This window comes from Drouetiella sp., from assembly GCF_059504425.1.
In genome coordinates this window covers 1-57,671 of the sequence record NZ_JCACIN010000027.1, presented here as the reverse complement: position 1 = coordinate 57,671, position 57,671 = coordinate 1, and the positions used below count along the sequence as shown (strand labels likewise).

Genomic DNA, 57,671 nt, shown 5'->3' with positions numbered 1-57,671 from the left:
AAAACCTGAAGCAATTTGAAACAGGTAGAGGCAAGATTTCTCTTCAGGTTGCCAAGGTAGACAGCACCACGGGTGAAATTGCCGGAACGTTTGAAAGCATCCAGCCTTCTGATACAGACATGGGTGGAAAGGCTGCCTTAGACGTGAAGATTCGCGGTTTGTTCTATGCCAGAGTTGATCCTGAGGAAGTTTAGGTTGTTAGCGATTTTTTGACTAGATTCTAGACTGAGGTTTTGATTTAGCAAGTTTTTGACTGACTAAGCTCAATTGACCAAGTTTTGGAGAGGGGGGCGATCGCTCCCCTCTTTTTCATAAGCCACTTCCTACGGATTCAGAATCTTTGAAAATTCTTTTATGAGGTTAGAGTTTGAGTATTTTGGCATCAGATCCGTAAATTTTACGGCTTGAAGCACAATCACTTAATCTAGCATCTGGCAAGAGTTTCAGCGTCTATAGCGCTATTTCTAGCACCTAGAAATTCTGAGGGTAATGACAAGATCAGATAGCAGGATCAGAAGAGGTTCCGTGAAAATGCCGTTGTTGCAGCTCTGCAAAAAGAATATTTTTGATTTGCAGACCTAAAAGATATTAAATTCATCTCAGAATTCTGGCTCAATACAGAATGCTAAGGGCAAAATTTAAGGCTATCTATTAGGTTGAAATAAACATTGTTGAAGTGCTTTTTTAGACTGCATTTCAGCTCTAATATTCCCTTCATTGAGTTACTTTAACTTTAGATTGTGGCAGTATCTAACTGTGATGAAGTGTATTTCAGAGAGTAGCAAGCGCTCTGCATCGGCCTTACGCTAAGTTGGCTTACACTAAGTTGGCTCGCATCAAGCTTGGCTAGTGCCTCAAACTCTATCTTGCACTCAGCATCTACTTGCAGCTCCGTCTACCTGAGAATCGTCATGCTTACTCCAGTGCCTCAAGAATTGACCGCTCAAGAACTTACCTCAGTTGCCACTGAACTCAAAAGTGAGAGCTTGCAACTGCTCCGAGAATATTACAACTCGCCCTGTGCCGAGATTCGCAATCAGCTTGTGCAACTTAATTTTGGGCTGGTGAGGAAAGAAGCCCATCATTGGGTTAACCAATGCACTGAAGGATACGACGATTTGCTGCAAGTCGGCAGCTTGGGATTAATTCGGGCAATCGAGCGGTTTGATATCACCAAGGGACACGCCTTTAGCTCTTTCGCCATTCCCTACATTCGCGGCGAAATTCAGCACTATCTGCGAGACAAAGGCTCAACGGTGCGGATTCCCCGCCGCTGGCAGGCAATCCAGCATCAAGCTGCCCTCATTAGTCGCGATCTCCATACCCAGCTCCACCGTCAGCCTACCGATGCAGAAGTGGCGAAGGCTTTAGAAATTTCTGTGGCGGAATGGCAGGAGATTAAGCTTGCTCACCGCAATCGCGCTCCGCTGAGCCTGGATGCCCCAATGCATAACGAAGAGGAAGGGGCCGCTTCTCTGGGCGACTTGGTGCCGGATGTGCAGTATCACAGCTTTCAATTGGCGCAAGAAGATCAGATTCGGTTGCAGCAGTCTCTAGTGCAGCTTGAAAACCGGACGCGCGAGGTGTTGGAATTTGTCTTTTTACATGATTTGACTCAAAAAGAAACCGCAGAGCGTTTGGGCATCAGCTCTGTCACAGTTTCTCGGCGCGTGAAGAAAGGGTTGAAATCCCTGAGAAAGTTGATGGCGGGCGCGGTGACCTGTTAATGTTCGTCTATGAGCGTTAGTTCCGCAGGTTCGCCCGAAGCGGTTCGGGACTTTCTATCCCCATGCCAGATGTCCCATCCTTAAGCGATCGCTATCTTACGCTGATTGACCAAATCGTGCAGATGACCCTCAAAGGGCAGATTCGATCTAAAGAGCAGGTCTTTCAGATGCTTCAAGAGGGTGTGGATGTTGGGACAGGCGAAATCTTTGAGCGGTGCTTGGGCGATCGTCTCACAGTCACTCAGCAGCAGGCAGACAGCCGCGACGATGAGCTGAAGCAAGCCAAAGCTACCCGCAGCCTCCGAGCGCTTCAGACAATTCGCGGTGAGTGGGAGCGCTGGCAGACCCAAAACCAGGTTGCTGCCGTCTTGGATACGGCACTCCGGCAAATGGCTACCGCAGACGATCGCCTCAATGTTTTCTTGCGAGTCACCGATCCTAATCTGCCCAAGCCTTTGAATCTGGCTCAGCTTCAGCAGCTTGCCAAAGAACTGCGGCATCAGGAGTCTCAGCCCTCAGCGGAGCTACAGCCTGAAGTTCAACAGGAGCTTCAGCAGATTTCCCAGGGCGTTACGCGGGGTTTGGAGTCTTGGAGTCGTTTAGAAAATCACTTGGTGAGCTGGATCTATGACCAGAGCCAAGGGCAGTTGGGCTTTGGAGGGGCACCAGGCGATCGCGGGCCCTGGATGGCATGGGCGAAGCAGGCAAACGGTACCCTGAAGTCGCTGTTTCAAGCGCTGGCGCTGGGGCAATCTCCGGTTGAGTGGGTAAGGCAGCAGAGCGGGTTTGGCTTAAGCGATTTTGTGGAGATCGCGGTCGTGCTTCGCTGTCTGCAACAGGGCTTAGTGAACTGGTTTGACAAGCTGGTTTACGATTCTAAGGTGGGCGCAAAGCTGTCTATTTCTACTTTTTTGGGATTTGCTGTCACCTGGTCGCAGCTGGCAAATGGTTTTGGTCAAGCGGTAATTCCTCGACGCGATCGGCTCGTTAACGGCTGCTTTCAGATGACGCTGCAAATTTTGCGGGTGTTTGCCCAGCGCTCTTACTTTCCGCTGTATGGCAATATTTTTGCGTCTTTTTCGGGAGAGTATTTGCGAGATGCCTTGAGCTATCTGGACGAGCCGCTGCGCCAGGAAGAGGGGACGCAGGAAAAAGCGCGAATTCTTACATTGCTTGGATCTTCGATGCGGGCGCTGGGACAAAGTGAGCGGGCGATCGATCTGCATCAGCAAGCCCTCGACATTGCCCGCACTGCTGCCGATACCGCCTGTGAGATTGCTAATTTGAACCATCTGAGCCGTGCCTGTGTCGCCCAGTCTAGCTATGCTGAAGCGATTAATTACAGCCAACGCGCCGTAATTCTCAGTCGTCAGAAGGGCGATCGCCTAGGCGAAGCCAATGCATTAGCCAATTTGGGTTACAGCGAAGTATTCCAAGCACAGCAGCTTGAACAAACTGACCCCGATCGATTTGAGATGGCAATTGATCGGTTGCAGCAGGGGCTAGAGCTGTCAGAAAAGTTGGGCGATCGTCAGAGTCAGGCACTCTGTCTCAGCAGTTTGGGCATTGCTCAGATTTTGATAGAAGCGCCCCAAGAGGCGATTGGCTACCTGGAAAAAGGTATTCAATCCGCTCAAGTGTCAGGGGATGTTTACTTACAGGGACAAAATTTAGCCTACCTGGCTGAAGCCTACTATCGGCTGCAAAATCCACCTCAGGCAGTTCAGATGGCTTGCTTGGGTATGTATTTACTAGAGCAAATTGGCTCTGTAAGCTGGCGGCAACCCGCAGGTTTGCTCACCGTCCTGCGCGGACAGTTGGGCAAAGAAGCGTTCGACACTTTGTTGAAGCAGAAGCGATCGGAGATTATTGCGGCGATCGGCGTGGATGGCTATGATCACTTACCTGACTTGTTAGAGCTGTACTCTAGCTGAGGCTTGAGGGTTAGCCGAGGGCTAGACTTTGACGATCGCCCCAAAGTCTGCCAGTATCCGCGCATGGTTTCGCAGTAGCCCCAGCAAGTTGAGGCGATTGCGGCGAATTTCTGGATCGGCATCCATCACCATAACGCTTTGCGCTCCATCAAAGAAGTTCTGGATCACAGGTGCAACCTCAATCAGCGCTTCGAGTAGTTTCTGATAGTTGCGCTCTGCCTGGGCGGCACGAGTTTGGGGCACCAGCTTGACGATCGCCTCATAAAACGCCTGCTCGGAGGGCTGTTGAAACAAGCTAGGACGGACGATCGCCAATGGCTCTAGCTGCACGGTATCTAGATCACCCTGGGCTGCCAGCCGAGACGCACGATTCACCGTTTCATAGATAGCATCCAAGATTTGATTCTGGCGAATGCTTTGTAGAAACTGAGCGCGGTCGCGCACGTCCAGTGGGTTTTGCAAAGCGCGATCGGCATACTCTGGATCGCTGCCTAGCACCGCATTCACCAGGTCGTAATCAATACCTTGATCTTCTTGAAGTAAAGTCCGCACCCGCTGTAGGAAGAAGTCTCGAAGCTGTTCGTTGAGGGGAACTGTGGCTGCTTTAGGGTAAACTGCCACAAAGTCAGCAGTAACCTGTGCTAAGAGACGATCGAGGTTAAGCGCCAGATCGGCTGACCAGATGATGTTAAGCACAGCATTGGCAGCACGACGCAGGGCAAATGGATCGGAAGATCCGGTAGGCAGCATCCCCAGGCTAAAAATTCCCACCAGCGTATCTAGGCGATCGGCTAGCCCTACCACCTGACCTGTCAAGGTTTGCGGCAGATCGTCCCCTGCGCCACGGGGCAGGTAATGCTCAAAAATTGCGGTTGCCACTTCGGGAGATTCACCGCTGCTGAGGGCATATTTTTGCCCCATGGTGCCCTGCAATTCCGGAAACTCGCCCACCATCTGAGTCACGAGATCAGCTTTGCAAAGCAGCGCCGCCCGCTGAATTATCTCCCGCTGAGCGGTGCTGAGCTGAAGCTGGTCGGCAATGCGATCGCCCACTCTAACAATCCGATCGACCTTTGCCCGTACCGAGCCTAAATCCTCCTGAAATGTGACAGTCTCTAGCCGCGGCAAGTAGCTTTCTATGGGCTGCTTGCGATCGGCTGCAAAGAAATATTTGCCGTCCGACAGACGCGCCCGGATAACGCGGGCATTTCCAGCGGCAACGATATCCGCCTTAGCTGGATCGCCATTAGAAATGGTGATGAAGTAGGGCAAAAGTTCGGAGGAACCTTCTGCCTTAACGACTGGGAAATAGCGTTGATGGCTCTCCATCTCCATGATCACGACTTCGGACGGTAGCTCCAAAAATTCTGAGTCAAATTTGCCCGTCACGGCAGAGGGAGATTCCACTAAATCACGCACTTCCTGAAGCAGACTGGGCGTAATCACGGCATAACCGCCCACGCGCTGCGCCGCCGCCTGGGTCTGGCTAACAATTTCAGCTTGTCGAATCTCTGGATCAACTTCGATCGAGGCGGCTCTCAAATTCTCTAGATACTCAGAGGCATGGGCGATCGCCAGTGGCTCTGGATGTAAAACGCGATGCCCTTGGGTGAGGCGATCGCTAGTAACGCTTTCGGAGCCATTGATCAGCGTTAGCGGCAGCACGGCATCATCTAAGAGTGCCACTAGCCAACGAATCGGACGAGGAAACCGTAGGTCGCCATCGCCCCAGCGCATGAACCGCTTGCCTTCCAAGCCAAAGATCCATTGGGGCACCTGTTCGGTCAAAATATCGGCACTAGGACGACCTGCAATCTTCTGATTGACAAAGATGAAATCGCCCTTATCCGTCGATCGCACCTCGAAAGCATCCAACGACACGCCCCGCGATCGGGCAAACCCTTCTGCCGCTTTGGTGGGCTTTCCGTCTTTAAAGGCGGCTTGAACAGAAGGCCCTTTCACCTCTTCTTCTCGATCGGGCTGTTGCGACGGCAATCCTTTAATGAGTAGCGCTAGTCGTCTGGGCGTTCCGTAAACCTCAATGGACTCAGGCATAAGGAAAGTTTCGCTCAAGCTGACAGGAATGCGCGATCGCCACTGCCCCAACGCCTCTTCCACAAAGCTTGCAGGCAGTTCTTCAGTCCCAACTTCCAACAGAAACGTGACCATACGCACCAGTAATTACATCTAGAGGGTTGAAGAGCGATTGCCGCAGGCACAGTAAGACGCTCAGCCTCATTAGTTTACTGGCACATTAATGCTACTGAAAACCCATACGGCAGTGAACTCGGCGATTGTTTCAAACCCGTACAAACCCTGAGTCACGCAATCGGCTCCATGGGCGCTCCGCATTTCCCTCATTGAGGCTACTCTCTGACAAAAGATAGAGTGGCAGCGCAGGTCAGTAAGGATACAGATTACAGCTCAGTTACTTCACTGACTCTTTACTGCGATCGGGTGTAAAAAACTACAGGTCATTCGCCATAACTAAGAGAGCAGTTTTAACAAATTCGCTTGACTGCGTCTGTTATTCCCTTATTCCTCTGTTAATGAAGCTTCAGTCATGAGTCATTCCCATTCAACCATTCCCTTCGTCGATTTTAGTCATCAACATCAGCCCATTCAGGCTCAGCTAGAGCAGGCTATGCAAAATGTTCTTCAGCGAGGCGACTACGTCTTAGGGCAGGCGCTTCTAGAATTTGAGCAGACCTTTGCTCAAGCCTGTGAAGCTTCTTACGGAGTAGGTGTTGCATCGGGAACAGACGCTATTGCCCTGGGTTTGCAAGCCTGTGGCGTCGGTCTGGGCGATGAGGTGATTTTACCAGCTAACACCTTTGTGGCGACGCTGATTGGAGTGATGCGATCGGGCGCAACGCCTATTTTTGTAGACTGTGATCCCCACACCGCGCTCATTGACTTGACGGCTGCCGAAAAAGCCATCACAGTACGCACTCGTGCTCTAATTCCAGTGCATTTGTATGGTCAGATGGTTTCTCCCCATCGCCTGTTAGATTTAGCCAGCACTTACGACCTGCTGATTTTTGAGGACGCAGCACAGGCGCACCTAGCAGAGCGAGAAGGCTATCGGGCAGGCTCGGTGGGCATTGCAGCCGCCTTTAGCTTCTATCCCAGCAAGAATCTGGGGGCATTTGGCGATGGCGGGATGCTGGTGACGCAAGAAGAAATTGTGGCGCAAACAATGCGATCGCTGCGCAACTATGGGGCAACCCGCAAGTATTTTCACACGGACTATGGCACCAACAGCCGTTTGGACACCCTACAGGCAGCGGTTTTGAACACAAAGCTGCCGCATTTGCCGAGCTGGAATGCCGATCGCCAGCGCATTGCTCAGCTGTACGATACCCTGCTTGCGCCCTTGGTCAACTATGGCATTATTCCTATTGCCAATCACAGTGCTGAGGGTCACGTTTATCATCTTTACGTGATCCGAGTGCTAGAAGACTGTGCGATCGATCGCACTACTCTGCAAACTGGACTAGCCCATCTGGGGATTCAAACTGGCATTCACTACCCTATTCCTTGCCATCTTCAGCCCGCATTTCAGCACTTAGGATATGCTGCAACAGATTTTCACCATGCCGAAATGCTCAGCCAGGAGATTTTATCGCTGCCTATGTATCCAGGGCTGGAGGAAAGCGACGTGAGACAGGTTGTCTCTGCGATTGAGAGCTTGGTGGGTTTTACAGGACAGGGGTGTCTTCACTCAACCCAATCTCCTTCTTCCCTCATGGTGGGGTAACGCATCTGTTACATAACGTATCTGCGTAGAACGCACCTGTGTAGATTGAGTATAGATTTTGATACAAAATGAGAGCGGTATAGAGGTTAAGAGCCACACTCAGCCGCTTTCCCATTTCTCTTTTTTAAGAACATTTAAATTCGGCTTCGCCATTCAGCATAAATTATGTACTTTTGATATCAAGCTTTGAATGCACGCTACATTAGGGCTGTAGAGCTTAGATGCTTTGCAAGAGACGTAAACGCGCTGCCATCAGGGTTTATGTTTCCTATACAGGGGTTGCCTGAGCTGCAAAATAGAGAGACAGTTGCCTGAGAATTTGTTAACATGTGCAAATATTACAGTTCGTAAAGTCATTTAAGAATGCTCATTATTATATTTCTCGTCATAGGTCTGATTGCGTGGGCACTGCATCTGATGCAGGAAGCAATTCAGCGCCGCGAATTTTCCTTGATGCTTGCTGGTTTCTTGGTGTCTTCAACGGCAGCAGCCATGATGGCAGTCTATTTTCTAGTGAGTCATTATGTGGGATACATGTCTGAAATGACTGAGCGTGCCTATATTTCGAGTCAGCCCTATGAGCCGATCGAGTGGGCGACTTTTAGTGAGTCCTTGGGCAAAGGTGCTACAGATATGCCGCCTGCTTCTTTTGAAAGGTAGAGGCTGATTCGCGCATCTCTGCGAACACTGCGTAGAAGTTAGATAAGAGTCTGCGACCGGAATCTATTTTTGCAATGCGATCGCCACACTTCAGATCGCAATGTGGAGAGTCTGTCACAAAGCTTTGGCATTAGCTATCAAACTGGGCAAACGAGAATCTGAAACTGATCCGGGGAAGCACTACTCGCGGCTGAATTTTGGGATGGCGATATCAGGTTAAAGCTCATCAGTTTTACCAAATTCTCCCGTAAAGTATGGCAACCGCCAAGGCGTTTAGGATGGGGAAATTATGTTGGGGGGCGAAGCGCTCTACCATAATTTCTTAAGCAAACTGGCGACAGCTGTATTTGAAAACAATAAAGCAGCTGCAAAATCTAGTGCAAAATTTTGCAACAGATGATGCCAACTTAGAGTCATGTGTTAGAAATACTCTCGTGCAAAGTTATTGCGATCGCCGTTTAGGCTGCAAATATGAGTTTTAGTGCTGACCTAAATTCAACCATGACCGTGAAAAAACTCTGCTGAAACTCTAGCTTTAGGGCAGCCGTTCATGTAGACTCTGCCTGACTGTACATTTTGTCCTGCAACCCGGATTACCGATGCCCCCACAGCTTTACCATCTAGCTGCCTTCGCCATATCCACTGCTGTTGTGCTGCTGACCACACCGCTTGTTAAAAAGATTGGATTAAAAAGCGGTTACTTCGACCCACCTGGCGGTCGAAAAGTGCATCAGCATCCAATGGTGCGCCTAGGTGGTGTGTCAATTTTCTTGGGAACGCTAATTGCGCTACTGCTAGTTTGGTGGCTGGGCGGATTTTCTGATTTATCCCCCGATCGAGAAAGCGAGATCTGGGGCGTTACCCTAGGCGGATTGGGCTTCTTCTTGATTGGGCTAGCAGATGATTTGTTCTCGCTCTCCCCATTTCTCAGGCTCTTGCTTCAAACTGCGGTAGCCTATTGTGCCTGGTCTGTGGGCGTACAGATTGAGTTTCTAAGTATTCCTTTCCTGGGCTTGACAGAACTACCCATCTGGATCAACCTGCCTATCACTATAATTTGGCTGGTGGGCATGGCAAACGCTATTAATTGGATTGATGGGTTAGATGGGCTGGCGGCAGGTGTGTCGGGCATTGCTGCCGTAGTTATGCTGATTGTCTGTCTGTTTATGAATCAGCCTGCTGCTCTGATTGCAGCCGCTTTGGCAGGAGGCGCGCTTGGGTTTCTCCGCTACAACTTCAATCCGGCACAAATTTTTATGGGGGATGGGGGAGCCTACTTTATGGGCTTCACGCTGGCTGGCGTCGGCGTAATTGGTTTGGTCAAAGGTTTAACCACCGTTGCGGTTTTGTTGCCCTATCTGATTTTGGCAGTCCCTATTCTGGATATGTCAGCGGTGATCATTGAACGGCTGCGTCATGGAAATTCGCCCTTCAAGGCAGATAAGCGCCATTTGCACCATCGTCTGCTCAAGGCGGGCGTCCCCCATCGATTCACGGTCTTGTTTATCTATGCGCTGACGCTGTGGGTAGGCAGCCTAGCTCTGGCGTTCTCAGGGGTGCCTAGCGGCATTGTCTATGCGATCGCTGCCACAGCTCTGCTGAGCTACACAGGATGGCGAGTTAGAAAACACGCAAGGCAGTGAGTGAACCACATGAGTGAAGTGGATCAGAATGAAACCAGCCAGAGCGCCGAAATTATTTCAGTAGGCACAGAGCTATTGCTCGGCGAAATTTTGAATAGCAATGCCCAGTTTTTAGCCCAAGAGCTGGCTGATCTGGGTATTTCTCATTACTACCAAACGGTGGTGGGCGATAACGTACTGCGACTTCAAAAAGCGATCGCCATTGCCTGCGAGCGATCGTCTCTGCTGATTTTTACCGGGGGGCTAGGCCCAACGCCAGACGACTTAACAACCGCAACCCTTGCCGATTTCTTCGGAGCAACCTTGGTGGAGCGTCCAGAAGTTCTGCAAGACATTGCCGAAAAGCTGACTCGACGGGGGCGATCGATGGCTCTCAGCAACCGGAAGCAGGCATTGCTGCCGGAAGGCGCTGCCATTCTACCTAACCCGACCGGAACGGCTCCCGGTGTAATTTGGCAACCTCGGACTGGAGTGACTATCCTCACCTTTCCAGGTGTGCCCAGCGAAATGAAGGCAATGTGGCGACAAACTGCTGTACCTTACCTCCGTCGCCAAGGATGGAGTCAGGGGGCAATCTACAGCCGCACTCTGCGATTTTGGGGCATCGGTGAATCGACTCTGGCAGAGAAGGCATCTGCCCAAATTCAGCTCAAGAACCCCACTGTGGCTCCCTATGCCGGGAGGGGTGAAGTCCGACTCCGCATTTCTACCAAAGCCGCAACCGAGAGCGAAGCGCTCCAGCTGATTGCTCCGGTAGAGCAGCAGTTGCGAGACATCGGCGGTCTAGATTGCTACGGCACAGATGATGACACTTTGGCGGCAGTGGTGGGCGATCGCCTCAAAAATTCTCAGCAAACTGTTTCGGTCGCAGAATCCTGCACGGGCGGAGGGCTGGGCAGCCTTTTGACGGCAATTCCAGGCAGCTCGGCATACTTCTGGGGCGGCATTATTTCCTACGATAATCGGGTGAAGGTTAATCTACTGGGCGTGGATGCCAACGTTTTGGCACAACAAGGAGCTGTGAGCGCTGAGGTTGCCTGTCAGATGGCGGTGGGAGTACGCGATCGTCTAGGCACCACCTGGGGTTTGAGCATTACGGGTATTGCTGGGCCAGATGGCGGCACAGACACGAAGCCCGTAGGGCTGGTATACATTGGGTTAGCAAGTCCTGACTCTGTAGAGAGTTTTCAGTATCAATTTGGGACATTCCGAGGACGAGAGACAGTGCGGGAATTGAGTGCTTACACTGCTCTAGATCTGCTGCGACGGAAGCTCATTCTTGCTACTGCCACCCCGTAGCGGCTGTGCTAATGACTGTTTTGAGATCGGGCGTGATTTCCAGCACGTAGCCGAAGGGCGAACTGCCAGACGTAACCTGAGTCATGGCGGTGCCATCGGGTCGGCGAGGAGCATAGTAAGACTGGGCGTTGATGACCAGATTTCCGGCGGCATTGACTGCTAAGTTGGCGATCGCCAGACTGTTAGTCTTGCCGCTGCTCAGAATAGCCGATAGATAAACCGCCTCCGTCATTTCTCCAGTCGCAGAATTCAGTTTTGCCAATACTGCCACCTTTGCGCCGCCGCCAGAACCATAGCTCCTCAGCCAGGATTGGGTAGCCCTGCCGCTGACCCGTCGAAAATCTTGATCGGGTGTGCCCTGAGTGCCATCGACGCTGAACACGCCGTAGAGGCTGCTACCGCTCCAAAATAAGCCGTAGCCGCGACCGTCCGTGCCTGTCACTTCATAACTCGTCTGCGTCCAGCGATTTGTGGGATTGCTGCTGTCAAAACTAATGACGATGGGGTCTTGATTATTGCTAGAAACTTGCTGGGTGCCAATGTAAATGGTTTGGGTGCCTAGCTTGAGGCGGGCAGCTCCCGTAGCCGCGATCGCCCCTTCGCTGTCGCTGGGCGAAAACTTTGCGGTGCCAGAATTAACGGCAGCGATCGCTGGAATCGTATTGCTTCCTGGAATTGCATTGTTTCCTGAAATTGAAGCACCAGCGATCGTCCCAAAATCAGTGGCATCGATCTGGCGACTCTTCACGCCTCTGAGAATAACCAGGTACTCGCCTGTGGACTTGTTCTGAATCAGAACATCCTTTCTCTGATCGCCTTTGCCTTGACGAATCCGCAGATCTGCAAACTTCACGCCTGTGAGGTGTAGAGTATCCTGTCTATCGGTGAAGTCGCCGACTAGAGTGGCTTGGGCGATCGCCCTTGACCCCCATTTTGGACTCAAGACAAAGACATCGTTGCCACCCTCGCCCCACAGCAAATTTTTGCCGCTGCCGCCCGTGAGCAGATCGTTACCATTGCCGCCTCGTAAGGTGTCGTTGCCGCGATCGCCATATAGCCGATCGGCTCCAGCCAGACCCAGCAGCTTGTCATTGCCATCGCCGCCCCGCAGCACGTCATTCTCGGCGGTGCCTCGCAGAATATTGTTTTCGCGATCGCCCGATCGCTCGACAGCTCTTGCCAAACTGCCCTGACCTGATGGGAATCCTCCCAGAGACAGGAAGGAATGAGAGGGTGTTAAAGGGTTGACGGTCGTCTGGGGCGTCAGTGCATAGGCATGAGAAATCGAGGGTTCTGAAAAAACCATGACTCGCAGTTCCTTAATGATGAGGTTGAACAAGCTCTGGTGGTTGCACCCAAGATTACGTGCTCCCGTTGTAGCGAACCTGCCCAGCCCCGTCATCCGAGAATTTCCCGAAGCCTCCAGCCCCGAAGCCTCCAGCCCCGATAGCTTACTCCTGCTATCCCATGGTTTTGCCGCCAACCGGAATTAAAAAGCAACCGTGAATTCGCCATGTTTGATCACGTTGCTGCTGCATTAAATATACGGCTCTTACCAACTCGCCCTCAGCGCTCATCAGCATCACCTTTTGGGCGGGCAAACCCTGCACCATAGTCATGTCTTCAAACACCACCGATCGCGGACGGTAGACAGAAGGATACGCTGTTTTGACCATCGCCAAGAAAACTTCTGGCGTACCGAACTGCTCTTGAATGGAAGGACTCGCCAGCGAGAAAGATGCTTCGGCATCATTGTGCTGAAAGGCTTGAAGCTGTGACTCAATCAGGAAACGGATGGTGTTGCGATCGCTAGAAGTCAAGGACACAGGTAGATAGGGGTGAGGGTCAGTGGTGTTTTGCGTGCTAGATATCGAATAAGTCGCGATTTTCCCGCAGAAACTGAGGCGGAAGATCTGGCTTTTTCAGCGTTGTAGGTGGGCGATCGCTACTCCAACTCCACCAAGCTGTGCCGCAGGAACATTCATAAAATTCTTGCCATCTGCGCCGACGGTCTTCTGAGAAAACGGGCGATCGACGGTTGATCCAAACTTGCTCTGCCCCCGTAGATGACGTTCGGCAGCTTGGACAACAGAACTCGTGGGCATGGACAGCAGTCTGAGTCCAGTCAGGCGGGTTAGGAGCAAATGCATCCATGAAGCGCAGTGGGTGAGGGGTACTACCCACTATCCTACATTGATACTTTAGGAAACCTAGTGATTTTGTGAGGCGGGAAGCCCAAAGCACCTGGGCTTCCCGTTAGTTTATCAGCCCTTGCTAGGGTCTAAAGGAACTGATTAGCTGATGCGGGTAAAGTCAGTTCTAGTGAGACTATCCGCATCGGAATTACGCAATGTGGCTAACAGATCATTGCCTAAGCTAATCAAGACATTGCTTCCAGACTGTTCGATCGTCAACCTACCGAAAGTCAAGTTTCCAGAGAGTCCCAGTTTGTCTTGGCGTTCGGCAAAGTCTCTGATCAGGCTGTCGCCTCGACCTGTTTCCAACGCTGCCACATCTCTGCCTCTGCCCAAAGTCATGACATCAGAGCCAGCGCCGCCATAGAGAGTATCGTTGCCGTCACCTCCTAGCATTCTGTCGGCTCCGCTGCCGCCCTTCATCAAATCGTTGCCTGTGCCGCCGTCCATGCTGTCGTTGCCGACATTGCCGCTCATGTCATCATCGCCACTCAATCCGCGCAGTACGTCGTTGCCGCTAAAGCCGACCAGCACGTCATCGCCCAGATTCCCCCGGAGGCGATTGCTGCCGCTGGTGCCGTTGACTTGACGACCGCCGCTGAGGATGGCATCAGTCCGAATGCTGAGGTTTTGAATTCTGGTGTCTTGGGCAGCAGAAGTGTCCTGTTCACCAAAGGTTCTCACCTGACGCAAGTACTCAGCCAGGGCATCCTGTTCGGTGCCCGCCGCAGCAAAGGTAAACCCGCCAGCAGGCAGGGTGGTTGCGGAATCAATTCTGCCGTTGCGGTTCAGGTCGGTCGTGGTTTCGCCCGTTAGGTCAACCCGGTTTGCCAAAGCTGCATTTTCATTAACAAACCGGAAGAAGGGATAGCCGTCACCGCCAGCGGTGAGCGTAGTACCTGCCAAAAAGTTGAGCGTCACCATGCGGAAACTGCGGCTAGGATCGCCGACCACAGCCCCATTTTCCACCAGCACATCGATGATTTTGTCGTTGTCATTGACGATCGCCAGAGATCGAATTCTTTGTCCCGGCGTGGTGACGCTGCCATCGGTTGCCAACACCTGCGCCGTGCGAGTTGCATCGAAGCTGAACTTTAGCCCAGAAACTTGCGGGAAAGCGCCAGGAGTTGCACCTGCTCTCACCCCAGATACGCCGTTTTCTAGCAGCTCTTTGAGCTGAGACGCTGTCACGGTGATCAGCGAGAGGGCATTGTTAAACCGCAGCGAGTTCTCAATATCGAGCTGGGAGACATCGCCTGTAGTTTTGTTGGGAGCTAGCGGGTTGGGTTGGGGGGGAAGCCTTTCCACATCGCTGTTATCTGTCGCGCCGGAGGCAGCAGAAACTGCGCCAATGTTGTCGCGGATGCCGCCACCGTTTTTCAGAGAAATCACGACGGTGGGGTCAATTTGCCGCACGTAGGCTAAGTTGGCATCGGCTGTGAGGTTGCCCAGGTTGGTTTCTTCGGTGCGAACAGAATTGCGATCGCCATTCAAGAAAAACGTGGTTTTGCCCGTGATCAAGTTGTCTTTTTGCGAAATTACGCCCCGCAGACCGTCCGTGATGGCTACAACGTTGGGGTTAGACCGATCTCTAGGGTTGACATCGCTGCCATAGACGCGATCGACTCCTGCCCCATCGGTGGCAAAAGCGCCATTCAAGGTGGTATTGAGGCTGCTGGTGTCAACGATGCCGTTGTCATCAAACGACAGCACCAAGCGACCTACATACTTGTAGTTGCCCTCTGTGTTGACGACTAAAACGGGTTGTCCCGAAGCGGAGGTTCTAACCGTGGGATAATTGCCTCCAGTCGTGTCGCCCGATCGCAGCGTGTCGTTAGCGTCAGACAGCAGCGTATTCGATCCACCCGCAATCAGCACATCCACATCTTTGAGACGACGCGCCAGCTCATCGCGCTCGATCGCCAACTGCTGCATGTGGGCTACCAGGACAATTTTGTTGATTCCGGTGGCAGCCAATGCATCGACAGACTTTTGAATTTCAGCCGCTAGCGCATCATAGTCCGTGGGGTTGGAGGGCAGAATGCCGATTTGCCCCGAAGAGGTGATTTGTCGCAGGGTAGGCGTAGTCGCTCCGACAATGCCAATGCGTTGATCGTCGGCTGTGCCTGCTACGCCATCATTTCCGGTAACGGTGATGACCGTACTCTCCGCTAGCCGACCTCTGATAGAACTCGCTTCGGCGGTGGCTTGATTGGCGGCCAGATCGGTCGATCGCACATTCCCCAGCGTAATCTCCGGGCTAAAGTCTAAGTTGCTGCTGAGGTAAGGAAAATTGGAGCCAGGGCTACCGCTGCCCGATCGCAGCGCATCGCCGAACTGCCGTACACCTAAATCAAGATCGTGGTTGCCCACCGCCGAGGCTTGAATGCCCAGCTCGTTAAGGATAGCAACATCTCCTCGACCAATCAGCGGACTGGTTGAGGTTCCCAATCCTCCGATGCCGTTAAGCGCCGGATCACTGGATGCATACAGAAATGGGCCTGGAATGGAGTTATCTCCAGAAGAGAGGGTGATGGTGTTTGCCAGAACGGTCGAAGAAACGCCGTATTGTCCGGTGGTGCTGGTTCTGAAGTAGTTGATGACGGCAGAAAAGCCAACGGCATCCTCTACGGCTGCAATGCCGCCTTCAAAATCAGAGGCATGGAGAATCTGGAGAGTTGTGGGCATAAATTTGGGGTGCTTTTAGAGGAACTTGTCGAGTCAACTGTATTGATGCACGATCCTCAAAATTTCATACCTAGGTTAAGCCTTGCCCATTGCTGCGTTAAGCTTCATTAACCTCTGATTAATGAAGCCAAAAATTCAAGCCTTTTCTACTTTTGGGCATAGAAACTTCCCTTCCAGGCACAAAACAAACGGCAAATAAGCTACTAATCGGGAATACTGCCCGATCGAGTCGTGCCTATTGTTTCGATAGAATGAAAGGGAGCCTCTTTGCGAACTGTTCTCTAAATAACCTCTAAATAAGTGATTTTATTAGCGATTTCACTCATCGCTCCTACGCTCAAATCTTCGTCAATCCCTCGCCATCATCTTGATTCAAGCCGAAACTCTACAATTACTCGAATGGTCGCGCCTGTGTCGTCATCTAGCAACGTTTGCTGCTACAAAGTTGGGGGTCTTAGCCACCCAAAATCTGAGAATTCCCGATCGCGTTGAGGAAAGCCTAGAGCTATTGGCGCAAACCAAGGAAGTCTATCGTCTAGATAATGACGTACCCAACGGGCTGTCGTTTGAAGGGATTCACGACATTGGCGACTCTCTAGAAAGAGCCGGACTTCAGGGCATTTTGTCAGGAAGTGAGCTGCTAGAAATTGCCACCACATTAGCCGGAACCCGCCAGTTGCGCCGAGTAATTGACAGTCAGGAAGACTTACCTGTGCTGACGGCTCTCGTAGCTGAGCTGCGCACCTATCCTGAGCTAGAGCAAGAAATTCATCGCTGCATTGACGATCGCGGACAGGTGGAAAACCGCGCCAGCCCCAAGCTAGAGGACATTCGGAATAGCCTGCGTCAGGTGCGCGATCGGATTCAGCAAATGCTGCAAAACCTCTTGCAGCGACAGTCTCACGCCGTTCAGGAATCGCTGATTACCCAGCGCGGCGATCGATTTGTGATTCCGGTCAAAGCCACCCATAAAGACGCGATTCCGGGCGTGGTTCACGATACCTCTACTAGCGGTGCAACCCTCTATGTCGAGCCACATTCGGTTGTCAGTCATGGCAATCAGCTGCGGCAGCTGTTGCGTCAGGAGCAGGTTGAAGAAGAAACCGTGCGACGAAAGTTGACTGAGCAGGTCGCTGCCGTTAACGCTGATTTGGAGAGACTGCTGGCGATCGCCACCATTCTGGATTTGGCAACGGCTCGTGCCCGCTACTCCCTTTGGCTAGGGGCAAATCCTCCTCGATTTATTAACTTTTCTGCCAATGCTTTGAGTCAGGCGATCGACAGCGCCCAGCCCGAATCAATCACGCTGCGCCAACTTCGCCATCCTCTGCTGATCTGGCAACAGCAGCATGAGCAGGGTACGCCCGTGGTGCCGATCGATTTGGTGATTCAGCCCCACATTCGCGTGGTCGCCATCACGGGACCCAATACGGGCGGCAAAACCGTGACGCTGAAAACCTTGGCGCTGGCGGTGCTAATGGCAAAAGTGGGGCTGTTTGTTCCAGCGCGTGAACCTGTAGAGATTCCCTGGTTTGAGCAGATTTTGGCTGATATCGGCGATGAGCAGTCGCTTCAGCAGAGTCTTTCTACTTTTTCAGGGCATATTCGCCGCATTAGCCGCATTTTGGCGGCGATCGGGACAGCAGATACGGCACCAACAGCAGATACGGCACCAGAGAATGCGGCGGAAGATGAAGTTAATCTGGTATCTGACTCATCTGTGTCTCCCTCCATTGCTAATGCGTTGGTGCTTTTAGACGAAGTGGGGGCGGGTACTGATCCTTCTGAGGGCAGCGCTCTAGCAATCGCCCTCCTCCAGCATCTCGCCGATCGCGCAGCCCTGACGATCGCCACGACGCACTTTGGAGAGCTAAAAGCGCTGAAATATCAGGACGATCGGTTTGAAAATGCCTCCGTCGAGTTTAATGACGTAACGTTGTCCCCTACCTATCGGTTGCTATGGGGCATTCCCGGTCGATCAAATGCGCTGGCGATCGCACGACGGCTAGGTCTAGATGAAATGGTTGTAGAGCAGGCACAGGGCTACGTGGGTGGCTCTTCGCAAGAGGTCAATCAGGTGATTGCGGGTCTGGAGGCGCAGCGCCGTACCCAGGAGGAAAAGGCTAAAGCGGCTGAAAATCTCGTGAAACAAACGGAACGGCTCTACCGCGAGGTGTCCCGTAAGGCGGATATGCTGCGCGATCGAGAGCGGGAGCTACAGCAGCAGCAGGATCAGGCAGTCCAGCAGGCGATCGCCCAGGCAAAATCTGAAATTGCTCAGGTGATTCGGCGGCTTCAGCAGGGGGCAACGGCTCAGGATGCGCAGCAGGCGACCGAGGCGCTAAACCAGATTGCTGAGCGGATGCCGCGCCAGGAATTGCCGAAGCCGAAGCCCGGTTTTATGCCAAAGGTAGGCGATCGCGTCCGAATTCCTCGCTTGGGACAAACGGCAGAGGTGCTGACCAATCCTGGGGCTGACGGTGAGCTAACGGTGCGGTTTGGCCTGATGAAAATGACGGTAGCACTGGCAGATGTGGAGTCTTTGCAGGGTGAAAAAGTTGAAGTGCCTCCGAAGCCGAAGCCGATCGAACCGCCGCCAAAGCCCGTGGAACCGCCGCCGCTGATTCGCACCTCGCGCAACACGATCGATATCCGGGGCAGCCGCATTGCCGATGCTGAAGTGGTGTTAGAGCAGGCGATCGCCAAAGCTGATCCGGGCGGACTGTGGATCATTCATGGGCATGGCACGGGCAAACTGCGGCAGGGCGTACAGGAATTTCTCAAGCGTCATCCGCAGGTGGCAAAATATGAACTTGCCGGACAGGCTGATGGTGGCAGTGGGGTCACGATCGCTTACATTCAGTAGTGACACCGTGAGTGATGCTGTGCGTCTTCTGATATTTTGCTTAGGTTTCTGATTCATTCACTTTTGTGCCTGTGTCTCCTGATTGGGCTATGTCCTCAACCAGCCTGGGCGGCTACCGTACCAGAGCGATCGCCTCTCACTCTGGAGCTTCTGCAAAGTCGGCTCAAGTCTCCTATCCAAAATGACGGCGTGCGCACCATTGACCTCAGCCGCATGGTGATTGACTTGCGCCCAGAAGAATTTCGCGATCAGTTTTATCGCCTGCTGCAAGGGCAAATTCAGCGATCGAATGCGCCTCTGGGACTGGATTTGAGCTACTCCCTGGTGCAAGGAGAATTTAAGGTGAGTTCGCTGGGTCTACGAACGCCACTCTACGGTCAGGCTTTACCCATCTTTAGCGAAGCCCAACAGGCACAGCTCGCCCGCGATCGGCTACGGCTCTCTCAGCTTAGCCAGCTCTCGCGATCGCTATTGGTGACTCAGCCTGCTGCTCTGCAAATCACCGTTTTGCGCGCCCCCCTGACCCTGATCCAGACCCGTTTTGAAGGCTTCGTGAACTTTACGAACACTTTCTTTTTGGGGCGAGTTGAGGCTCAAGGCACCGTCTTCAGTCAGGGTAGCGACTGGACAGAAGCTCGGTTTAGTCAAACCGCCAGCTTTAGCAGCGCCATTTTTCAGCAGGACACTAAGTTTCGCAGCGTTATATTTTTCGATCGCGCCAAGTTTAATCAGGCGCAGTTTCAGGGCAGTACAAACTTCCAGAGCAGCGAATTTTACGCCAACGCCAGCTTTCATCAGGCAACTTTTCAACAGGCAGCCAATCTGACCCGTATCCAGTGTCGCGACAAAGCCGATTTTGCCCAGACGCGCTGGCAGATGGCGGTGCTGTTCGATCGCAGTAAATTTGCCCAGGCTGTATTTCTCACAGAAGCCGTATTTGAGAAGCAGGTCAGCTTTCGGCAGGTGCAGTTTAATCAGCCCGTTAACCTGCGGGGAGCCAGCATTCTTAACCAAGCAGACTTTTCTGATGCTGGATTTGCCTCTACCGCCTATCTCAACTTCTCTAACCTGCAATTTGACCCAAAGCAAGCCACAATATTAGGCAATCCAGGGCAAATTGGCAGCGTGATTTCCGTGCCTTCTCTGCAAGGCAACGAGGCGCTGCTGAGGAGGCTAGTGCAAAATTTCCGGCAGCTTCAGCAAGTTTCGGATGCCAACCGTATTGAATACACAATCGAAAAATTGCGGCTGCAACGTCTCCAGCAGCGGATTCTGGGCACAGATCTCAATACCGCTACCCGTAGCCAACTTCAGCAGGTTGGGTTTTCTGTGGCGCAAGCTGAGGCGATCGCTCAAGCCCGCACTCAGCAGTTTTTCCGCAGCACCAATGACATTATGCGTGTCGAGGGCATCGACCTAGCAGCCTATGTGAAGGTGCGCGATCGCATTGTCACCCGCGAACCGCTTTCAGGCGGATGGCTATTGGATGCCGCTCACTGGCTAGGATTGAATCTACTGCTGCTCCTCACCCACTACGGCACAAACTTCTGGCTCGTCTTTGGCACAGGATTGGTGGCGATCGCCCATTTCGGCATTGTGTTTTGGGGAGTCGATCGCTTTCGTCGTCTTTATCCTAAGCCTGTGGTACCTACGGCGATCGAGACTCTTTGGGCAGCAGGAGGCTTTAGCCTAATCTCGCTGGTGGGACTCATTGCCATCTTTCGGAGCGGTGAACATCCCGGCTTTACTCTGGCTTGTCTGGAGCTGGTGATCACTCCCATTCCCATTGTTCTGACTGGGCTAATCTACGGACGCGGGCGCTTCCATGACCTGATGACGGTCAGCTACTTTGTTGAAGATGCAAGCCTGCGTCAGTTGCGCTTCATGATTGGCAGATTGCCCAATATTCCGGCCTATCCTCAGTTTCGTGAGCGTTATTCTGCGATCGTCTGGGATCGGCGCTGGAGCTGGCTTAACTATTTTGACTTCAGCCTCAATAACTTGTTTCGGTTAGGCTTCAACGATATCCGTCTACGCGATCAGCATATTCCTGGATTGATCACCGCTTTGGTTTGGTATCAGTGGACGATCGGTCTACTCTACTTTGCGCTCTTGCTCTGGACGCTGTCTCGCACGATTCCAGGGCTAAACTTGCTAATTTACTTCAAATAGCGGGATGTGCAACTTGACCTTTAGAACCCTTGGTTTACCATGAGCAGGTATCTTTCCCGCCCGATCTGGACGGTTGAAACGCCCGCCCCACAAGGGTATCGTCCAAAACACTCATTCAAAATTTGAGAATTAAATTTACGATCGCTTTACAATGATCCTAATGTGGATATCAAAGAACTTGAAGAGCAGCCCCAGAACCTGCTGACTCAAATGAGAGAGCTAAACGAGATAGAGAAGGTCAATAAGTGCTTAACTTTAACTCGCCAATCGGGAATGACAATTTAGGTAATTAAAAGCACAGGATTTTCTCAAAGGCAACCAAGTATCGATGGTAAAAATTGCATTGCTAATTGGGGTTAGCGAATATGAACCAGGGTTAGACACACTGCCGTCAGCAATTAACGACGTGACAGCAATGCAGCAAGTATTGGTAAACCCAGAAATGGGCGATTTTGCTGATGTGGCTGTAACTGTGCTGCAAAATCCTTCTCGGCAAGCCATGGAAGATGCCATCTATACCCTGTTCGTCAATCGTCAAAAAGATGATCTGGTATTGCTCTATTTCTCTGGTCATGGCGTAGTGGATGATAGTGGCGAGTTTTACTTCACTAGCCGCTTTACCCGTAGAGAGCAGGGACGGTTGGTTCCCACGACTGCCGTTGCCGCTCGATCGGTGCGGGATTGGATGGAGCAAAGTCGCTCTCAGCATAAGGTAATCATTCTTGACAGTTGTTTCAGCGGTGCGTTTGCTAAAGGCGTGAAAGCAAAAGATAGTGGCAGCGTCAATCCAGAGCAATTTTTGGGCGGCAAAGGCACAGCCATTCTTACTGCTTCTACCTCAACTCAATATGCCTTAACTCAGGAAGGCTTTGAACTGTCAGTTTACACGCACTATTTAGTAGAAGGCATTCGGACTGGCGGAGCCGATCAAGACGATGACGGGTTTATTGCAGTAGAAGAACTCCATACTTATGCCAGCAGCAAGGTGAAAGAAGCTGCTCCAGCGATGACTCCAGAATTCTATCCAGTGAAGGAAGGCTACAAGATTCTGCTGGCAAAATCTCCGAAGGATGACCCGCAGCTAAAATATCGCAAACAGGTTGAGCAACGAGCCTATCAAGGAAGGTTTTCGATTCCCGCACGTCGTCTGCTCAACTCGTTTCGGCTCCAGTTGGGTTTGACAGCAGAGGCTGCTGAGGCAATCGAAGTCGAAGTGTTGCAACCCTATCGGGAATATCAGCGTAAGCTACAGGAATATGAACAGACGCTGATTGAAGCATTACAAGCAGAAACCCCTTTGAGTCAGCGCACTCTCAATGATCTAAAGGATTACCAGCAACACTTGGCACTGGAAGACGCAGACATTCAACCAATTCACGAACAAGTGACTGGTTCATCTTTAGTACAGCCAATTGTGACTCCAGAAACCTATAGCCCAATCCAACCATCGGCTTCGGAAAAGCCATCTTCGAATCAGCAAGCCGGTAAGGTTAAATTAATTACTTTTGAGCGCTTTACAGAGAAAGGTATTAAGGTGATTGCGTTAGCGCAAGAAGAAGCACGCCGCTTAGGACATAATTACGTGGGTCCTGAGCAGATTCTCTTAGGTCTTATAGGAGAGGGCACAGGTGTTGCTGCAAAAGTACTTAAATCAGAAAGTGTCACTCTCAAAAATGCTCGTATTGTGGTTGAGAAGATTATTGGGCGAGGTTCTGGTTTTGTCGCAGTGGAAATTCCATTTACACCGAGAGCAAAAAAAATATTGGAGCTATCTGTGGCAGAAGCTCGCCAGCTTGGGCGCAACTATATTGGCACTGAGCATTTACTCTTAGGGATTCTAGAGGAAGATGAGGGAGTTGCAGCACGAGCTTTAGAGAACTTAGGAGTTGATAGAGAGCGATTGAGGAACAAAGTGCTACAGCAAATTAGTTAGGGTTAAAGAATCCGGTTTGTGAGTCCACGCGATCGCACTTGCAACTCTCACAGAAACAACCGTGATACAACAAGGAATAATTGTAGATTTTAGATTCAAGGCTGATGACAGCTTCGGGGTTGTCTATGAAAACACCAGAAACACTGAAAATTGAAGCTATTCTTCATGAGCAGCGCGATCGCGTTCTAGAACTTGCTTGGAAACATGGTGCAAGAAACGTGCGGATCTTCGGCTCCGTTGTTCGGGGAGAAGCCCAGCCCAACAGTGATATTGATTTATTGGTAGATTTAGGTGAACCATTAAGTCCTTGGTTTCCAGTCGGTCTCATTCACGAGTTAGAAGCATTACTAGAGCATAAAGTGGATGTAGTGACCGAAAAATCTTTGCACTATTTCATCCGTGATCGCATTCTAAATGAAGCGCGATCGCTATGAAAGATAACCATGTTTATCTAATCCATATCAGAGACTCTATTCATCGCATCGAAACTTACACAGTTGAAGGGAAAACAGCCTTTTTTGCCGATCTAAAAACTCAGGATGCAGTGATCCGAAATCTGCAAACGCTGTGTGAGTCAACCCAACGACTGCCAGATAATTGGAAAGCACTGTGTCCCAACATTGACTGGAGAACAATCGGCGATTTTCGCAATATCCTAGCCCACCAATATTTAGACATCGACCTTGATATCGTCTGGAATGTAGTAGAAAACTATCTGCCAGATTTAAATCAGGCAGTAGAAGCAATTTCCCAGCAGGTTTAGACTGCTTGATAGAAGCAAGATCTTAATTTGCGATTGCACCAGAGCCAATCATGGAGGGGAGATTAGGCTGGTGGTCAAACATACCCGACTAAAAAAGTCGGGTATGTTTGACCCTGTTTTGTGACTCATGCTACTATCCTTCATATCAAGGCGTAATTCATTAGCTTGAATCAAGACATGCTTGAATCAAGAGCTGCTGAATCAGTGCCATCAGTTCTGTCAAGCGTGCGTTAAATAAAGGATTAAGTTCAAATGACTCAGGCGATCGAAACCACCCGTTCTGCTGCTGCCACCTTCACTGGACTCAAGTGCAAAGAATGTGGAACCGAGTATGAAGCTAAGGCAATTCACGTTTGCGAAGAGTGTTTTGGCCCGCTAGAAGTGGCTTATGACTATGCTCAGCTCCGCCGCACCGTTACCCGCGAGAGCATTCAAGCTGGGCCTAACTCCATTTGGCGCTATCGGTCTTTCTTGCCCGTCGAGTCTGAGCATCCGATCGATGTGGGCACAGGTATGACTCCTCTGCTGCAAGCCAATCGCCTCGCTCGTCGCCTGGGCATCAAGCGCCTGTTCATCAAAAACGACGCGGTCAATATGCCGACCCTCAGCTTCAAGGATCGGGTGGTGTCCGTAGCCCTGACTCGCGCCCGTGAGCTAGGTTTCACAACGGTTTCTTGCGCTAGCACCGGAAATTTAGCCAACTCGACAGCGGCGATCGCTGCCCATGCCGGACTGGAATGCTATGTGTTCATTCCTTCTGATCTAGAAGCCGGAAAGGTGATGGGAACGCTGATCTACAGCCCCACGGTGATGGCGGTTCACGGCAACTATGATCAGGTCAACCGCCTCTGCTCTGAAGTTGCAAATACCCATGGCTGGGGCTTCGTCAATATCAATCTCCGCCCCTATTATTCTGAAGGTTCCAAGACTTTGGGCTATGAAGTTGCTGAGCAGTTGGGCTGGCAGTTGCCCGATCACATCGTGGCTCCGTTGGCATCCGGCTCTTTATTCACCAAGATTTACAAGGGCTTCCAGGAATTCGTCAAAGTGGGTCTAGTGGACGACAAGCCCGTGCGCTTCAGCGGTGCCCAGGCCGAAGGCTGTTCGCCGATCGCCCAAGCATTTGCAGAAGGTCGAGACTTCATCACGCCTGTCAAACCCAGCACGATCGCTAAATCGATTGCGATCGGTAACCCTGCGGACGGCGTGTACGCCCTGGAGCTTGCCCGCAAGACCAACGGCAACATTGAGTCAGTTACCGATCAGGAGATCATTGACGGCATCAAGCTGTTGGCCGAAACCGAAGGCATCTTTACCGAAACAGCGGGTGGAACGACGATCGCTGTCCTCAAAAAGCTGGTAGAAGCAGGTAAAATCAACCCTGACGAAACTACGGTGGCCTATATCACGGGCAACGGACTGAAAACCCAAGAGGCAGTCCAGGGCTACGTGGGCGAACCCTTCACCATCGAACCCAAGCTGGACAGCTTTGAGCGGGCGCTAGAAAGATCCCGGACGCTCGATCGCCTGGAATGGCAGCAGGTTTCAGTCTAGATCGGCTCTGTTCGGTTTACTTTTAGAGTTGGCGATCGCCAACTGATCCCTTTACCTTTCTTTTTGCCTATCTTTCTCCTATGGCTGTCAAAGTTCTCATTCCAACTCCTCTGCAAAAATTTACCCGCGATCAGGCGGCGATCGAGTGTAACGGCGGCAATATTTCAGAATTGCTGGATTCCCTCGAACAGGGATTTCCAGGCATCAAAGCCCGACTCTGTGACGATCAGGGCGAACTGCGCCGCTTTATCAATTTCTACGTCAACAGCGAAGATATTCGGTTCCTAGAGGGCAAAAATACGGCGCTGAATGAAGGTGATGAAGTGAGCATTGTGCCTGCTGTTGCCGGAGGCTGAGCCGTTCTCTTGTGTGGATCGTGGCGTAACTCCGCCGCGCCACGATTCACGCTTGGGCGCGGTTAGCCGCTACCATAAGGTTGTGTCAAAATCCCATACACCGCAAGTAGGCTAAGCGATGTCAGACGAAACTACGCCCCAAACTCCTGCAACCGAGCCTGAAGAAAAGCCTGCCAAGGCTCCTGAAGCCCAAGCTGAAGGCGCTGAGAAATCTGCGAGAGCGCCCAAGGCATCCGATGGCGAGGGCGCACCTGCTAAACCGCCCAAGAAGGAGAAAGCTCCGGCCTTAGAAGACAAACCCTTTGCGGAATTTATTCAGCAAGACTATCTGCCTGGACTGAAGCTAATGCTATCCAAGTTAGGCATTCAAGACTTGGAGCTTAAATTCGAGAAGCAAAAGCTGCCGATCGCTGGAATGGATGAACCCTACTGGCAAACGATCGGTCGTTGGCAAGACGGTAAACGCCAGTTTCATATCATCTTTTCCAAAGAAGACATTCAGGCTCCAAAGTTTTTCTGCTATGCCGATAACGGCGCTCAGCCTAGCGTGCTGGAGTCGTTTATGATTGACGAGCGTAAGACAAGTCTCGATTTGCTGATGCTAAACACGGCGCAGCGGTTAAACGGTCAGAAGTGGCTGGTCAGGAATTAGCGATCGCTTCAATAATTTAACAGTGTGGTAAAGAGGGGTGCAGCAAAGCTGTATCCCTCTTTTTGATAGCAGATTGATAGAGGACATTTGACAGCTAGAGCAACTATATGAGCAAGCGGAAACTGCGATGGGTAAAAATTGGGCGATTGTAATTGGTGTTAACAATTATGAGTCTTTGCCTCGTTTGAAATATGCCAAACGAGACGCAGAACTCATGCGCGACTTTCTCATCAAGCAGGCAAAGTTCGATCGCGTCTACCTATTTTCAGATGATTCTCCAGATTACGAAGGCAACTCCACTAAGCCCACCCTGGTCAATTTACGGCGGGTGTTGCGGCAGCTATTCAACCAGCCCTGCTTGAGCCAAGGCGACAACTTTTGGTTCTTTTTTAGCGGACATGGTACGCGCTATCAAGATCAGGATTACCTGATGCCAATTGATGCTGATCCAGGTGATATTGGGCACACAGGAATTGCCACGCAGTACATTAGCGATCGCCTCAGCCGTTGTGGTGCCGATAATGTTGTGTTGGTTTTGGATGCCTGCCGCAATCAGGGAGGCAAAGCCTTACCCAGTATGGGCAGCTCTACCGCGCTGCTGGCTGGGCAAAAGGGCATTATTAGCCTGTTTTCATGCAGCCCTGGACAGCTATCCTACGAGGTAGATGCCCTGAAGCAAGGCGTGTTTACCCATGTCTTGCTCCAAGCTTTGGGAAATGTAGGTCGCTGTGCCACGGTTGAGCAATTGAATCAGTACATGAAAAGCCATGTGCCTAAGCTGCTGTATCACCATCACAAACATAGCGGTCAAACTTCCTATACGCGCGTTGAGCCAATCGAGCGAGCGCATTTAATTTTGATGCCGCAATATGCAAAACCCGACGATATTGAAGCGCTGAACCAGTCAGCCCTGCGTAGCGATGACTCGGCGTTAGCAGAGCAATTGCAGTCACGGGCGATCGCTGCTGCTGCGATCCTGAATCAAGCTCCATCTGCAAAGTCATTCTCGCGCCGCCGATTGATCAGACTTATGGGTTTTGCCGCGTCAGGCATAGGTCTGGGAACGGTAACTGCGGTATTCAATCGCCCTAGCCCGTCCTCCACTCCGAACGACACCCCCTCTGGTGGTGCGACTCCTCAGCCCGATCGCTCATCGGCGGCATCTGCGACCTTTTCACCCTTTAGCTTTAAGGTTGTTACAGTCGATGCTCAAGGTCAAATTAGCGAACCGCAGCAGCAGCAAGCCCAACACTTTGTCCAAGACTTGGGTGGCGTTGCCTTAGAAATGGTGGTGATTCCAGGCGGCAAATTTGAGATGGGCTCGACCGCATCGGCAGCGACAAGTCCCGTTCACGCTGTCGAGGTGCCCACCTTTGCGATGGGCAAGTATGCCGTGACTCAGGCTCAGTGGCAGGCGATCGCCCGTCTCAACGCTGTTGGGCGAACCCTTGAAGAAAATCCCTCTAAGTTCAAAGGCGGCAACCGACCTGTAGAGCAAATTTCATGGCTAGAGGCAGATGAATTCTGTAAGAGGTTGTCTCATTACATTGGGCAAAACAGTAGGCGAACCTATCGTTTGCCCAGTGAAGCTGAATGGGAATATGCCTGTCGCGCAGGAACCATCACCTCATTTCACTTTGGCGAAACTTTAACCCCTCAGTTAGCAAATTATGGCATGAATCGCCTGGAAACTACTCCAGTCGGATCTTTTGGCGTTGCTAATGCCTTTGGACTTTACGATATGCATGGCAACGTTTGGGAATATTGTGCCGATTACTGGTTCGATAACTACAGTAATGCTCTCTCAAATGGTGACGCTCGATTAGATAAACCTGATCCCAGGCGTATTATCCGGGGTGGTTCCTGGCTTAATAATATGAATCGCTGCCAATCTACTTATCGAGATAGCTATGGTGAAAATCTAAAGGATTGGTCTTTCAACTTATGGGGTGGCTCAACGGTTGGGATACGAGTTGTTTGTGCATTGGGCTAAAGAGACACAAAAAAGCGATCGCCTCTCAATGAGAAGCGATCGCCCTTTAGCTAATCTTCTTTAACTAAAACAGACTAGCCAGTTCGAGCTTAGTAATCGTAATCGCCACCGCCCATGCCAGCGCCGCCGCCAGCGGGAGCGCCATCCTTGGGTTCGGGCTTGTCAACCACGATGCACTCGGTGGTCAGCACCATTCCGGCGATCGAAGCTGCGTTTTGCAGTGCCGAACGGGTGACTTTAGCTGGGTCAACGATACCTGCTTCAAACATGTCAACGAACTCATCGGTGGCTGCGTTGTAGCCGACGTTGAAGTCCTTTTCCTTGACACGCTCGGCAATCACTGCACCGTTCTGACCTGCGTTTTCAGCAATCCGCTTCAGGGGAGCCGAAAGGGCACGGGCTACGATCAGAGCACCGATTAGCTCCTCATTGCTGAGGGTATCTTTTGCCCATGTCTCTAGGTTAGGAGACAAGTGAGCCAGAGTAGTACCACCACCGGGAACGATGCCTTCTTCAACAGCAGCCTTGGTGGCGTTGATGGCATCTTCTAGGCGCAGCTTGCGATCCTTCATCTCGGTTTCGGTAGCAGCACCGACCTTGACGACAGCAACACCACCAGAAAGCTTAGCCAAACGCTCTTGCAGCTTTTCCTTGTCGTAGGAAGACTCGGTTTCATCCATCTGACGGCGGATCTGCTCACAGCGGGCTTTAACAGCTGCTTCGTTGCCTTCAGCGACGATCGTTGTGGTGTCTTTGGTAATGGTGAGGCGACGGGCGCGACCCAGCATTTCCAGCTTGACGTTGTCTAGCTTCAGACCTGCATCTTCGGTGATCACCTGACCGCCTGTGAGAACGGCAATGTCTTCCAGCATAGCTTTACGACGATCGCCAAAGCCAGGAGCCTTGACAGCCGCTACGTTCAGCACACCACGCAGACGGTTGACCACCAGAGTTGCCAGAGCCTCTTTCTCAATGTCTTCTGCCAAAATCAGCAGGGGACGACCGGAACGAGCTACCTGCTCTAGTACGGGTACGAGATCCTGTACCAGGGTGATTTTCTTGTCGGTGAGCAGGATGTAAGGCTCATCTAGGATGGCTTCCATCCGCTCGGTGTCGGTAGCGAAGTAGGGTGAGATATAGCCTTTGTCAAAGCGCATCCCTTCCGTGACTTCCAGTTCAGTCACCATGGACTTACCTTCTTCGAGAGAGATGACACCCTCACGACCGACTTTCTCCATGGCTTCGGCAATCATGGCGCCGACTTCTTCGTCGTTGCCCGCAGAGATAGAGCCAACCTGCGCGATCGCCTTAGAATCTTCGACAGGACGAGCGTGCTTGGCGATTTCATCCACCAGGAAAGCCGTAGCTTTGTCTACGCCGCGCTTCAGGGAAATCGCGTTCGCACCTGCCGCTACGTTACGCAGACCTTCTTTGACGATCGCGTGAGCCAGCACCGTTGCAGTGGTGGTGCCATCTCCGGCTGCGTCATTGGTTTTGGAGGCAGCCTGACGGATCAGCGCTACGCCTGTGTTTTCGATGTGATCTTCTAACTCAATTTCTTTGGCGATCGTGACGCCATCGTTCACGATTTGAGGTGCGCCAAACTTCTTCTCAAGGACAACGTTGCGACCCTTTGGTCCTAAGGTGACTGCAACGGCTTCTGCCAAAATATCGATGCCTCTTTCCAGAGCACGACGAGCATTTTCGTTATAGATGATGCGCTTAGCCATAGGTTTTGGTGTTTGTTGATGGGTGGTTTTGAGTCTTTAGTAAACGAGTCAAACAATTTGGGCTTTAGATTTGGGACTTCAGCAATCAATCCAAAATCTAAAATCCAAAATTAATCAACGATCGCCAAAATATCTTTCTCAGACAGCAGGACATATTCGTCGGTGCCTAGCTTGATGTCGGTGCCGGCGTACTTGGAGTAAAGAACCTTGTCGCCAACTTTGACTTCTACTTCTTGACGGGTGCCGTCATCGCTACGCTTGCCGGGGCCGACAGCCGCGATTTCGCCGACTTGAGGCTTTTCTTTTGCTGTTTCAGGTAGGAAGATGCCGCCCGCAGTTTTTTCTTCGGACGCAGTAACCTTGATGAAGACGCGATCGCCCAAGGGCTTGACGGTAGAAACGCTTAAAGATAGTGCTGCCATAAATATTTTCTCCAGAACAGTTAAATTAGGTTGAGACAGGTTGTCAGCATAAATTCAGCCCCTCATCGGAACCTGCACAGTATGCTTCGATCCTTTGAAATCTGTGGGTTAGAGCTTTACTTTAGCACTCTCAACCTCTGAGTGCTAATTTAGCGGACTAAGGGGGGTGATTGCAACTCTCTCTCTGACTTTAGGAGTACGGGTTTCCGAACTTCGAGATTTAGCTGGGTCTTAAAAAAGGGAATGTTCCTTGTTGATTCAACGCTTCAATGTTGTGAATAATCCAATTGAGGCAGTTCCTTTTCTAGACTCAGGCATTTGAATGTAGAGGTGCAGCATTTGAAGTTTAAAGGGCGATCGTTCCTGTTCCAAACTGCAGCATTTGAGTTTTGAGGGCGATCGTTCGGGTTCAGAAGGCGATCGTTCCTGCTCAGAGGTGCAGCGTTTGAGTTCAGAGGGCGATCGTAGAGGAAGCCTGAGAAGAGGCGATCGAGCGCAGCAGAATGAAAGGTGAGGCAATACCCTAAGATTCCTAATCTAGCTGATTCAAGTTATGTTTTTTGATCAACTCTTGGTTTACAGGCAGGTTTACCCAAGTTTCTAAGGCATCCTGCAAAACATCAGAAATTGACCAATCTCGATCGCCATTTTTGATTGCAGCTAAGGCACGAACTAATCGATCTAGATCTTGGGTAACATATCCCCGAAATTCCTTTTTCTTAGCCACTGTCAAGCCTCTAGGCAATTATTCAAAGGCTAAATCATCTCATAGGCTTAGCGCTGTTTTTAATTTGCGCAGGTATGCGTATTTGCGCAACGGCGCATTCAGTGTATGATTAATTTCAAACCAAAATACCCAGAAGCCTTATGGAATCTGGGCTATATCCTTCATGGAGTTTCAATCATGATTACCCTTTCTGCCGACGAAGTTGCTCTCCTGCGATCGATCCTCACCGCTCTCAGATCCATCAAAGTCCGAGACATCGACAAAGCTCTCGTCATTCTTAGCAAGCTCGATCGCAACCCCTAGGAGACTCATGCAATGCTAGTTTTTGGCGCAAGAGCTTGTCCGAGAGCTACGCAGCCGAGCCTAAACGTTCTCATCTAGGCTTGATGCGGCGATCGGCATTAGGCCTAGTACGCTATTCCTCATAAATATCTCGACGATGACCGACCTTCACTACCCTGACGATCAAGAATGTATCTTCAATGCTGTAAACAATGCGGTAATCACCCGATCGCACACGGTACTGGTTTTGTCGTCCTTTAAGCTTCTTGCAGCCTGATGGTCTAGGCTGTTGAGACAAGCTTTCGATGAGGCTAATCAGATTGCTTTGAATTGCTGGCGTAAGTTTTTTAAGTTGCCGTTGTGCTGAGGGCTTAATGACAACTTGGTAGTTCATCCCAGACCTAGCTCCTGCTTTAAGCTTGCTAGAGATATTTCTCCTGGCTCCTGCAAAGCAGCATCGGCATCAAAACCGTCTATTTCATCTTCTAGTGCTTCCAGGGTCAACGCTAAATCCACTTTGTATTTGAATTGCAAGTATTGAGCAAAGTGATAAAGCTCATCTAAAGCTGCCCTAGGCAATGGGGGTACTTCCAAGGCAATAGGCTCAGTCAGTGGCAGAGTAGTCATAGCTAGAAGATGACTTAAAAAAGACACCTTTATCTTAGCGATCTCTGTGGCGAGAGAGGGCTGAAATGCTTGGAGCGATCGTCTCCTGAATGCGGGAAGGGGCGATCGCGTGAAATCACCACACCAGATTTAAGCCCTGATTTTTCAAATGCTCCTGAACCTGCGGCACAAGGTTCTGTGACACGATATCAGTCGGCAGCAGATCGGGCAGCTTAGGGCGATCTTGAGAAACCAGCCACCCCGCCGTTGCCCCTGCCGCACCGCCAATCACCCACTCGCCATAGTGCACTCGCGTCGCGGCATTGACAATATGGGTTGCTGCAATGCTTTTACCGCCAATCAGCAGGTTATCAATGCCTTGAGGAACTAACGCCTCCAGAGGAATCTGAATCGGACGAATGATCGTTTCATCCTGGACGGGGGCACCGCTAGCTTCACCTGTCATCATGGAATTACGGTAGCGACAGCCATGCATATCAATAGCGTAATGGGTAAGACCGATCGCCGTAGCGCTAAAATCTCGTCCACCCGGCATATCGCGCCGTAAATCAGACTCCTGCATCATAAATTGATTCTGCCCATAGGCAGGTCTGCCCAAAATCCGCCGACCTTCACGGATATAAGGCATCATGCTTAGCCCAGAAATAGTTCCCATTGGGGCATCTGCGCCCATCAGGTACGTCAGCGGCTCGGCAGGCGTAGCTTTGGTTTGCATCAGCCACTCGCCAAACAGCATGGCATGTTCTTCAGCATGGCGAAGGGAGCTAAGGGACAGCCCCCCCATCCAGTTGCCATGTTGCCCCGACTCGGCAATTTTTCTCTCGTTCAAGATCAGGGGCGGATCCATAAACACCCAGTCGTTCCCCCGGTTCCAGTTGATCATGGTGATGTCACCCGCTGCCGGAGCGCCTAGGCGAGGGTCTTCTCCTTGGGTGCTGACAATGCGACGGTACTTAAACAGGCTAGCTCCATCAAACATGGGGAAGCCTTCTAAGTCGTACTCCTGCTGATGCTCACTGCGAGAGTAGTCGGGCTGAATCTGAGCGAGGACGTTACGACTATAGCCGCGATCGTCTAAGATTGCCATCGCGAAAGGAAACGTAAACGCCTGCGTACAGTCAGGATTATCTTGCCGCGACGCATAAAGTTCGCTCGTAGTTGCCTGCGCCTCTGACCCCAAGCGATAGGGTATACCCGCCCAGCCGACAAATTCCCCTGTATCGGTGGCATCAATGACGATCATCCGCTTGCCCTTTGGCGGCTGGAGGCGGATCGGCACTTTCTCAAACACTTTGTCTGACGACCAGGAATACCAGGACGGCAGCTCTTGGGACGGGCGACCCTTCGGCACATATTCAGGGTTACGGGGCTTTCGATGCACCGCATAGACTGCCGTGATCTCTCGCCCGGTAGGGTCAAACTCTGCGCCTTTAAAAGCAGTGCCCGTCTGCCAACGGCTACCCGGAGCCTTGGGAGCCACAGAATCTAGAAGCTGCTGAGCTGCATCTGCACCTACTTTGGGCAAAAAACACAGAGAACCCACCCAGCAGCTATTGAGATTGGCGACAGGTTGTGCGCCCGATAGCCCTGTCCAGACGGGCAGCTTTACCGTCTGATCGCGGATGAGCTGCTTAAAATTTGCCCAGCTTGCCGAGAAGCTGCCCCGCGAGCGCATAGACGTGGACTCATCCATAGCCGACACCCCTTGAGAGCTAATCTGTCCACCCAGCCAGGGCGAAAGCTCGACTAGACAGGTTTTTGCTCCCGACTCCATGGATTGGGAGGCTGCCGAAACGCCGCCCAACGAGCCGCCAATCACCACAACTTCGCACTCCCACACCTCTTTGGGATTGGGCAAAGGCGAGACTTGGGGTCTGCCGCTGAGGCGGTTTGCCAGCTTGTCAAACGTGGTGGCATCTAGCGCCTTTGCCGTTTCTGTGACGATCGAGCCACTGGAAGACATAGGCGTGACGGCACCCCCCCAGGAGTAATATTGCAATGCCCCCAATAGCCCACTTGCACTGACTGGAATCAGCAAACCCAAAATGACGAGCTGGTTCAGTTGGCGGTTCGAGAGCGGTGGATTCACGGTAAGCAGCTCATTAAAAAGTATCGATATCAGGTTCGGTAAAAAGTAGGAGCTGACTTAAATAGCGTTTTTTAATCTAGTCGCACAGACTCCTCCGCTATGTATAGCGAAATTTTGAGACTTTGGCTCAATATTAGAGCTGAAAGATTACATAAATTTTTGGCTGGAGACTAAACTCCAGCGCTGTAAGTCCGAATATTGGGGCGGGTTGCCGGACGGGAGAATAGAGATTCGATCGCCGCATCTCGATTATTGAGAGTTTCGTAGAAGAAAAAGGCAACACCAGAGAATTTCCGATCGCGAGCAATTTTCACCTGACGCTCAATCTGTCCTGTTTCGACGTTGAGGGCGCTCAGACCTGTGAGAATGCCGATGCCAACCGGAATTTTGCGCCGGACTGCCTGAAGTTCTGGTTGGTTGAGTTCCGAGGTGAAGCGGTTATTATCCGTGCGGTAGACCTGCACAATTAGCTCGTCAATAAAGCCCAAACGTTGCCAAGAGAACCAGTCCTGGAGATAGGTCTGATAGGCGTAGTTCTTTGGATTGGGCGACAGTGAAATAATGCAGTCGGGCTTGTGGGTCTTAACCGCCGTATAAATCTTCACCATCAGGTCAGAAAGCTTGCTAGCCCTCCATTTCATCCACTCCGGATCTTGAGGATTGGTGGGCGGAGCTTTACCCTGATGCTCTTGCTTATAAAGCTGTACGGTGTAAGCATCGTAGCCGACTACTGCAGGCATTCCTAGGTGGTCATCAAACTGGATGCCGTCTACATCATACTTAGTGACCACTTCTGTCACCAGATCAGCCAAAAATTGCTGTACCTGCGGATGCGCTGGACTCAGCCAAACTGAGGTGTCTGAACCATGAACGTTGAAGATTTTGCTGCCATCCTTTCGAGCAGCCACCCAATCTGGATGAAGGCGAACCAGCTCTGACTCCGCAGGAGCCATCAGCCCAAACTCAAACCAGGGAATGACCGCCAAGTCGCGACCATGGGCAAGGCTTACAGCCTCTTCGAGCATATCGCGCTTCTCAAAGGCGGGATCAGGATCAACTTTTTGCCCGCTTGCCGCCTCTGCCACTTCACTGGGATAAAGCGTATGACCACCATTCCAGATTGTGGGGTAGATCGTGTTAAAGTTCAGCCGCTCTAGCCGCCGTAAGCCGTCCCGCAGGTTGTCTTTGGAAAACAGCACCTCGCTATCGACATTGGTCAGCCAAACGCCTCTAATCTCTGCGGTGGGCGCGGCTGAACGAGACGACACCTCAGCCCAAGCAATCTGTGGAAAGCGTGCCGTAAGGGCGATCGCCATCCCTAACCCCAGCAGAAACACAGAGCGAAGTCGCCGCCCTGAAGCGATCGTAGCCTGACTTCCTCTTAGTCGCTGCACCCAGCTTGACACTCCTCCTAACACCCGTTGATGACTATCTACCATACGCTAGATGTCAAATCCTCCCCACAATTTCACCAAAGACCACACATGGTTTAACACCATAGAGCATTTTGGTTGTTTTTGTAAATTTGATGCTGGATTTGGGAGTAGGGAGGCAGGAGCCAGGAGCCAGAAGTTGAAGAGTGGGAAAGCAAATATCAAATTTGATAAATACTGACTCCTGACTCCTCTACTCCTGGCTCCTTCTACCAAAGCCTCCACCCCCCGGTGTTTCAATCCCAAACACATCGCCTGCCTGCATCTGAACTTCAGCCTTGCCGCCCAGAGGCTCGATCGCCCCATTTCGCTCTAGATAGTTCCGCCCCACCGCTCCCGGTTCGCCGCCTTGCAGACCAAAGGGCGGAACTAGGCGATGTCCTGACAAAATTGTGGCGGTCATGGGTTGCCGGAATCGAATGCGGCGAATTACGCCATTGCCGCCAGAATATAGTCCTTTGCCGCCGCTGTGGGGGCGAATGGCAAAACTTTCGAGCAAGACCGGAAAGCGCCATTCCAGGATTTCTGGATCGGTGAGGCGGGAGTTGGTCATGTGGGTTTGTATGGCATCGGTGCCGTTGAAGGTTTCACCTGCTCCTGAGCCACCGCAAATAGTTTCATAGTATTGATACTGGGCGTTACCAAAGGTGAAGTTGTTCATGGTGCCTTGCCCCGCCGCCAGTACGCCCAAAGCACCGTAGAGGGCATTGGCGATCGCTTGAGAAGTCTCCACATTTCCGGCAACGACCGCTGCCGGGTACTGGGGATTGAGCATACAGCCCTCTGGAACGATAATCTCCAATGGCTTCAGGCATCCGGCATTCAGGGGAATGTCGTCTTCCACCAACGTGCGAAACACATACAGCACCACGGCTTTGCAAATGGCGAGGGGCGCGTTGAAGTTGTTGGGCTGCTGCGGCGAGGTGCCTGTGAAGTCAATGCGGGCAGAGCGGTTCTGGGAATTGATGGCGATCGCCACCTGAATTTGGCTGCCGTCATCCATGCCGTAGGTAAAGCTGCCGTCTTCCAAAACGCGAATTACTCGGCGCACCGACTCTTCGGCATTATCCTGCACGTGCTGCATATAGGCTTGCACGGTGGCTAAACCGTAGTGATCCACCATATGCCGTAGTTCCTGAGCGCCGCGCGCATTTGCCGCAATCTGGGCTTGCAGGTCGGCGAGGTTTTGCGTCAGGTTACGGACGGGGTACTCGCCGGAGGAAAGCAGCTCCACCAATGCAGTTTCGCAAAAGTGACCGCGATCGACGAGCTGGAAATGGTCAATCAGGATGCCCTCTTGAGCGATGGTCGTGCTGTAGGGCGGCATAGATCCGGGAGTAATGCCGCCGATATCTGCATGGTGTCCGCGCGAGGCGACGTAGAACAGCGGAGTATCTGCCGCCAGAAATACCGGGGTAATCACCGTGATATCGGGTAGATGCGTACCACCGCTGTAGGGATTGTTGAGCATATAGACATCGCCCGGTTTCAACCCGCTGCTGGCACTTTTGCTGGCACTTTTGCTGGCAATGAGGCTGGCAACACTCTCGCTCATAGAGCCAAGGTGAACCGGAATATGGGGCGCGTTGGCAATTAGTTCGCCCTGTTGATTGAAGAGGGCGCAAGAGAAATCTAGCCGCTCCTTAATATTGACGGAAGCGCTCGTGTTTTGCAGCGTCACCCCCATTTCTTCAGCGATCGCCCGAAACAAATTATTAAAGATCTCCAACAGCACCGGATCGGCTTTGTGAACCTCCAAAATTTCCTTCTGGCTCCCGACTCCTGGCTTCTGAATCTGCCTCAAAACCAAACCCTTCTCAACTAATTCCGCCTCCCAACCTGGCTCAATCACGTTCGTGCCTGTCGGCTCAATGATCAGCGCTGGACTAGAGATGCGATCGCCCAATCTCAGATCTTCCCGCAGAAAAACGGCGGTTTCGTGCCATTGCCCTTTGCTGTACATCGGCACCGTGGCGACGGGAGCGAGGGGCTGAGGGCGATCGGCTGAGATGTCAGGCTCTTCAGGCACAGCGGTTTTGCCGATCACTTCCACTGAAACTGCCTCAACTATCAGCGCTTTGCCCTCCATAGCAAAGCCGTAGCGCTGGCGATAGATTTGCTCAAATTGCGCTTCCATTGCCGCTAAATCGCCAAAATCCACTATCAGCGCCGAATCTGTGCCCTCATAGCGGAGATGGGCTTTGGGCAATGTCTCAATCTGAGTCTCGCCCTGCTGCCGAATCTCGGTCACGCCTGCTGCCGTTAGTTCTGCCAGAACTTCCTGAAGCTGAGGCAATAGAGATTGGGAAAGTTGAGATTCGATCGCCCGTTCGCGAATGGTGCTGAGATCCGCCAAGCCTATGCCGTATGCCGACAGTACACCTGCGTAAGCATGCAGAAAGATTTGCTTCATGCCTAACGCCTCAGCAATCAAACAGGCGTGCTGTCCCCCTGCACCGCCAAAGCAGCACAGCGTATACTCCGTGACATCGTAGCCGCGCTGCACCGAGATTTTTTTGATGGCATTTGCCATTTTGTCGATGGCGATCGCCAGAAATCCTTCAGCAACCTGCTCTGGCGATCGCGGCTCCTGGATCGTTTGGGAAATGGCGATCGCTAGCTCAGCAAATTTCTGGCGCACGACCTCTGCATCCAGCGGCAGGTTGCCCTCGGCTCCAAACACCTGTGGGAAAAACTCTGGCTGCAATTTGCCTACCATTACATTGCAGTCTGTAACGGCAAGCCGACCGCCCTTGCGATAGCAGGCAGGGCCGGGATGCGCCCCAGCAGACTCTGGCCCCACTCGGTAGCGGGCGCCATCAAAGCTAAGCAGAGAGCCACCTCCCGCCGCCACCGTATGAATTGCCATCATGGGGGCACGTATCCGCACGCCCGCCACCTCGGTTTCAAAAGTGCGCTCGTAGGCTCCGTTGAAGTGCGATACATCTGTTGAGGTACCGCCCATATCAAAGCCAATGATGTGATCAAATCCGGCTCTGAGGCTGGTCTGCACTGCGCCGACAATGCCTCCTGCTGGTCCCGACAAAATGCTGTCTTTGCCCTGGAAAAGCTGAGCATCGGTAAGACCGCCGTTGGATTGCATAAACATGAGTTTGGGCGATCGCTCTCCTCCTCCCTGCAACTCAGCCGCAATCCGATCGACATAGCGGCGCAAAATCGGCGACAGGTAAGCATCTACGACCGTCGTATCGCCCCGGCTAATCAGCTTCATCAAAGGGCTGACCTGATGAGAAACGGAAATCTGAGTAAACCCAACTTGCTGGGCGATCGCCATCACCTCTTTTTCATGGCTGGTGTAACGGTAGCCATGCAGAAGGACGATCGCGCAGCTCCGGATTCCCGCCTGGTAAGCGGCTTGCAAAGCCTTGAGTAAGGGCGCTGCCGCCAGAGCCTGCAACTCTTCGCCCTGAGCGCTATAGCGTTCCTCTGCCTCAATCACGTGCTCGTACAGCATTTCTGGCAGAACGATCTGTCGGGCAAAAATGTTGGGGCGATTTTGGTAGCCAATCCGCAGAGCGTCCCGAAGACCCTGAGTGATGACAAGAACCGTGCGATCGCCCTTGCGCTCTAACAGAGCATTCGTGGCAACGGTCGTCCCCATTTTGACCACAGAAATTTGCTCAGACGGGATCGGCGTATCTGCCGCAACCCCCAGCAAATCCCGGATGCCTTGCAGCGGCGCATCGGCATAGCGATCGGGATTTTCCGACAGGAGTTTGTGAATCACCAGCTTGCCATCTGGGCGCTGTGCCACGATATCGGTAAAAGTGCCCCCGCGATCGATCCAGAATTGCCAGCGGTCTGAGGCAGTATCCAGCGAACTTTCGGATGTTTGAGAATGCGAGGAGGTCATCAAAAGCGGATTGGGGCGATGCGTGTTGACTAAGCGTGTTGGCTAATGGTATGGCAACCGCCAAGGCAGTTAGGACGTAAGCAAACTGACGACAGCTACATTATGCCATTGCCCTTCACTGGCTCAATCTACAAAGAATTTTCGGGTAGTGGTGTTTGTATAAGACTTTTTTGTTGCGTGGGCAAAGCCCACGCAACAAAAAATCCCTACTCCTTAAGGTCTACCGAATTTGCGATCTCCCAAGACCCTCCAACAATTGCTGATTCTGCTCGATCGTCCTAACCGCCACTCGAAAGAACCGATCGCCCAATTCAGGAAAGCTCATACAGTCGCGAATCAAGATTTGGCTAGTTTTTAGCAACTGCTGCTGTAGCGCTACAGTCGATTGCTCGGAATGCACTAAAAAATAGTTGGCGACGCTGGGAATGGGAGTCAGTCCCGGCAAGGCTGCAAGTCCGTTGAAGAGGGACAATCGCGCTGCTGCTAGCCAGTTCCAGGTTCTGTGCTGAAACTCTGTGTCTCGCAAGCTAGCCACACCCGCCGCTGCCGCCAGCACGTTGACTGACCAAGGATCACGCCACTGCCGCCAGCGCTTTAGCCGATCGGGATGGGCGATCGCGTAGCCCAAACGTAACCCAGCAAGACTATAGAACTTTGTTAGCGATCGCAGAATCACCAGATTGGGATATTCCAGGATGCGATCGATTAAGCTTTGCTGCTGCTCAGGTACCAAGAAATCCATGAAGGCTTCGTCTAGCACCACCAAAGCAAACCGATCGAGCAAGGGCAAAATCGCCTCCACCGAAAACAGCTTGCCTGTGGGATTGTGAGGGTTGTTTAGCAACAGACCCGCCGCTCCTAAGACAGGCGGCAGAGGGGGGGCGATCGCGTTACTCCACGACGGGTCTGAGCCATTCGCCTTATCTACCCTCTCCTGCAAATGATCCTCTATTGCCATGGGGCAAGAAATCACATTTGCAGAAAATGCCTTCAGCGATCGCAAATAATCGCCAAAGGCAGGAGTAACTAGATAAGTGGCGCTTAGCTCAGCTAATTCGCGGCTTGCCCAGGTTAGCAGCTCAGCAGAGCCGTTTCCAGGCAAAATCCAGTTGGGTGGCAAGTGGTGAGCTTCTGCCAGCGCCTGACAGAGTTCACCATAGTCTGGATCAGGGTAATGCCCTAAATTGCCCAGATGATCTTGAATAGCGGCGATCGCAGAAGCGGGCACCCCTAGCGGACTAATGCTGGCAGAGAAATCTAAAATTTCATGAGGAAAACCGCCTGTCAGCGATGCCGCCCAGGCTAAATTTCCCCCATGTGCTTGAAACGACTGCACGTAGCGGCTATTTGGGAGCCACCATTTCTTTGAACAGTTTGCCTGCTGAGAACGCAGGCACCTTGGTAGCCGGAATTTCCATGGCTTCTCCAGTTTTGGGGTTGCGCCCTTCACGCGCCTTGCGCTCACGGGGTTCAAAAGAGCCAAAGCCCACCAGCGTGACTTTATCGCCGCCGGAAACAGCTTCCATAATGGCATCGATCGCCGCTGTCAGAACCGCGTCTGCCTGTTTTTTGGTCACACTTGCTTTCTCAGCAACCTTATCCACCAATTCACCTTTGTTCACGGGTATCTCCTTATCAATGTTCACAGTAGAGTTCATTTTTCGATCATTAACTGAGATCGATCCAGGAATTTCCGAGGCGTGTTTAAGCGGTATTCAATCAATTCAGCGCTGAGCCGCAACTAAAATGGCTGAAAGCCTTGCACACTCGTATTTTTCAATGTTTTATTCTAAGCACAAGATCAGGGTTATGGATCGCCGAAACCTTTAATTTATGTGGATTTCAGGCATTTTTTAGGAAATTCTTATCAACTTAGCTAGATTTAGGGCAAATCTCGTAGGTAGATATTCCTGATCCAGGCTGTTTTCGATCGCCCTAAGAACATGGATTTAACAAGATGTAATTCTTGGGGTCAGGGCTTAGCATTGCCAAGCCCTGACTAAGCCCTGACAGCAGATCGGTTCTACAGGTTATTTAATCCACGATGCTTAACGCGGTCGCTGCAAAAGCTGTTGGGCTTCTGACGAGGGCGTGTAGCGATAGCCAAAGGATGAGTTGTCAGAGTCATCCAGAATTTGAGGTGTGAGGACGACAATCACCTCTTGACGGGTGTTTGTCCGTGCCGTGCGTCTAAACAACGCGCCTAGAAGCGGAATATCTCCCAGAATTGGAATTTTGGTGACTTCTGCACGATCGCTATCCTGAATAATCCCAGACAGAATCAGGGTTTGGCCATCTCGCACCCGAATCTGCCCTGAAGAAACCCGCCGGATAGCCAGGAGCGTAATCACCTGATCGACCCCTTGAATGTTGATGGTTTGCGTCGTGGCGGGTGACGAAATTGCAGGAGCTACGGACAGCGCCACAAAACCATTGTCGTCAATGCGATCGACCTGCACCTGAAGAATTAATCCTGCGGGCGTTCTTTCTACCGTGACCGTTTGGGTACGCTCGTCACCAGTTCCTTCAGTTTCAACTTCAAGGTTAGTTACAACATCTTGTGTGAGCTGCACCTCGGCTTGCTGTCCTTCCTGAACCACAAGCGTCGGATCAGTCAGGATTTTGGCGTTGCCTGTCGTAACTGCGATTTGCAACTGCGCCAAGAACTTGTTGACAAACTCGAAGTTACCAGGCTGAGCCACACCCCCTAAAACAGCGCTGCCAATTGAACCCGCATCTAGCCCCGTATTAGCGGGTGTACTGTCACCGAAGTTGACGACTCCCACGCCATTGCCGCTAGCCACTCGGTTGTTGCCAATTCCAAAAGAGAAGCTGGTGGAAGCGCGATCGGTTCCTAGAAGGTTGACATCAATCACCCGAACGTTGATGGCAACTTGACGACGACGAATATCCAGCTGTGCCAGCTGAGAAATAGCGACCTCAACTGCCTTAGGATTACCAATCAGAGTGACGGCGTTAGTCCGCGCATCCCCCACCACCTGCAAGCCTCTGAGAATCGGGGTAGAGTCCTGGAAGTCAACACGCTGCACGTTAATAGTGGATTCTGTACTCTGCTGGGTTTGGCGCGCTTGAGCGGCTTGCCCAGAAGCATCTTGAGCAACGATTCCTTCATCGGTTGTGATGGGAGTTGCGGTCACGGTTGTCACCAATCGTTCGCTGCTGACTGCTGTTTCCGCTCCTAAACCGACCAGAAAAGAAACTGCGGATTGCACGGGCACTTGGTTCAGGCGAAGCGTCCGGGAGATGACTTGACGGGCAGAGTTTGGCAAACGCGGCCCCACAAAAATTGTCCGTCCAGAGCGATTAGCCTCTAGCCCTGTAATTCGCAGAACATAGTTAAAAACGCTGGCAACTGGCTCATTCTCAATGTCCAACGACACCTTAACGCCTGCTGCACCGTCTGTGGAGGCTTCTGCTCCTGGAATAGGCGGTGTGCTGGTGGGATCGCCGTTGCCATCAATGTAGGCAATATTTAGCCCAGCCGCCCGTGCCAGCAGCGATAGGACATCTCTAGCAGGCGCATCTCGCAGCACCAATCGGGGCACGACCTCGTTTGAGCCAAGATCGATCGTTGGTGTAGAAACATCGACGTTGGAGAATGCAATATCGCCTAGTGGCGGTGGCACGGCTCGGCTCTGAATAGGAGGAATGTAGGTGTTTGTGGGAGACAGCACAGGTACCCCGTCGATCGTGACACCTGGATTGGGTATCAGGATGTTTCCAGGCGCTTGAGGAATCACAGGGGCAGGGGTTTCAGCCGGAATTTCAGCCGGGGTTTCAGCCGGAGCTTCATCGGGAGCCGCCTGAGAGGGTTCAGTCTGGGGCTGAGCTTGAGCGATCGCCCCACTAGGGCTAACGCTCAAAACAATGCCGCTGCCTCCCCGATTCACCTGAGCTGAAGGGGCATCGCTGCCGCCGCTGACGGTAACACGAACGCTGTTGGTGTCAAGCTGAGCGACTGTGACCGAACTAATACCGGGGGCGGGGTTGTCTTGCGAGAAGCTGCCCTGAGGCAGCTTCAGCTGAGCATTGACAATGTCTGCAACCAGGGCGTTACCCCGCTTGACGGTGAACACCTGCGGACGATCGCCCGCCCCAGTTTGCAGCGTCACATTTACCTTGCCCTCGCTGGAGGCAACCTGCACGTTAGTAATTTGAGTTGCGGCAGCACCTGCAGGCTGAGCTGCGATCGCCAAGATCGCTACACCGCCGATGAAACCACCAATTCCGAGATGCCGTTCCACGGTTCACTCCTCCTTAAAAAAGTTCCTGAAGTTCCCAATCCAACCGATTCAAATAGTTAAGCTAAGCAACTCTAATTGAATTAATCTCAAACAGATGTAAATCTATGCGATCGTCTACTTTAAGATATATGTAGCGTACTAAACACAGATATAATCATTTGAACGCTATTCCTAGCGCAATTCTAAGTTATTTAGCCTTTAATGGTATCGCTTTCTCCAAAAAATGCTACACATTCCAGGTTGGAAGACGATCGTTAACCTCCGAAATCAACATTAGGAGGCTTAGAAAGCGAAAATCCTAGCCCGTAACCCACAAAAATCCTTAACCCGCGAGGCTCTCGCCTACGGATGGGGTGAAACTCTTTGCATGAAGGTTTGTGCAAGCGTGAGTCGTTGCGCGGCAGAGGCACGCAACGACTCACATCATTAAGGTCAATCTCTAAGATCTAGGACTTACGCATTTTTGTTGTGTGTGGCGGGCGCAGCCCGCCACACACAACAAAAATGCACTACAGCTAGAGGGCTTGCGTAAGTCCTAAGATCAATCTCTAAGGTGTCGCAGGGGCAGGGCTGGAGGGAGCAGCAGCATTATCATTCTTCACGGGCACTAGCGCATCCATACGGAAAGAAGTTGTGATGCTTGTATCCGGCTGATTGGCAGGAATCAGCCTACCCTGATTGTCCAAGACCAGCTTGTGCTCTGGAGAGTCTGAATTGAATTCGCTGATGATTAGCAGGGGCTGCAACCGCTCAATGTTACGAATAATCGATGCGGTCTGCGGAAAAGAACCCTTCAACTCAACCTGGTAGACATCTCTCCGAAGCCGATTGTTAACCGCAGTGCCCAACGAGCCATCTGTGATGATGCCAGACTTTTCGCTGTTAATTGCAAACTTGGAGAGGGTCGCCCGCTTTGCCGGGTCTTGAATGCCCGCATTGACGGCATTGACCCGCTCATTCACATCCAGCAGCAGGGTGCTAACGCTCTGCTCAGAAGCAAACAAACCCAAAACATCAGCTTGAAGCTGCTTGGCTTCCTGAAGCCTGATCCGCGCCTCTTCGATCCGCTTCTGAGTTTCCTGCTGCGCCAAGAGCTGCTGCTCCTTATCGGCAATTTCCTGCTTGAGCTGCTGATTTTTATCTAGCGTTGGCTGTACGAAGTTGCTCCAGAGCAAGAAGGCTCCTAGTGCTCCCAACAGCCCGATCAAAACACCGATGATCGTGGGGGTTAATGTAATTCCAAATAGCTTAGGGTAAGTAGACCCCTCCGAATTGCCTTCCCCAGTGGGAATAAAATCTCCGCTTGCAGTCATGGTTTAAGAACTCCTCTATCCCGAAGTGCCTGAATTCTGGCTGCCAACCCCACTGACAAAGTTCGCTCTAGGTCTTGCAGCAGCTCAGACGCGGTCATGTCGCTGAAATCACCCTCGATCGTATACTCCACCACTTTAGGTAACTCAACTGTAATCTCGCCGCTGGCAGACTGTCCGGTGAATTCCACCTGAGTTGGATTATCAATCAGCTCAGATTGAACAATCTTTAGATCTTCGCCCTTCAAAAACGGCGATTGCTGCAAAGTTAGCAGAAAATCATTGACATCGTTAAACGATCGCGCTTTACCCGAAAGACTAATTCGAGGCTGAGAGGTCGGAACTGTCTCCACAGGCACAGTAGCCGGAGCGCCTGCTGCTGGACTCGCTTCGGGGCTGGCGCTAGGGCTAGGTGACGGGGCTGGAGCAGCAGCCGCAGCAGGGTCAACCGTCGGAGCCAATTGCTCAATCTTGTCTAGCTGAATGCCGTTGGGTACGCGATCGCGGACATCTTGCAGCACGGCAGACCAGGGCTTAATTTGGTCGAACACGGTCGCTAACGCCTGATTCTCCGACTCAATTTGGCTAACCTGCTGACTCACATTTTGCACTTCTCCTAGCTGAGCTTGCAGCGCCACGAGCTGACCATCCAGCTCGGCTTGTCGCTTCTCTAGCTCTGCATTTTGCCCGTTCAGCAAAAACCAGGCTCCTCCTACTGCCGCCAGCAATGCCAGCGCGACGCCACCCCCGATGTAGTAAGGTCTTGGATCGTCTTTGACAGCCGTACTTTTGAGACCTGCTTCAGTCTGACGCTGTGCCCGATCGTTGAGGAAATTAACATCTAATCCATACATATTACCAAGCCTCCCGTAAGCCTAAGCCTAACACCACGCCTAACCCAACTCGCTGCACGGGAGTCAGCTCCTGACCAACTTCTAAGGACAGGGCTGAGACGGGATCAACCTGGCTGGCGGGCAAGCTCAATCGCTGCGAGAAAAATTCGTCGAGTTGACCGATCGCCCCTCCTGGCCCCGCCAGCAAAAGCTGCGCTACTTCCATGTTTTCGCCTTGGTTGTGGTAGAAATCGATCGATCGCCGCAGCTCGTCAGCGAGTTCTCCCAACACCCGCAGCATGGCGGCTGCCCCCGGATTGGTGCCGCCCATCTTGGGCATCACCCCCATGCTGTCCATGGGGGTGATGGGAACGGTCATGCCCTGCAAAAGATCGGTGTTGCGAGAGGGCGGTAGATTCATCGATCGGCTGAGCGCGTTTTGCACCTGATAAGTGCCGATGGGCACTGTGCGAGAGAACTGCGGTACGCCATCCACCACAATGGAAATTTCGGTATTTTCAAACTCAATATCAACGATCGCGGCGGCTTCTTGAGGCGTGAACTGCCGCAACTGCTGCCGAATGGTGCGAATCAGCGAGAAGCTGCTAATTTCCAGAATATCAACCAGCAGCCCTGCCTGACGAAAGGTTTCTAGATAGGTGTCGGTGACTTCTTTGCGGGTAGCAACCAGTAAGACCTGCACTTTTTCAATGCCATCTTCATCGACAAAGAAGCCGAGCTTTTGATAGTCTACGTCTGCTTCCTCGCGGGGGAAGGGAAGGTATAGGCCTGCTTCCTGGTTCAACACCATTTCCCGTAGCTCCCGATCGTCCAATTCGGCAGGAACCGGAATAATGCGGGTCACGGTGTCTCGACCGCTGGGAATGGCGGTGGCGGCGTGTTTCACCTTCAGCTTGCTCTCAACCAAGATCGACTGAATGATCTCTGCCATCGCCCCAGAGTCAACAATCTGCCCTTCCTGAAAAACGCCTTCCGGCACTTCGGCAGAGGCGAGCGTCGTCACTTGAAAACCCTGCCCCTTTTTCTTCAAGCGGGCAATGTTGACTCGATCGGGAGTCAATTCAACACCAATTCCCTTCGGTTTTTTCGAGAATACGTTTTTGAGGCTAACCACGGTGTTTGTCCGTTAACTCAAGAGAGATGGAATGAATACAAAAGAGGGCGGCTGATTGGGGAGACTGCGATCGCAATTTGACAGGAGCTTCACTCAGCATACCTAATCTAAATAAACTCAGGTGGAGCATTTAATTAATCTTCGATCGCGTTGACGCACGCTGATTAACTCAATGCCTCATTAATCTAATTGCAGTGTCTTGCAACTCTTCAATTAGGATACAAAGCTTAAGTGGTAATTACTCCTCTGCCCCTAACTGTAGCGGGAAATGCCGTTTGGTTCCCCTATATTTGGGGCCAAGCTGCAAAGTCTCTGTATTCAGAGTTCCCAAAATCAAATGCCGCTATTACGATAACAGAGCTGTAAAGAAACGGATCATTTCTGCTCGGCGTTGCTAAATTGCAGGGTGACTGAATTGTGGGATGACCCTATATCTAGCGGATCAAAGGTCAGCTTTGAGGGCGGTGATGCAATCTCGCAGTTCCGTTAATTTAGTTTGGACGATATCCCAGATAATTTCATCGTCAATGGCTTTCATCGTTAATGGCAAAGTAGGCATGGGCAAGGATGTCTCGCAATCCAGCAATTTTGCGCCATTCGATTTGAGGATGGCGATCGCGCAGCTGTTCAGGAATATTTTTGACGGCTTCGCCAATAATTTGCAGGTTATAAGCAACGGCATCAAGGGTACGTTCATCTGCAATGAAGGTTTCTGGTGTCATGTTGGCGGTAGACCGATTTTGTTGATGCTGGTGAGAATGTCGTCACAGTAGAGGGCAAGGTTACGTGACATCAATTGCCTCGTGCAAGACTGCCTGCTGAATCTGCGGTTTGAGCGATCGCTTTGTCACCAAATCAACAGGTTTTTCAAATAGGTCTTCTAGGAAAAACTTCAGATCCATGTAGCGGTCGAAGGTGGCAGCACCCTCAAACTCCACCAAGAAATCGAGATCGCTGGTTTCGGTCGCCTCATCGCGGGCAACGGAGCCAAATAGCGCCAGGGAACGAACGCCGAAACTGTGAATGGTATCGAGGCGATCGTGTAAACAATTAAGGACGGCTTGGCGGTAGGAGGGTGGGAGAGTCATGGCTGTGGCTCGTTGTCTGTCTCTGTGTCTTGGGCGATGCGTCCCAGATAGAGGGCGATGAATTCTTTGGCGGCAGCTTCGTTGAGGGTTTCTAGGGCAGCGACAATTTGAGTCACGGATTCTGCTGACGGATCGGTGATTTCGTGAAACCATTGGTTGACAGTAGATCGGGCAAGCCCCATTGTGACTGCCAGCCGATTTTGACTGATTCCATGTTTCTCAAGCACCAGTCTAAGCGCTTTTCCTGCTTTTCCCATGCCCTTCAGAGGATGTCTGAAAAGTGCCAATCACTACCCGAACCGCCCCCTAAATCCCCCAATTCTGGGGGACTTTGAACAAAGACTGGCTTAAAAGCCCCCCAGAATTGGGGGGTTGGGGGGCGAATGCAGAACGTTTGAGGCTTTTCAGACATTCCCTCATCGTGTCAGAGGGTTGTAAGGATGTAAATGTACGTGAACACGTACGATCTGATAAGATAATGTACGCAAACAAGTACATAACGGTTATGACTGACTTTGAAAACCCGCAAGGATTAGAGAATTTGCCGCCTCCTGGGGATGAAAGCCCGATCGCCGCTGTCCTAGATCACTTATCGCGTTCTGAAAAGCGATCGAATCAGATGATTTTGATTGGTGCGCCTGCTTGGGTGAAGAAAATTATCCATCTGATGCATGTGGCTCGAATTACGGAGGTGAGAGATTGGTCGCGGTTGATGCCCACCCGCAATCCCGACGAGGTGATTAGCCTAATGCAGCGTCCGAGAGTAGAAGAATAGGAGGCGATCGCCCTTCTGAGGTTAGTCAGTTTTGTCGGGAGTATGGCGAACGTAGCTTGGAGTATCGCGAACATAGCTCTGAGGTGGGCGGACGTAGCATTGAGGTGGGTGAGCGAAGCTTTGAGTATCGTGAACGTAGCTTTGAGGTGGGTGAGCGTAACTCTGAGGTGGGCAGACGTAACTCTGAGGTAGGCGGACGTAGCTTTGAGTATCGCGATCGTAGCTCTGCGGTGGGCAGACGCAGCTTTGAGTATCGCGAGTGAAGCATTGAGGTGGGCGGACGTAGCTTTGAGTATCGCGATCGCAGCTTTGGGGTCAGAGTAAGGCGATCGCCACTCCATCTCTCGGACTCAAGGATTGGCGATCCTCCTAAATCCCCCTACCCTTCGGGAAGGCTTCGCTAACAAAAGAGAGACTTTGAACAAACAAGTTAAAACTTTAAGCGCTCTTGGTTCGGTTCCCTCCTTTTTAAGGAGGGTTAGGGAGGATCAACCAAGCTGATGGGTTATTCAGTAGCGCCTCGCAAGGGGCTGGGGTCGAATGCCCAATGGTCGCCAATCATCGCCTCTAGCCGTTGATTTAGCCGGGGCAAAAAGATTGCCGGATCGTTGAGCTGCTGCTGGGTAAACCAAAGCTCAAGCGCTTCCTGGGTTTCAATTCCTTGGGCACCTGCCGCACTGGATAGCAGCTTGAAGCTCAGCTCTTGGAGCTGCTCAATCTGCGGATGACCTTGCCCTCGTTGATTGCAGAGGAATAGGGCAAAGGCAGCCAGCAATGCCTCTAGCTCATCGCCTTGGGGCACAGCGTTGTATAAATTCGTCAAGATGCTAATCGATTGCTGCAAAGGTGCTTGAACTTTGGTGCAGAGCCAAACAGCTTGGACAAGATAGATTAGGTTTCCTTTTTCGGTAATTGCATCCAAGTTGTTTATCGCTGTCACCAGATCTCCATAGGCTCTGACCTGTCCTAACGCCTGAGCAGATTGCTTGAGCAATTCTATGGCTCGTTCAGTATCTCCCTGTCGATAAGCATTAGCCCCCATATTCGCCAGCGTGGCGGCTTTGCCTTTCACATTGCCAATGCGCTCTTTGATTTCCAGCGATTGCTGCCAGAGATTGAGGGCGCGATCGATATCTCCCTGCTGGGCGATCACCCCTGCCATTTGGTGCAGCGTGACAGCTTTGCCTTTCACATCGCCAATGCGCTCGTCAATCTCCAGCGATTGCTGCCAGAGATTGAGGGCGCGATCGATATCTCCCTGCTGGGCGATCACCCCTGCCATTTGGTGCAGCGTAACAGCTTTGCCTTGCACATTGCCAATGCGCACGTAGATTTCCAGCGATTGCTGCCAGAGATTGAGGGCGCGATCGATATCTCCCTGATCCGCGATCAGAGTTGCATGGTTAAACAAAATGCTGGACTTCCCTGCGAGGTCATCATCGGGGCAGTGGTTTAAGGCTTGAGTATAGTGACTATTGGCAGACTCCACGTTGCCTAAAACCACTTCCGCACGAGCAATTCCTCGCAAAATTCGATGATTGTTAGGCATTTTATCGAGGATTTGTTGGCACAGATCCAGTGCCTCCACAAAGCGGGAATTGTTCACCCAGTTCGTGGCAACCTCATCTCCCACCTTCACGGCAATTTCTGCCTCTCCCCCGGCAAGCGCCAGCCGCACCATCTCTAGACACCGCTCTTCCGTCGAGCCTTCTGTCTCATCCCACCAGACCCAATACGCGATCTGAGCCGCCTGCCGTTGGGTCGTCTGCCACTCTGCCTCCGTTAGCCCATTCAGTCCATCCCGCTGCCCCACCCTCAGCAGCGGTGCCAAAATGCCAGTCACGCGATACTCCGGCTCCGTCGGGCTAGTGGCAGATTCCAGCAGACTCAGCGCCAGGGTGCGGTCAATCGGCTGGAGTTCTGGCACCACTGCCGCCACCATCTCTCGCGTCACGGGCAGGTGAAACACGCTCAGCTTCACCAAAAACTGCCGCTCTGCCACCGTCAGGCTCTCCAGCAGTTTTTCTGCCAAAATAGCCTCCCGGAACTTCTGTTCTTCTGCCTCCAGTCGGCTGAGAATTGCCTCGCGATCGATCTCCGCCATCCCCGCTGTCTCTGGCAGCAGCTTCAGCAGCCACTCCAGCAAACGCGGGTTGCCGTCCGCAATCTTCAGCACTCGCGGATACAGCGGATGCCGCCGCAGCTCACCATAGTCCGGCAACAGCCGACATTTCTTGTTCACGTCGGCAGAGTTCATCCGCTCCAGCCGCTCCAGATGCAGCCCCGCCGGAAACGGACAGGCATAGCGACAGGTGACTATTACCCGGCTCATGGCGCTGATCCGCTGCTGCATTGCCGCCAGGGCGCTACAGAGTGCCGTCAACACCTCCGCTGCTGGGGTAATAGGGCGAAGGGTGCGATCTTCTATCGCCGTCGCTGGAATATTCTGCTCAAAATCATCCAGCACCAGCAGCAGCGGCCGATCCAGCTCTTCCGCCTTCTCAATAAAGTTCTGAAGCCGACCTTTCAGCGATAGCTTCGGCTGATTCAAGATCTCCGGAATCTCAGGAAACTGCTCATAGGCGATCGACAGCTTTTGCAGCAGCGTTGCCTCATTCACCACCCCCACTAGCACCACCCGCTGCATCCCCGATCGCTGCGCCTGCACCCGCCGACACAGCCGCGCCGCCAGCGTGCTTTTCCCTAAGCCCCCCATACCTTGAATGAACACGCCCACCTGTTGGCTCGTCGGCTTCATCACCTGGAGGCAGCGTTGCAGCGGTCGCCGCCGCCCCACAAACGCAAACGCCCCCGCCACCTTCACCTGATCCTGCGCGTCCAGAAAATCTTGCTCCGGCAGATTTCGCCCCAGCCGCTCCCGCTTCGGCGTACCCATCGGCGTCACAAGCTGCTTCAACTCACGCGAATCCCGATATACCCGCAGCAAATGCCAGTCGGGGCACTTCTGCCGAATCATCTCCGCCACTGCCGCCTTTAGCGCCTGCTCCACCGAGCTTCCCGCCGCCAGCTCAGCATAAAGCGCCTGAGCCGCTGCAATTGCCGTCTTATCCAGCACAGGACGCGCCCAGCCCAACACCATCTGCGCCCCCGCCTGCACCAGCGCCTGCGCCATCGAAGGCACGCTCCCCCGATCGGGCACCTCTCCCGTATGGCACCCCGACAGAAAAATCATCCGAGGCATCCGCTCCCCAAACGCCCGCACCAAATCTGGCACCGTCGTCAGCGCCGCATTGCCCAACTCATCTTCGGTAATGAAGCAAGGCGTATTTTCAGCGATCGATCGCGGCGGCTGCATCGAGCTTGCCAGCCCGCCATAGTCTGCCTGAGTAAAAATCAACCCATGCCCCGTCAGATGAAACACATCAAAATAGCCGTCGGCATAGAACTTCACCAAATTCGCCAGCTCCGCCACCGAGCCGCTCTCTTCCACCACCAGCAGCAACGGCTGATTTTCCGTCGCCGCTACAATATTTGCCTCTTCTTGCTCATAGCTCAGCACAGGCTGAATCTTCTCCGGCGAAGTCGCCATCAGCAGCAGATGCAGCGGTCGATTCGCCGCCTCACAAATTCCCGATCGCTGCTGCACAATCCGAGGCGGCGGCAGAGTCATCCGCTGCGGCAGCAAAAACCCCGCGCCATCATGCAGCAGTTCCCACGGCAAATGCGCCAGCCCCAAAGCAATCCGATCGGTTTCCGGGTTTAGCCCCTGCACCTCCAGGCTGTAATTGAGCTGAAAGGCGATCGGCATTGGCACTCCCGTCGCCAAAGCTGCCCTCAGCCACCCTTCATCCCCATCCAACCAGCGATAGAGCGATCGCCCCAGCTTCACCAGAGCCTCCGGCACATCCCGATCGCGTCCATAGCCATCTTTGGGTCGCCCAGAGTAATAGTTTTGCTCACACTGCTCAATCCAATCCACTAGCTCTGGCGTAGAAAGCCGACGGCTGCGATCGCTATAGCGCAATTCAAAATTCTGTTGGCTCAGGTCAAAGGTAAACATAGGTAGCCCGGAGACACAACCAGAAGCAAAGGAGAGCAATGGAGCGATCGAGGTGCAGCACCCCAAAACTCCCGATATCCCAACTTGCCGCCACACTAACGTAATTTCTCTACACTGGCAACTTAACGCTCATCCAGCCCCTTCTACCCCACTCCTAAAGCCCAGAACACTACTTTCCGACCTTTTTACTTGGAGTTTCGACCTTTTCACTCGAAGCTTTGCCCTTTCTGCTCCAAGCACGGAGTTCAGAACACGACGCTTCGACCTTTCTACTCAAAACTTCAGCCTTTTCACTCGAAGCTTCAACCTTTTTGCTCTGATCGCCCCCCTCAGAACTCGGAACGTCGAGTCCATTGCTCCACCCTTCAAGCTCTGAGCTGCAACAGCCGCCCTCACCCGTTAATGCATCGACGCAAAAATCTCTTGAGCCGTCGATCGCAGCTCTGGAAAAACAGAGGAAACCAAAACCTCATCCCCTCGAAATAGCCGCTTCCGATACTCGTCCTCCACCAGACTACAAATCGTAATCGTCGGCTGTTTGGGCTTGCCAATATATTCTCTGCCGCCAATCCCCAGATAATCAATAATCCAATATTCAGGAATTCCTAAAAGAGCATAGTCCTCGACCTTACGGGCATAGTCATTTTGCCAATTGGTGCTGACCACCTCAGCTACCAGCTTGATAGAACTTCCCAATGTGATCACTGGTTCCTGCTGCCACAGCGGCTCATTCGCCAGTCGAGCCTGATCCAGCACAATCACATCTGGACGAAACGCCGTCTCTGTTCCCAGCAATCGCACCAAGCAGCGATGGGGAATGAGATAAGGAGCATTCTGGCGATCGATCTCCACATTCAGCTTCCGCCCCACAAAAGCTGCTATCTCTTCATGCGGCCCTGTTGGCTCCATTTCAATGAGTTCTCCATCAATTAGCTCATAAGCCCCATCGCCATAACGCAAGATAAACTCGTCAACGGTAAGCATCTGAGGAGGTGACTGAACCATAGCGTCTCCTATCTTCACGGCTCCTAGCTTGATAGTGACCAGATTAGCCTAGAGTAGATAGATTGAACCTCTTGCTCATTAGATTAATTGAGGGCTATGCCCCTAACAAACCTAATCCAAAGACTCTAATCTGCAAGAGATCTATCGAATCGGAAATTGTAGAGGTGTTGCGTAACCGATGAAAGTGAAAACTTGGAAAAACATTGGCATCTTCGCCCTGCTAGGACTGTTTTTGAGTTGGGCGATCGCCAGCTGTAGCCCCACCCCAAGCACGGGACAAGCCTCTAGCTCAAGCGCTAAGTCTGGGGGCGAAGTTGAGTTTTGGACGATGCAGCTTCAGCCGCAGTTCACTGACTACTTCAATGCCCTGATCGCCGAATTTGAGAAAGAAAATCCGGGCACCACGGTGAAATGGGTAGACGTGCCCTGGGGCGATATGCAGAGCAAAATCTTGACGGCAGTTTCCGCAGGCACCGCTCCCGATGTCGTCAACCTCAACCCAGATTTTGCAGCCCAGCTTGCAGGTCGCAACGCCTGGTTAGATCTCGATAGCAAGATTCCAGAGGGCGATCGCGCTCAATACCTGCCCAAAATTTGGCAAGCCAACACCCTAGACGGCAAAAGCTTCGGCATTCCCTGGTATCTTTCCACGAGCGTCACCATCTACAACCAGGACTTGCTAAAACGATCGGGCATCGCCAAGCCGCCTCTCACCTATGAGGAGTTGGCTCAAGCAGCGAAACAGGTGAAAGAAAAAACGGGCAAGTATGCCTTTTTCACCACCTTTGTTGCCGAAGACTCCGGCGAGGCGCTGCAATCTTTTGTGCAGATGGGGGCGCAATTGCTGAATCCTCAAGGCAAAGCCGCCTTCAACACGCCAGAGGGCAAAGCCGTCTTTCAATACTGGACTGATTTGTACAAGCAAAACCTGCTGCCCAAAGAGGTTTTGACTCAGGGACACCGTAGGGCGATCGAGCTATACCAATCTGGAGAGACGGCAATGCTGTCTACCGGAGCGCAGTTTTTGAAGACAATCGACACCAATGCCCCGGCGATCGGCAAAGTCTCGGCAGCGACCGCCCAAATTTCTGGCAGCACGAACAAAAAAAGCGTTGCTGTAATGAATCTGGCGATTCCGCGCAACACCGACCAGCCCGACATGGCGCTAAAGTTTGCCCTATTTGTCACCAACAACGCCAATCAGCTCACGTTCGCCAAAGCCGCAAATGTCTTGCCCTCCACAACCCAAGCGCTACAAGATCCCTATTTCACGGGCATCGCCGCTACGGCTCCACCGCTAGATCAGGCGCGATCGATCAGCGCCAAGCAAATGCAGGATGCTGAGGTGCTAGTGCCCAACGTCAAAGACATTAAGGAGCTGCAAAAGATCGTCTACGACAATCTGCAAGCCTCAATGCTGGGGGAAAAGTCGGTTGATCAGGCAGTCGCCGATGCGGCTGCCGAATGGGATGAACGATAGATATAGCTCTCGCAAGTTTGCTTAAGACATTTTGGGTGGGGCGCGAAGCGCCCCACCCAAAATGTCCCCGTCCCAACCGCCTTGGCGGTTGCTATGACTTTCGTGAAAACAAATTAGGCTGTCAAATCCTGTACCAGTACGTAAGGCTGCACGATTAGCGCCTTGAAGCGCCGAGTCCGATCGCCTGCCCAGGTAATCAACTGCTCTGGCGAAGGCTTCTGTAGAAGCTGTTCACTAATCCAACGCTGCACGATCGCAGTATTGTCGCAAGTCAACGCTTCGCCCACGTCAGGTAAATCCAGATCTGGAGCCACAAGGACGATCGCATCTCGCTGCGCATGGGGCATCAGCCATTCCCACTCGGCTTCATCCACCATTGCCGCCAATTCGGTTCGCAGGGTGGGCTGTGAATCGGGTTCTGGCTTATTTTGTGAATTAGCCTGTGAATCAGCTTGTGAATCAGCCTGTGAATCTGACATCCGTTTTCTCGGTAAAGCGAAAATTTGCAGCGTTGAACTGGATAAATTCCTATCGTCCTAAATCATGCAGGTCGTGAATGGCGATCGCGCATTGCTGAGTCACAGTCTCTAGCTCCAGTCGATTAGTCGAACGGGGTGGAGCGATAATCTCCCCGATCCTAACCGTGACGGGCACTGGACGAGGCAGCTTTGATCCAGCAAAAATTGCTTCTGTCCCCCACAGGCTGACGGGCAGCAGCGGCACCTGAGCTTTAGCCGCAATCAGTGCTGCTCCCAGCTTAGGATCAGGGATGCGCGCATCGACAGTGCGGGTGCCCTCAAGAAAAACGCCCACCGCCCAGCCGTTCTCAAGCTGATGCAGGGCAGCCCGGATGGCACTGCGATCGGCTGCCCCTCGCTTCACGGGGTATGCGCCATACAGCCGAATTGCCTGACTCAACACAGGTACCTGAAACAGCTCCTCTTTTGCCATGTAAGACACCGGACGACCGACGCAATTAGAGACGATCAGCGGGTCAAAATCGCTGGCATGGTTGACCACCACTACTACTGGCCCCTGACGCGGCACCCGCTCTACTCCGTAAATCCGCCCCCGCAAATAGGTATGTAAAACCGGACTCACGACCGCCCATTTGAATAGATGGTAAAGAGCAAGGCTAATCCCTGGCTCGCGCTGGCGTTGGGGTTGAGAAGTGGGCAGAGAGGTGAGAGACATTTGCCTAGCGCTCAAGCGACATCAGAACTGGGAGAAACCAGAGATAAATCTGCCAAACTGCCGACATTTTCTAGCCGCAGCTCAGGGCAAGTGCGTTTGATCAGCCCAGTTAGCACTTTCCCAGGGCCAATCTCAATCACGCGCTCAATGCCGATCGCAGGTAAATTCAGCGAAATTTCTCGCCACCGCACCGAGCCAGTCATTTGTTGGCTCAGACGATCCTTCAAAACATCGGGTGCGATCGCCGCCGTTGGCTCCACGTTAGATAAAACGGGGACGGATGCCGAATGAAACTCCACTTGATCCAGCACTTTCTGAAATTCTACCGCCGCATCTGCCATTAAAGGCGAGTGAAAAGCACCGCTGACGTTCAGCTTCAGCGCCCGCTTACACTTGACCTGAGCAATGACGGCATCTACCGCTTCCAGCGTTCCCGAAATCACAACCTGAGCCGCGCTGTTATCATTTGCCATCACCACATTTGCGGTTTCAGCAATGGCTGCCTCTAGCTGATCGCGATCGAACCCCATCAGCGCCGCCATGCCGCCCTCTGATGCCGCAGCCATTAGCTCAGCTCGTCGCTTGACTAGCTGCAAGCCCGCCGCAAAATCAAATACACCCGCCGCATAGAGCGCTACATACTCACCCAGGCTATGACCTGCTAGTAGATCGGGCTGTTCGCCGCGATTGCGCATCAGGTCTACCAAGATTGCTTCGATCGTATAGAGGCAGGGCTGCGTATACAGAGTCCCAGAAACCTTATCTTCAGGGCTTTGGCAAATCTGCGGCACAGACCAGCCCAAAATCTGCTCTGCCTGGTCAAACCTCGCCTGAGCCAGGGATATCTCGCCCAAGTCGGCTCCCATGCCGATCGCTTGAGAGCCTTGTCCAGGAAAAACCCATGCGGTTTTAATCATTAGTCGAATGAAAGATTGAACAGCGTGATGAAAGTCAGCGGATAAACAGGATAGCTCAAAAATACCCAAGTGTATTATCCGCTACATCTGCCACAAAATCCTATGCCACCACAAACTTACGCATAGCAACTGCAAAGGCGGTTAGGGCGGGGACATTTTTGGTGGGGCGCTTCGCGCCCCACCAAAAATGTCCTAAGCAAACTGGTGACAGCCATACCAGAAACCTAAAGATCATAAATTAATTGACCTGCAATAGTTTTTTGGAAGTG

Annotated in this window: 47 protein-coding genes and 2 pseudogenes (1 of these 49 running past the window's edge); 21 read left to right on the top strand and 28 right to left on the bottom strand. The window is 52.2% G+C overall.

The window, feature by feature from the left end:
• The 3 genes from AC5JMP_RS07490 to AC5JMP_RS07480 form a co-directional block, all read left to right on the top strand.
• On the top strand, window positions 1–194 hold the 3' portion of the coding sequence (locus AC5JMP_RS07490) for a photosystem II manganese-stabilizing polypeptide (RefSeq protein ID WP_495850822.1). 637 nt of this gene lie to the left of the window's left edge; 194 of the gene's 831 nt are visible here — the last part of the coding sequence; its start codon lies off the left edge, out of view; its stop codon occupies window positions 192–194.
• Window positions 195–911: 717 nt separating this feature from the next.
• The gene (locus AC5JMP_RS07485; RefSeq protein WP_495850821.1) at window positions 912–1,727 is read left to right on the top strand and encodes an RNA polymerase sigma factor SigF; all 816 of its coding nucleotides are present in this window, start codon (window positions 912–914) and stop codon (window positions 1,725–1,727) included.
• Window positions 1,728–1,789: 62 nt separating this feature from the next.
• Entirely contained in the window at window positions 1,790–3,661 is a 1,872-nt protein-coding gene (locus AC5JMP_RS07480) for a tetratricopeptide repeat protein (RefSeq protein WP_495850820.1), read from the top strand.
• 21 nt (window positions 3,662–3,682) lie between these two features.
• Here the strand turns inward: AC5JMP_RS07480 and glyS are convergent, their stop codons facing one another.
• Entirely contained in the window at window positions 3,683–5,830 is a 2,148-nt protein-coding gene (glyS, locus tag AC5JMP_RS07475; RefSeq protein ID WP_495850819.1) for a glycine--tRNA ligase subunit beta, read from the bottom strand.
• A 394-nt stretch (window positions 5,831–6,224) separates the two neighbouring features.
• Here glyS and AC5JMP_RS07470 point away from each other — a divergent pair, with 394 nt between their 5' ends.
• The 4 genes from AC5JMP_RS07470 (at window position 6,225) to AC5JMP_RS07455 (ending at window position 11,023) form a co-directional block, all read left to right on the top strand.
• Complete coding sequence (locus tag AC5JMP_RS07470; RefSeq protein WP_495850818.1) at window positions 6,225–7,421, top strand: DegT/DnrJ/EryC1/StrS family aminotransferase; 1,197 nt, start codon at window positions 6,225–6,227, stop codon at window positions 7,419–7,421.
• Between the two features lie 363 nt (window positions 7,422–7,784).
• Window positions 7,785–8,081: a hypothetical protein gene (locus tag AC5JMP_RS07465; RefSeq protein ID WP_495850817.1), complete on the top strand. Its 297-nt coding sequence runs from the start codon at window positions 7,785–7,787 to the stop codon at window positions 8,079–8,081.
• 599 nt (window positions 8,082–8,680) lie between these two features.
• Window positions 8,681–9,724: a glycosyltransferase family 4 protein gene (locus tag AC5JMP_RS07460; protein ID WP_495850816.1), complete on the top strand. Its 1,044-nt coding sequence runs from the start codon at window positions 8,681–8,683 to the stop codon at window positions 9,722–9,724.
• Between the two features lie 9 nt (window positions 9,725–9,733).
• Complete coding sequence (locus AC5JMP_RS07455) at window positions 9,734–11,023, top strand: competence/damage-inducible protein A (protein ID WP_495850815.1); 1,290 nt, start codon at window positions 9,734–9,736, stop codon at window positions 11,021–11,023.
• Here the strand turns inward: AC5JMP_RS07455 and AC5JMP_RS07450 are convergent.
• From AC5JMP_RS07450 to AC5JMP_RS07435, 4 genes are all read right to left on the bottom strand, one after another.
• Complete coding sequence (locus tag AC5JMP_RS07450; RefSeq protein ID WP_495850814.1) at window positions 11,007–12,329, bottom strand: calcium-binding protein; 1,323 nt, start codon at window positions 12,327–12,329, stop codon at window positions 11,007–11,009. The two genes, AC5JMP_RS07455 and AC5JMP_RS07450, sit on opposite strands and share 17 nt — an antisense overlap.
• A gap of 154 nt (window positions 12,330–12,483) precedes the next feature.
• Window positions 12,484–12,849: a DUF4864 domain-containing protein gene (locus tag AC5JMP_RS07445; protein ID WP_495850813.1), complete on the bottom strand. Its 366-nt coding sequence runs from the start codon at window positions 12,847–12,849 to the stop codon at window positions 12,484–12,486.
• Window positions 12,850–12,886: 37 nt separating this feature from the next.
• Entirely contained in the window at window positions 12,887–13,177 is a 291-nt protein-coding gene (locus AC5JMP_RS07440; RefSeq protein WP_495850812.1) for a hypothetical protein, read from the bottom strand.
• A gap of 140 nt (window positions 13,178–13,317) precedes the next feature.
• On the bottom strand, window positions 13,318–15,906 hold the full coding sequence (locus AC5JMP_RS07435) for a 5'-nucleotidase C-terminal domain-containing protein (protein ID WP_495850811.1): 2,589 nt from the start codon (window positions 15,904–15,906) through the stop codon (window positions 13,318–13,320).
• A 367-nt stretch (window positions 15,907–16,273) separates the two neighbouring features.
• Between AC5JMP_RS07435 and AC5JMP_RS07430 the strand changes: the two genes are divergently transcribed.
• The 10 genes and pseudogenes from AC5JMP_RS07430 to AC5JMP_RS07385 all read left to right on the top strand — a co-directional run bounded on the left by AC5JMP_RS07430 (window position 16,274) and on the right by AC5JMP_RS07385 (window position 28,195).
• The gene (locus AC5JMP_RS07430; RefSeq protein ID WP_495850810.1) at window positions 16,274–18,772 is read left to right on the top strand and encodes an endonuclease MutS2; all 2,499 of its coding nucleotides are present in this window, start codon (window positions 16,274–16,276) and stop codon (window positions 18,770–18,772) included.
• Window positions 18,773–18,835: 63 nt separating this feature from the next.
• Entirely contained in the window at window positions 18,836–20,944 is a 2,109-nt protein-coding gene (locus AC5JMP_RS07425; protein ID WP_495850809.1) for a pentapeptide repeat-containing protein, read from the top strand.
• A 328-nt stretch (window positions 20,945–21,272) separates the two neighbouring features.
• Window positions 21,273–21,947, top strand: a pseudogene (locus AC5JMP_RS07420) (caspase family protein); the annotation flags it as partial.
• A gap of 495 nt (window positions 21,948–22,442) precedes the next feature.
• Window positions 22,443–22,871, top strand: a pseudogene (locus tag AC5JMP_RS07415) (Clp protease N-terminal domain-containing protein); the annotation flags it as partial.
• A gap of 131 nt (window positions 22,872–23,002) precedes the next feature.
• Window positions 23,003–23,311, top strand: a complete 309-nt coding sequence (locus tag AC5JMP_RS07410) for a nucleotidyltransferase family protein (RefSeq protein WP_495850808.1) — start codon at window positions 23,003–23,005, stop codon at window positions 23,309–23,311.
• Entirely contained in the window at window positions 23,308–23,640 is a 333-nt protein-coding gene (locus AC5JMP_RS07405) for a HepT-like ribonuclease domain-containing protein (protein ID WP_495850807.1), read from the top strand. Before AC5JMP_RS07410 ends, AC5JMP_RS07405 begins: the two co-directional genes overlap by 4 nt.
• A gap of 252 nt (window positions 23,641–23,892) precedes the next feature.
• Window positions 23,893–25,194, top strand: a complete 1,302-nt coding sequence (gene thrC, locus AC5JMP_RS07400; protein WP_495850806.1) for a threonine synthase — start codon at window positions 23,893–23,895, stop codon at window positions 25,192–25,194.
• Between the two features lie 80 nt (window positions 25,195–25,274).
• Window positions 25,275–25,550, top strand: coding sequence for a MoaD/ThiS family protein (locus tag AC5JMP_RS07395; protein ID WP_495850805.1), 276 nt, complete (start codon window positions 25,275–25,277; stop codon window positions 25,548–25,550).
• A gap of 118 nt (window positions 25,551–25,668) precedes the next feature.
• Window positions 25,669–26,202: a DUF2996 domain-containing protein gene (locus AC5JMP_RS07390; protein WP_495850804.1), complete on the top strand. Its 534-nt coding sequence runs from the start codon at window positions 25,669–25,671 to the stop codon at window positions 26,200–26,202.
• A gap of 127 nt (window positions 26,203–26,329) precedes the next feature.
• Entirely contained in the window at window positions 26,330–28,195 is a 1,866-nt protein-coding gene (locus tag AC5JMP_RS07385) for an SUMF1/EgtB/PvdO family nonheme iron enzyme (protein WP_495850803.1), read from the top strand.
• 89 nt (window positions 28,196–28,284) lie between these two features.
• Here AC5JMP_RS07385 and groL read toward each other — a convergent pair whose 3' ends face one another.
• The 4 genes from groL to AC5JMP_RS07365 form a co-directional block, all read right to left on the bottom strand.
• Window positions 28,285–29,925, bottom strand: a complete 1,641-nt coding sequence (gene groL, locus AC5JMP_RS07380; protein WP_495850802.1) for a chaperonin GroEL — start codon at window positions 29,923–29,925, stop codon at window positions 28,285–28,287.
• Between the two features lie 110 nt (window positions 29,926–30,035).
• Window positions 30,036–30,347 (bottom strand): co-chaperone GroES, encoded by a 312-nt coding sequence (gene groES / locus AC5JMP_RS07375; protein WP_495850801.1) that lies wholly within the window; start codon window positions 30,345–30,347, stop codon window positions 30,036–30,038.
• Window positions 30,348–30,605: 258 nt separating this feature from the next.
• Window positions 30,606–30,866: a hypothetical protein gene (locus AC5JMP_RS07370; protein WP_495850800.1), complete on the bottom strand. Its 261-nt coding sequence runs from the start codon at window positions 30,864–30,866 to the stop codon at window positions 30,606–30,608.
• A 13-nt stretch (window positions 30,867–30,879) separates the two neighbouring features.
• On the bottom strand, window positions 30,880–31,074 hold the full coding sequence (locus tag AC5JMP_RS07365; RefSeq protein WP_495850799.1) for a hypothetical protein: 195 nt from the start codon (window positions 31,072–31,074) through the stop codon (window positions 30,880–30,882).
• A gap of 177 nt (window positions 31,075–31,251) precedes the next feature.
• Here AC5JMP_RS07365 and AC5JMP_RS07360 point away from each other — a divergent pair, with 177 nt between their 5' ends.
• The gene (locus AC5JMP_RS07360; RefSeq protein WP_495850798.1) at window positions 31,252–31,377 is read left to right on the top strand and encodes a hypothetical protein; all 126 of its coding nucleotides are present in this window, start codon (window positions 31,252–31,254) and stop codon (window positions 31,375–31,377) included.
• Window positions 31,378–31,489: 112 nt separating this feature from the next.
• Here AC5JMP_RS07360 and AC5JMP_RS07355 read toward each other — a convergent pair whose 3' ends face one another.
• From AC5JMP_RS07355 to AC5JMP_RS07290, 14 genes are all read right to left on the bottom strand, one after another.
• Complete coding sequence (locus tag AC5JMP_RS07355) at window positions 31,490–31,750, bottom strand: type II toxin-antitoxin system RelE family toxin (protein ID WP_495850797.1); 261 nt, start codon at window positions 31,748–31,750, stop codon at window positions 31,490–31,492.
• Window positions 31,747–31,983, bottom strand: coding sequence for a hypothetical protein (locus AC5JMP_RS07350; protein WP_495850796.1), 237 nt, complete (start codon window positions 31,981–31,983; stop codon window positions 31,747–31,749). The genes AC5JMP_RS07355 and AC5JMP_RS07350 overlap by 4 nt, the downstream gene beginning before the upstream one ends.
• Window positions 31,984–32,098: 115 nt before the next feature.
• Window positions 32,099–34,072 carry an FAD-dependent oxidoreductase gene (locus tag AC5JMP_RS07345; RefSeq protein ID WP_495850795.1) on the bottom strand — a complete coding sequence of 658 codons (1,974 nt, stop codon included), beginning with the start codon at window positions 34,070–34,072 and terminating at the stop codon, window positions 32,099–32,101.
• A 170-nt stretch (window positions 34,073–34,242) separates the two neighbouring features.
• Entirely contained in the window at window positions 34,243–35,511 is a 1,269-nt protein-coding gene (locus tag AC5JMP_RS07340; protein WP_495850794.1) for a glycoside hydrolase family 10-like protein, read from the bottom strand.
• A gap of 187 nt (window positions 35,512–35,698) precedes the next feature.
• Window positions 35,699–39,379 (bottom strand): hydantoinase B/oxoprolinase family protein, encoded by a 3,681-nt coding sequence (locus AC5JMP_RS07335; protein WP_495850793.1) that lies wholly within the window; start codon window positions 39,377–39,379, stop codon window positions 35,699–35,701.
• A gap of 220 nt (window positions 39,380–39,599) precedes the next feature.
• Window positions 39,600–40,715 carry a threonine-phosphate decarboxylase CobD gene (gene cobD / locus AC5JMP_RS07330; protein ID WP_495850792.1) on the bottom strand — a complete coding sequence of 372 codons (1,116 nt, stop codon included), beginning with the start codon at window positions 40,713–40,715 and terminating at the stop codon, window positions 39,600–39,602.
• Window positions 40,716–40,722: 7 nt separating this feature from the next.
• Window positions 40,723–41,001, bottom strand: a complete 279-nt coding sequence (locus tag AC5JMP_RS07325; protein WP_495850791.1) for an HU family DNA-binding protein — start codon at window positions 40,999–41,001, stop codon at window positions 40,723–40,725.
• Window positions 41,002–41,427: 426 nt separating this feature from the next.
• On the bottom strand, window positions 41,428–43,644 hold the full coding sequence (locus AC5JMP_RS07320) for a secretin GspD/PilQ domain-containing protein (protein WP_495850790.1): 2,217 nt from the start codon (window positions 43,642–43,644) through the stop codon (window positions 41,428–41,430).
• A gap of 548 nt (window positions 43,645–44,192) precedes the next feature.
• Window positions 44,193–44,957, bottom strand: a complete 765-nt coding sequence (locus AC5JMP_RS07315; RefSeq protein ID WP_495850789.1) for a pilus assembly protein PilO — start codon at window positions 44,955–44,957, stop codon at window positions 44,193–44,195.
• Window positions 44,954–45,808, bottom strand: a complete 855-nt coding sequence (locus AC5JMP_RS07310; RefSeq protein WP_495850788.1) for a PilN domain-containing protein — start codon at window positions 45,806–45,808, stop codon at window positions 44,954–44,956. Before AC5JMP_RS07310 ends, AC5JMP_RS07315 begins: the two co-directional genes overlap by 4 nt.
• Window position 45,809: 1 nt before the next feature.
• The gene (gene pilM, locus AC5JMP_RS07305) at window positions 45,810–46,922 is read right to left on the bottom strand and encodes a type IV pilus assembly protein PilM (RefSeq protein ID WP_495850787.1); all 1,113 of its coding nucleotides are present in this window, start codon (window positions 46,920–46,922) and stop codon (window positions 45,810–45,812) included.
• Between the two features lie 524 nt (window positions 46,923–47,446).
• Window positions 47,447–47,644: a HepT-like ribonuclease domain-containing protein gene (locus AC5JMP_RS07300; protein ID WP_495850786.1), complete on the bottom strand. Its 198-nt coding sequence runs from the start codon at window positions 47,642–47,644 to the stop codon at window positions 47,447–47,449.
• A gap of 60 nt (window positions 47,645–47,704) precedes the next feature.
• Window positions 47,705–48,010 (bottom strand): nucleotidyltransferase family protein, encoded by a 306-nt coding sequence (locus AC5JMP_RS07295; protein WP_495850785.1) that lies wholly within the window; start codon window positions 48,008–48,010, stop codon window positions 47,705–47,707.
• Complete coding sequence (locus AC5JMP_RS07290) at window positions 48,007–48,267, bottom strand: helix-turn-helix domain-containing protein (protein ID WP_495850784.1); 261 nt, start codon at window positions 48,265–48,267, stop codon at window positions 48,007–48,009. The genes AC5JMP_RS07295 and AC5JMP_RS07290 overlap by 4 nt, the downstream gene beginning before the upstream one ends.
• Window positions 48,268–48,515: 248 nt before the next feature.
• Between AC5JMP_RS07290 and AC5JMP_RS07285 the strand changes: the two genes are divergently transcribed.
• Together AC5JMP_RS07285 and AC5JMP_RS07280 are read left to right on the top strand one after the other, a co-directional pair.
• Window positions 48,516–48,785 carry a hypothetical protein gene (locus AC5JMP_RS07285; RefSeq protein ID WP_495850783.1) on the top strand — a complete coding sequence of 90 codons (270 nt, stop codon included), beginning with the start codon at window positions 48,516–48,518 and terminating at the stop codon, window positions 48,783–48,785.
• Between the two features lie 56 nt (window positions 48,786–48,841).
• Entirely contained in the window at window positions 48,842–49,048 is a 207-nt protein-coding gene (locus tag AC5JMP_RS07280; RefSeq protein WP_495850782.1) for a hypothetical protein, read from the top strand.
• A gap of 242 nt (window positions 49,049–49,290) precedes the next feature.
• Here the strand turns inward: AC5JMP_RS07280 and AC5JMP_RS07275 are convergent, their stop codons facing one another.
• On the bottom strand, window positions 49,291–52,806 hold the full coding sequence (locus AC5JMP_RS07275; RefSeq protein ID WP_495850781.1) for a tetratricopeptide repeat protein: 3,516 nt from the start codon (window positions 52,804–52,806) through the stop codon (window positions 49,291–49,293).
• 399 nt (window positions 52,807–53,205) lie between these two features.
• On the bottom strand, window positions 53,206–53,811 hold the full coding sequence (locus tag AC5JMP_RS07270) for a Uma2 family endonuclease (RefSeq protein WP_495850780.1): 606 nt from the start codon (window positions 53,809–53,811) through the stop codon (window positions 53,206–53,208).
• A 178-nt stretch (window positions 53,812–53,989) separates the two neighbouring features.
• Here AC5JMP_RS07270 and AC5JMP_RS07265 point away from each other — a divergent pair, with 178 nt between their 5' ends.
• Window positions 53,990–55,291 carry an ABC transporter substrate-binding protein gene (locus tag AC5JMP_RS07265; protein ID WP_495850779.1) on the top strand — a complete coding sequence of 434 codons (1,302 nt, stop codon included), beginning with the start codon at window positions 53,990–53,992 and terminating at the stop codon, window positions 55,289–55,291.
• A 113-nt stretch (window positions 55,292–55,404) separates the two neighbouring features.
• On the opposite strand, the gene AC5JMP_RS07260 is transcribed toward AC5JMP_RS07265, so the two are convergent.
• Genes AC5JMP_RS07260 through fabD form a run of 3 tightly spaced genes read right to left on the bottom strand, consistent with a single transcriptional unit; the run spans window position 55,405 to window position 57,402 of the window.
• Complete coding sequence (locus AC5JMP_RS07260) at window positions 55,405–55,770, bottom strand: DUF2288 domain-containing protein (protein ID WP_495850778.1); 366 nt, start codon at window positions 55,768–55,770, stop codon at window positions 55,405–55,407.
• Window positions 55,771–55,819: 49 nt separating this feature from the next.
• Window positions 55,820–56,485 carry a lysophospholipid acyltransferase family protein gene (locus AC5JMP_RS07255; RefSeq protein ID WP_495850777.1) on the bottom strand — a complete coding sequence of 222 codons (666 nt, stop codon included), beginning with the start codon at window positions 56,483–56,485 and terminating at the stop codon, window positions 55,820–55,822.
• Between the two features lie 11 nt (window positions 56,486–56,496).
• Entirely contained in the window at window positions 56,497–57,402 is a 906-nt protein-coding gene (gene fabD / locus AC5JMP_RS07250; protein ID WP_495850776.1) for an ACP S-malonyltransferase, read from the bottom strand.
• Between the last annotated feature and the right edge of the window lie 269 nt (window positions 57,403–57,671).

Excerpts from the sequence above, each read along its gene's own strand:
- AC5JMP_RS07485 (WP_495850821.1), top strand. The coding sequence starts at position 912 with ATGCTTACTCCAGTGCCTCAAGAATTGACCGCTCAAGAACTTACCTCA.
- AC5JMP_RS07480 (WP_495850820.1), top strand. The coding sequence starts at position 1,790 with ATGCCAGATGTCCCATCCTTAAGCGATCGCTATCTTACGCTGATTGAC.
- glyS (WP_495850819.1), bottom strand. The coding sequence starts at position 5,830 with ATGGTCACGTTTCTGTTGGAAGTTGGGACTGAAGAACTGCCTGCAAGC.
- AC5JMP_RS07470 (WP_495850818.1), top strand. The coding sequence starts at position 6,225 with ATGAGTCATTCCCATTCAACCATTCCCTTCGTCGATTTTAGTCATCAA.
- AC5JMP_RS07465 (WP_495850817.1), top strand. The coding sequence starts at position 7,785 with ATGCTCATTATTATATTTCTCGTCATAGGTCTGATTGCGTGGGCACTG.
- AC5JMP_RS07460 (WP_495850816.1), top strand. The coding sequence starts at position 8,681 with ATGCCCCCACAGCTTTACCATCTAGCTGCCTTCGCCATATCCACTGCT.
- AC5JMP_RS07455 (WP_495850815.1), top strand. The coding sequence starts at position 9,734 with ATGAGTGAAGTGGATCAGAATGAAACCAGCCAGAGCGCCGAAATTATT.
- AC5JMP_RS07450 (WP_495850814.1), bottom strand. The coding sequence starts at position 12,329 with ATGGTTTTTTCAGAACCCTCGATTTCTCATGCCTATGCACTGACGCCC.
- AC5JMP_RS07440 (WP_495850812.1), bottom strand. The coding sequence starts at position 13,177 with ATGGATGCATTTGCTCCTAACCCGCCTGACTGGACTCAGACTGCTGTC.
- AC5JMP_RS07435 (WP_495850811.1), bottom strand. The coding sequence starts at position 15,906 with ATGCCCACAACTCTCCAGATTCTCCATGCCTCTGATTTTGAAGGCGGC.
- AC5JMP_RS07410 (WP_495850808.1), top strand. The coding sequence starts at position 23,003 with ATGAAAACACCAGAAACACTGAAAATTGAAGCTATTCTTCATGAGCAG.
- AC5JMP_RS07405 (WP_495850807.1), top strand. The coding sequence starts at position 23,308 with ATGAAAGATAACCATGTTTATCTAATCCATATCAGAGACTCTATTCAT.
- thrC (WP_495850806.1), top strand. The coding sequence starts at position 23,893 with ATGACTCAGGCGATCGAAACCACCCGTTCTGCTGCTGCCACCTTCACT.
- AC5JMP_RS07395 (WP_495850805.1), top strand. The coding sequence starts at position 25,275 with ATGGCTGTCAAAGTTCTCATTCCAACTCCTCTGCAAAAATTTACCCGC.
- AC5JMP_RS07390 (WP_495850804.1), top strand. The coding sequence starts at position 25,669 with ATGTCAGACGAAACTACGCCCCAAACTCCTGCAACCGAGCCTGAAGAA.
- AC5JMP_RS07385 (WP_495850803.1), top strand. The coding sequence starts at position 26,330 with ATGGGTAAAAATTGGGCGATTGTAATTGGTGTTAACAATTATGAGTCT.
- groL (WP_495850802.1), bottom strand. The coding sequence starts at position 29,925 with ATGGCTAAGCGCATCATCTATAACGAAAATGCTCGTCGTGCTCTGGAA.
- groES (WP_495850801.1), bottom strand. The coding sequence starts at position 30,347 with ATGGCAGCACTATCTTTAAGCGTTTCTACCGTCAAGCCCTTGGGCGAT.
- AC5JMP_RS07360 (WP_495850798.1), top strand. The coding sequence starts at position 31,252 with ATGATTACCCTTTCTGCCGACGAAGTTGCTCTCCTGCGATCGATCCTC.
- AC5JMP_RS07355 (WP_495850797.1), bottom strand. The coding sequence starts at position 31,750 with ATGAACTACCAAGTTGTCATTAAGCCCTCAGCACAACGGCAACTTAAA.
- AC5JMP_RS07350 (WP_495850796.1), bottom strand. The coding sequence starts at position 31,983 with ATGACTACTCTGCCACTGACTGAGCCTATTGCCTTGGAAGTACCCCCA.
- AC5JMP_RS07340 (WP_495850794.1), bottom strand. The coding sequence starts at position 35,511 with ATGGTAGATAGTCATCAACGGGTGTTAGGAGGAGTGTCAAGCTGGGTG.
- AC5JMP_RS07335 (WP_495850793.1), bottom strand. The coding sequence starts at position 39,379 with ATGACCTCCTCGCATTCTCAAACATCCGAAAGTTCGCTGGATACTGCC.
- AC5JMP_RS07315 (WP_495850789.1), bottom strand. The coding sequence starts at position 44,957 with ATGACTGCAAGCGGAGATTTTATTCCCACTGGGGAAGGCAATTCGGAG.
- AC5JMP_RS07310 (WP_495850788.1), bottom strand. The coding sequence starts at position 45,808 with ATGTATGGATTAGATGTTAATTTCCTCAACGATCGGGCACAGCGTCAG.
- AC5JMP_RS07300 (WP_495850786.1), bottom strand. The coding sequence starts at position 47,644 with ATGACACCAGAAACCTTCATTGCAGATGAACGTACCCTTGATGCCGTT.
- AC5JMP_RS07295 (WP_495850785.1), bottom strand. The coding sequence starts at position 48,010 with ATGACTCTCCCACCCTCCTACCGCCAAGCCGTCCTTAATTGTTTACAC.
- AC5JMP_RS07290 (WP_495850784.1), bottom strand. The coding sequence starts at position 48,267 with ATGGGAAAAGCAGGAAAAGCGCTTAGACTGGTGCTTGAGAAACATGGA.
- AC5JMP_RS07285 (WP_495850783.1), top strand. The coding sequence starts at position 48,516 with ATGACTGACTTTGAAAACCCGCAAGGATTAGAGAATTTGCCGCCTCCT.
- AC5JMP_RS07275 (WP_495850781.1), bottom strand. The coding sequence starts at position 52,806 with ATGTTTACCTTTGACCTGAGCCAACAGAATTTTGAATTGCGCTATAGC.
- AC5JMP_RS07270 (WP_495850780.1), bottom strand. The coding sequence starts at position 53,811 with ATGGTTCAGTCACCTCCTCAGATGCTTACCGTTGACGAGTTTATCTTG.
- AC5JMP_RS07265 (WP_495850779.1), top strand. The coding sequence starts at position 53,990 with ATGAAAGTGAAAACTTGGAAAAACATTGGCATCTTCGCCCTGCTAGGA.
- AC5JMP_RS07260 (WP_495850778.1), bottom strand. The coding sequence starts at position 55,770 with ATGTCAGATTCACAGGCTGATTCACAAGCTGATTCACAGGCTAATTCA.
- AC5JMP_RS07255 (WP_495850777.1), bottom strand. The coding sequence starts at position 56,485 with ATGTCTCTCACCTCTCTGCCCACTTCTCAACCCCAACGCCAGCGCGAG.
- fabD (WP_495850776.1), bottom strand. The coding sequence starts at position 57,402 with ATGATTAAAACCGCATGGGTTTTTCCTGGACAAGGCTCTCAAGCGATC.